This window comes from Hymenobacter setariae, from assembly GCF_007713685.1.
Lineage (GTDB): Bacteria > Bacteroidota > Bacteroidia > Cytophagales > Hymenobacteraceae > Hymenobacter > Hymenobacter setariae.
In genome coordinates, this window is record NZ_VMRJ01000002.1 from 692056 (window position 1) to 749726 (window position 57671).

At 55.6% G+C, this 57671-nt stretch carries 42 protein-coding genes (2 of these 42 only partly in view); 18 read left to right on the forward strand and 24 right to left on the reverse strand.

Annotation, left to right across the window (positions count from 1 at the left end):
• The 4 genes from FNT36_RS09265 to FNT36_RS09280 form a co-directional block, all read right to left on the reverse strand.
• Positions 1 to 420: the 5' portion of a 3-keto-disaccharide hydrolase gene (locus FNT36_RS09265; RefSeq protein WP_144846678.1), read on the reverse strand. 267 nt of this gene lie to the left of the window's left edge; only the first 420 of its 687 coding nucleotides appear in the window; its start codon is at positions 418 to 420; its stop codon lies beyond the left edge, outside the window.
• A 385-nt stretch (positions 421 to 805) separates the two neighbouring features.
• Positions 806 to 1780 (reverse strand): PorP/SprF family type IX secretion system membrane protein, encoded by a 975-nt coding sequence (locus FNT36_RS09270; RefSeq protein ID WP_144846680.1) that lies wholly within the window; start codon positions 1778 to 1780, stop codon positions 806 to 808.
• 77 nt (positions 1781 to 1857) lie between these two features.
• The gene (locus FNT36_RS09275; protein WP_233635806.1) at positions 1858 to 6747 is read right to left on the reverse strand and encodes a T9SS type B sorting domain-containing protein; all 4890 of its coding nucleotides are present in this window, start codon (positions 6745 to 6747) and stop codon (positions 1858 to 1860) included.
• Between the two features lie 344 nt (positions 6748 to 7091).
• Positions 7092 to 8018 (reverse strand): glycosyltransferase family 2 protein, encoded by a 927-nt coding sequence (locus tag FNT36_RS09280; RefSeq protein ID WP_144846684.1) that lies wholly within the window; start codon positions 8016 to 8018, stop codon positions 7092 to 7094.
• 803 nt (positions 8019 to 8821) lie between these two features.
• Between FNT36_RS09280 and FNT36_RS09285 the strand changes: the two genes are divergently transcribed.
• The gene (locus FNT36_RS09285; RefSeq protein ID WP_144846686.1) at positions 8822 to 9589 is read left to right on the forward strand and encodes a creatininase family protein; all 768 of its coding nucleotides are present in this window, start codon (positions 8822 to 8824) and stop codon (positions 9587 to 9589) included.
• Between the two features lie 102 nt (positions 9590 to 9691).
• On the opposite strand, the gene FNT36_RS09290 is transcribed toward FNT36_RS09285, so the two are convergent.
• A complete protein-coding gene (locus tag FNT36_RS09290) occupies positions 9692 to 10924 on the reverse strand; it encodes an NADP-dependent isocitrate dehydrogenase (RefSeq protein WP_144846688.1) in 1233 nt (410 codons plus the stop codon).
• 562 nt (positions 10925 to 11486) lie between these two features.
• Here FNT36_RS09290 and FNT36_RS09295 point away from each other — a divergent pair.
• From FNT36_RS09295 to FNT36_RS09320, 6 genes are all read left to right on the forward strand, one after another.
• Positions 11487 to 14147: a glycoside hydrolase family 3 C-terminal domain-containing protein gene (locus FNT36_RS09295; protein ID WP_144846690.1), complete on the forward strand. Its 2661-nt coding sequence runs from the start codon at positions 11487 to 11489 to the stop codon at positions 14145 to 14147.
• A gap of 236 nt (positions 14148 to 14383) precedes the next feature.
• Positions 14384 to 15298, forward strand: coding sequence for a YitT family protein (locus tag FNT36_RS09300; RefSeq protein WP_144846692.1), 915 nt, complete (start codon positions 14384 to 14386; stop codon positions 15296 to 15298).
• Between the two features lie 71 nt (positions 15299 to 15369).
• Positions 15370 to 16833: a cyclic nucleotide-binding domain-containing protein gene (locus FNT36_RS09305; RefSeq protein ID WP_144846694.1), complete on the forward strand. Its 1464-nt coding sequence runs from the start codon at positions 15370 to 15372 to the stop codon at positions 16831 to 16833.
• Between the two features lie 90 nt (positions 16834 to 16923).
• On the forward strand, positions 16924 to 17193 hold the full coding sequence (locus FNT36_RS09310) for a hypothetical protein (protein WP_144846696.1): 270 nt from the start codon (positions 16924 to 16926) through the stop codon (positions 17191 to 17193).
• A gap of 81 nt (positions 17194 to 17274) precedes the next feature.
• Entirely contained in the window at positions 17275 to 17739 is a 465-nt protein-coding gene (locus FNT36_RS09315; protein ID WP_144846698.1) for a hypothetical protein, read from the forward strand.
• Positions 17740 to 17828: 89 nt separating this feature from the next.
• Positions 17829 to 20045 carry an amylo-alpha-1,6-glucosidase gene (locus tag FNT36_RS09320; protein WP_144846700.1) on the forward strand — a complete coding sequence of 739 codons (2217 nt, stop codon included), beginning with the start codon at positions 17829 to 17831 and terminating at the stop codon, positions 20043 to 20045.
• Positions 20046 to 20149: 104 nt separating this feature from the next.
• On the opposite strand, the gene FNT36_RS09325 is transcribed toward FNT36_RS09320, so the two are convergent.
• Entirely contained in the window at positions 20150 to 23083 is a 2934-nt protein-coding gene (locus FNT36_RS09325) for a glycoside hydrolase family 2 TIM barrel-domain containing protein (protein ID WP_144846702.1), read from the reverse strand.
• A gap of 427 nt (positions 23084 to 23510) precedes the next feature.
• Here FNT36_RS09325 and FNT36_RS09330 point away from each other — a divergent pair, with 427 nt between their 5' ends.
• A complete protein-coding gene (locus FNT36_RS09330) occupies positions 23511 to 25907 on the forward strand; it encodes a TonB-dependent receptor (RefSeq protein WP_233635807.1) in 2397 nt (798 codons plus the stop codon).
• Positions 25908 to 25958: 51 nt separating this feature from the next.
• Positions 25959 to 26927 (forward strand): ABC transporter ATP-binding protein, encoded by a 969-nt coding sequence (locus tag FNT36_RS09335; RefSeq protein ID WP_144846706.1) that lies wholly within the window; start codon positions 25959 to 25961, stop codon positions 26925 to 26927.
• Positions 26928 to 27051: 124 nt separating this feature from the next.
• Here the strand turns inward: FNT36_RS09335 and FNT36_RS09340 are convergent, their stop codons facing one another.
• The 5 genes from FNT36_RS09340 to FNT36_RS09360 all read right to left on the reverse strand — a co-directional run bounded on the left by FNT36_RS09340 (position 27052) and on the right by FNT36_RS09360 (position 32791).
• The gene (locus FNT36_RS09340) at positions 27052 to 27372 is read right to left on the reverse strand and encodes a hypothetical protein (protein ID WP_144846708.1); all 321 of its coding nucleotides are present in this window, start codon (positions 27370 to 27372) and stop codon (positions 27052 to 27054) included.
• Positions 27373 to 27637: 265 nt separating this feature from the next.
• Positions 27638 to 29683, reverse strand: coding sequence for an excinuclease ABC subunit UvrB (gene uvrB / locus FNT36_RS09345; RefSeq protein WP_144846710.1), 2046 nt, complete (start codon positions 29681 to 29683; stop codon positions 27638 to 27640).
• Positions 29684 to 29777: 94 nt separating this feature from the next.
• The gene (locus FNT36_RS09350) at positions 29778 to 30185 is read right to left on the reverse strand and encodes a hypothetical protein (protein ID WP_144846712.1); all 408 of its coding nucleotides are present in this window, start codon (positions 30183 to 30185) and stop codon (positions 29778 to 29780) included.
• A gap of 305 nt (positions 30186 to 30490) precedes the next feature.
• Positions 30491 to 32140: a hypothetical protein gene (locus FNT36_RS09355; protein WP_144846714.1), complete on the reverse strand. Its 1650-nt coding sequence runs from the start codon at positions 32138 to 32140 to the stop codon at positions 30491 to 30493.
• A gap of 12 nt (positions 32141 to 32152) precedes the next feature.
• Positions 32153 to 32791 carry an RNA polymerase sigma factor gene (locus FNT36_RS09360; RefSeq protein WP_144846716.1) on the reverse strand — a complete coding sequence of 213 codons (639 nt, stop codon included), beginning with the start codon at positions 32789 to 32791 and terminating at the stop codon, positions 32153 to 32155.
• A 348-nt stretch (positions 32792 to 33139) separates the two neighbouring features.
• Between FNT36_RS09360 and wrbA the strand changes: the two genes are divergently transcribed.
• Complete coding sequence (wrbA, locus tag FNT36_RS09365; protein WP_144846718.1) at positions 33140 to 33754, forward strand: NAD(P)H:quinone oxidoreductase; 615 nt, start codon at positions 33140 to 33142, stop codon at positions 33752 to 33754.
• Between the two features lie 87 nt (positions 33755 to 33841).
• On the opposite strand, the gene FNT36_RS09370 is transcribed toward wrbA, so the two are convergent.
• The gene (locus tag FNT36_RS09370) at positions 33842 to 34582 is read right to left on the reverse strand and encodes a shikimate dehydrogenase family protein (RefSeq protein WP_144846720.1); all 741 of its coding nucleotides are present in this window, start codon (positions 34580 to 34582) and stop codon (positions 33842 to 33844) included.
• A gap of 42 nt (positions 34583 to 34624) precedes the next feature.
• A complete protein-coding gene (locus tag FNT36_RS09375) occupies positions 34625 to 35284 on the reverse strand; it encodes a DedA family protein (protein WP_144846722.1) in 660 nt (219 codons plus the stop codon).
• A 1515-nt stretch (positions 35285 to 36799) separates the two neighbouring features.
• On the opposite strand from FNT36_RS09375, the gene FNT36_RS09380 reads away from it, so the two are divergent.
• On the forward strand, positions 36800 to 38812 hold the full coding sequence (locus tag FNT36_RS09380; RefSeq protein ID WP_233635808.1) for a T9SS type A sorting domain-containing protein: 2013 nt from the start codon (positions 36800 to 36802) through the stop codon (positions 38810 to 38812).
• Between the two features lie 78 nt (positions 38813 to 38890).
• On the opposite strand, the gene FNT36_RS09385 is transcribed toward FNT36_RS09380, so the two are convergent.
• The 6 genes from FNT36_RS09385 to FNT36_RS09410 form a co-directional block, all read right to left on the reverse strand.
• A complete protein-coding gene (locus FNT36_RS09385) occupies positions 38891 to 39721 on the reverse strand; it encodes a phosphosulfolactate synthase (RefSeq protein ID WP_144846726.1) in 831 nt (276 codons plus the stop codon).
• A 160-nt stretch (positions 39722 to 39881) separates the two neighbouring features.
• Positions 39882 to 41279 (reverse strand): tetratricopeptide repeat protein, encoded by a 1398-nt coding sequence (locus FNT36_RS09390; RefSeq protein ID WP_144846728.1) that lies wholly within the window; start codon positions 41277 to 41279, stop codon positions 39882 to 39884.
• Positions 41280 to 41428: 149 nt separating this feature from the next.
• Positions 41429 to 42451, reverse strand: a complete 1023-nt coding sequence (locus FNT36_RS09395) for an NAD-dependent epimerase/dehydratase family protein (protein WP_144846730.1) — start codon at positions 42449 to 42451, stop codon at positions 41429 to 41431.
• Positions 42452 to 42459: 8 nt separating this feature from the next.
• Positions 42460 to 43146 (reverse strand): tyrosine-protein phosphatase, encoded by a 687-nt coding sequence (locus tag FNT36_RS09400; RefSeq protein ID WP_233635809.1) that lies wholly within the window; start codon positions 43144 to 43146, stop codon positions 42460 to 42462.
• Positions 43147 to 43259: 113 nt separating this feature from the next.
• On the reverse strand, positions 43260 to 45776 hold the full coding sequence (locus FNT36_RS09405; RefSeq protein WP_144846733.1) for a tyrosine-protein kinase family protein: 2517 nt from the start codon (positions 45774 to 45776) through the stop codon (positions 43260 to 43262).
• 49 nt (positions 45777 to 45825) lie between these two features.
• The gene (locus FNT36_RS09410) at positions 45826 to 46776 is read right to left on the reverse strand and encodes a polysaccharide biosynthesis/export family protein (protein ID WP_233635810.1); all 951 of its coding nucleotides are present in this window, start codon (positions 46774 to 46776) and stop codon (positions 45826 to 45828) included.
• A 243-nt stretch (positions 46777 to 47019) separates the two neighbouring features.
• Here FNT36_RS09410 and FNT36_RS09415 point away from each other — a divergent pair, with 243 nt between their 5' ends.
• The 4 genes from FNT36_RS09415 to hpf all read left to right on the forward strand — a co-directional run bounded on the left by FNT36_RS09415 (position 47020) and on the right by hpf (position 49855).
• Positions 47020 to 48168, forward strand: coding sequence for an acyl-CoA dehydrogenase family protein (locus FNT36_RS09415; protein ID WP_144846739.1), 1149 nt, complete (start codon positions 47020 to 47022; stop codon positions 48166 to 48168).
• A 144-nt stretch (positions 48169 to 48312) separates the two neighbouring features.
• Positions 48313 to 48507 carry a 30S ribosomal protein S21 gene (rpsU, locus tag FNT36_RS09420; protein ID WP_144846743.1) on the forward strand — a complete coding sequence of 65 codons (195 nt, stop codon included), beginning with the start codon at positions 48313 to 48315 and terminating at the stop codon, positions 48505 to 48507.
• Positions 48508 to 48635: 128 nt separating this feature from the next.
• Positions 48636 to 49520, forward strand: coding sequence for a tyrosine-type recombinase/integrase (locus FNT36_RS09425; RefSeq protein WP_144846746.1), 885 nt, complete (start codon positions 48636 to 48638; stop codon positions 49518 to 49520).
• 32 nt (positions 49521 to 49552) lie between these two features.
• On the forward strand, positions 49553 to 49855 hold the full coding sequence (hpf, locus tag FNT36_RS09430; protein ID WP_144846749.1) for a ribosome hibernation-promoting factor, HPF/YfiA family: 303 nt from the start codon (positions 49553 to 49555) through the stop codon (positions 49853 to 49855).
• A gap of 95 nt (positions 49856 to 49950) precedes the next feature.
• On the opposite strand, the gene metK is transcribed toward hpf, so the two are convergent.
• The 3 genes from metK to FNT36_RS09445 form a co-directional block, all read right to left on the reverse strand.
• On the reverse strand, positions 49951 to 51213 hold the full coding sequence (metK, locus tag FNT36_RS09435; RefSeq protein ID WP_144846752.1) for a methionine adenosyltransferase: 1263 nt from the start codon (positions 51211 to 51213) through the stop codon (positions 49951 to 49953).
• Positions 51214 to 51354: 141 nt separating this feature from the next.
• Positions 51355 to 52560, reverse strand: a complete 1206-nt coding sequence (locus FNT36_RS09440; protein ID WP_144846755.1) for a class I SAM-dependent methyltransferase — start codon at positions 52558 to 52560, stop codon at positions 51355 to 51357.
• Positions 52561 to 52608: 48 nt separating this feature from the next.
• The gene (locus tag FNT36_RS09445) at positions 52609 to 53238 is read right to left on the reverse strand and encodes a hypothetical protein (RefSeq protein WP_144846758.1); all 630 of its coding nucleotides are present in this window, start codon (positions 53236 to 53238) and stop codon (positions 52609 to 52611) included.
• 84 nt (positions 53239 to 53322) lie between these two features.
• Here FNT36_RS09445 and ahcY point away from each other — a divergent pair, with 84 nt between their 5' ends.
• The gene (ahcY, locus tag FNT36_RS09450; RefSeq protein WP_144846761.1) at positions 53323 to 54642 is read left to right on the forward strand and encodes an adenosylhomocysteinase; all 1320 of its coding nucleotides are present in this window, start codon (positions 53323 to 53325) and stop codon (positions 54640 to 54642) included.
• Between the two features lie 113 nt (positions 54643 to 54755).
• On the opposite strand, the gene FNT36_RS09455 is transcribed toward ahcY, so the two are convergent.
• Positions 54756 to 55811, reverse strand: a complete 1056-nt coding sequence (locus FNT36_RS09455) for an LLM class flavin-dependent oxidoreductase (protein WP_144846764.1) — start codon at positions 55809 to 55811, stop codon at positions 54756 to 54758.
• Positions 55812 to 56037: 226 nt separating this feature from the next.
• Between FNT36_RS09455 and FNT36_RS09460 the strand changes: the two genes are divergently transcribed.
• Positions 56038 to 56421 carry a hypothetical protein gene (locus FNT36_RS09460; protein WP_144846766.1) on the forward strand — a complete coding sequence of 128 codons (384 nt, stop codon included), beginning with the start codon at positions 56038 to 56040 and terminating at the stop codon, positions 56419 to 56421.
• Between the two features lie 77 nt (positions 56422 to 56498).
• The gene (locus FNT36_RS09465) at positions 56499 to 56993 is read left to right on the forward strand and encodes a group I truncated hemoglobin (RefSeq protein ID WP_144846769.1); all 495 of its coding nucleotides are present in this window, start codon (positions 56499 to 56501) and stop codon (positions 56991 to 56993) included.
• Between the two features lie 85 nt (positions 56994 to 57078).
• Here FNT36_RS09465 and FNT36_RS09470 read toward each other — a convergent pair whose 3' ends face one another.
• Positions 57079 to 57671, reverse strand: the 3' portion of a protein-coding gene (locus FNT36_RS09470) for an SDR family NAD(P)-dependent oxidoreductase (protein WP_144846772.1). The gene runs 277 nt beyond the window's last position; 593 of the gene's 870 nt are visible here — the last part of the coding sequence; its start codon lies off the right edge, out of view; it ends in the stop codon at positions 57079 to 57081.

Genomic DNA, 57671 nt, shown 5'->3' on the forward strand with positions numbered 1-57671 from the left:
GTCGTAGAGCGACCCGGCCAGGTGGTTGGCTTTCTTATTGTCATCTGCCTCTTTATTGTCGAGCACCTGCATCTCGATGCCGGTTTCGTAGGTGGCGTGCAGAGAGGGGTCTTCGTGCACCCCGAAGATGACGCCGCTGTTGCCACCGGGCGAAATTTTCCACTCCAGGTTCAGCTCGTAGTTTTCATACTCCCCGTCGGTTACTAGGTCGCCCCGGCCGGTTGCTTTAGGGTCGAGCTGCAGCGCCCCGTCTACTACCTGCCAGGCCGGCTCGGCCGTAGGCTTGAGGTAGGTATGCCAGCCTTTGGTGGTCTTGCCATCAAACAAGGCTTGTGGCTTGGCTTTGGCTGGCTGTTTGGCAGAAAAAACCGGCTGAGCCAGGCTTGCAACGACCACGAGGCTGCTTAGGAGAATGTTCATGCTTTACGGGTGGGATTTAATGACTGAATAAGCTATTCGCGTCTAAAGATATACCTTCCACCGTTGGCCCGGTAGTGCTAAAAAAACTACTTTTTTTTAGCTATTGCGCTTTTCAGTGAATGCTTTGCTATAGAGTGCTTTAACTGTCCTGCTTAATCGTTTAAATTTTCTTTTAAACGGTGCACAACTAAAGAAAGAGCATACTGCTGAGCTTTTATAGTAGACAGGCGCCAAGTGCTTGGTCTAAGCCCCTAGGGCGCAGCATTTAGGCCATGCAGGGCCACTAGACTAGATGGTGGCCAACTGCCACTTGCAATAAAAGAAAAAGGCGCTTTGCATCGGTTCGTGTCGATGCAAAGCGCCTATCTAAGGCCAATGGCTGGCTCTACCAGAAGCGGTTGTCGGGGCAAACTACCTGGGCTCTTTTCTTGAGGCGCAGCCCTAGGAGTATTTCGTGGCTGCCGCCGTTGTAGTTGGCCAGCTGCGAGGTGCCGGCATCGTAGGAATAACCCAGCGTGAACTGCTCGTAGCTGAGGCCCACCAGTGCTACTACCGAGTCGAAGGCCCGCCACGATACGCCGGCCCACAGTAGGTCTTGGTATTTAATCTTGGCATTGATATCGACTGAAAGCGGAGCCGGGTTCACGGCCTTAACCAGCACCGACGGCACCAGCGACCACTCGGGGCTGAGTGGCACCCGCACCCCAGCCGTGGCAAAGTAGTGGCGCCGCAGCGAGTTACCGGGTGCGCCCGCCCCAACCTGGCCAGGCCCGTAAGAAAAATTGAGTCTGTTGCCCAGCAGCTGCGCCCCCGACACCCCTACGTAGAAATTGGGGCTATACACCCACAGGCCGGCCGAGGTATCAAACACGCGCGAAGCCGCGCTGGCCCCGCGCGTAGTGGGGTCGTAGAACTGCAGCTGCTGCCCATCTACGGCAAACTGCTGCATGCCTACCGACACCCCTAAGGCAGCCCGAATGTCGTGCGTCAGCACCACATTGTAGGCATAAGAGCCATATGCGCCAAGCCGGCTAGTGGGCCCAGTTACGTCATTATACACAATGCCCCCGACGGCGTGAAACGGGCGCAGCCGGTCGCGCATGGTGCGCTTGTCGGTGGTGCGCCACTTGCCTAGCGAAGAGGTAATGCTAGCGTAGTAGGTTTTGGGTGCTCCTTCGAGGCCCGTCCACTGGGTGCGGTAGCTGAACTTGACATCGATATAGTCCTCCACGCCGGTGGCGCCGGGGTTCAGGATGTAGTTGTTGTTCATGTACTGGCTGTACTGCGCTTGTTGCTGGGCCAGCACGGGCACAGTCGTCAGCAGCAACACGAACAGAAGCAGCGATAGCGCTCTTTTCATAGTAGTAATGGCCTCAGTAGCTACCTAGGAAGAAAATGGCGGGGCTGCGCCTCGACGCAGCCCAACGCACTGTGTGACTAATAAAGAATGGTAATCGACCCCGCGTAAGATCTGCCCAGCGGGCCCTTCGTGACAACGACGTAGTAGTAGGTGCCCACTGGGGCGGGCTGGCCGTTGATGTCGCCGCGCCACTCGTTGGCACGGCTGTAGTTTTCGGCTGAGAAAATCTTGTTACCCCAGCGGTTAAATACGTTCACGGTATTGTCGGGGTACTGCTCGATAAACTCAATCTGCCAAGTGTCGTCGCGTCCGTCGCCGTTGGGCGTGAAGGCATTGGGAATGCGAATGGCTGGGCGCACGGTCACGGTTACTTGGTCGGAGCTGGCGCAGCCCCCGGTGCCAGCCGAGAGAGTGTAGGTAGTGGTGACTAGCGGCGCAGCAATGGGGCGTAGCGGGTTGCTAGGCGGAATGGTCAGCCCTAGGGCGGGTGTCCACGTCACGGGGTAGGTGCCATCGGCAGTACCCTCCAGCGTTACGGAAGTGCCCGCTAGAATCTCCTTGTCGGGGCCGGCATTCACAACCACTGGCGGCTGAATCTGAACCACTACGCCGTTAGAAACGGCCGTTACGGGCTGCCCGCACTCGTTGGTAGTGCGTAGGCGTAGCGTCACGGTCTGGCCGTTGCGCAGCGTGGTGCTGGTGAAAACGGGGTTAGTAGCTCCCGCTACATCGGTGCCATTCACCTGCCACTGGTAGCTAGGGGCAGTGCCGGCTCCCGTCACGCTCGTGATGCTGAAAGCTATTGGCTCACCGGGACAAACCGGCCCGCCTGGCTGTGCGCCAATGGCGAGCGTAGGCGTCGTGGTGGGCGTGCGCGTTACGGTAACGGTAGCCGTGGCGGGGCCTGTGCTGCATAGTCCCGCAGTAGGCGTTACTTCCACGCGCACTTGGTCGCCGGTGGCTAAGGTGCTGCTCGTGAAGGTGGGGCCGCTGGCCGCCGCCACGTTGTTGACAAACCAATTAACTGTGGGCGCGGAACCCGCATCGGCCACCACCGCCGTGAAGGTGAGAGCTGTGCCCGGGCATTGTACCGGTGGCGTTGCCAGGCTAATCCTAGGCGTAACCACGGGCTGCACCTGAATGGCTACCACATTGGAGAAGGCCGTCGAGCAAGTGCCGGTGCCCGAGGTAGTGCGGCGCCGGAAGTAGGTGGTAGCCGTAAGTGGGCCCGGTGCGAATGTCGGAGACGTGGCACCCGCGATAGCGGTCCAGTTAGCATTATCAGCCGACGACTCCCACTGGTAGGCAAATGTGCCTGTGCCACCGCTAGCCCCTAGGGTGCTGGTGAGCGGTGCCGGCGTGGCACCCGCACAAATGGTTTGGTCGGCGGCAATGGTACCCGCGTTTAGCGTGGGCAATACCGTCAGTGTAACTGAGGCAGAGAACACAGGGCCGCATGCCCCCGAAGTAATCCGAAGCCGGAAGTAAGTAGTAGCCGTGAGTGGGCCGGGAGTATAGCTAGCGCTAGTAGCACCAGTTATTGCAATCCAGTTATCATTGTTGTCCGACGATTCCCACTGGTAGCTATAGCTGCCCGTGCCGCCCGTGGGGGCAGTAACACTAGCAATAGCTGCCGGGGTAGCGCCAGCGCACAGCGTTTGGTCGGGGCCAATGGTGCCAGCCGCCAGCACCGGGGCTACAGTGATAGTAACAACATTAGACGCCACTGGCTCGCAAGTGCCCGCCGCTGCCCGGCGCCGGAAATAGGTCGTAGCTGTGAGGGCACCGGGGGCAAGCGTCGGAGACGTAGCACCCGCGATGGCAGTCCAAGTAGCGTTGTCAGCCGACGACTCCCACTGATAGGTAACAGTGCCTGTGCCGCCGCTAGCCCCTAGGGTGCTGGTAAGCGGCGCCGGCGTGGCACCCGCGCAGATGGTTTGGTCGGCGGCGATGGTGCCAGCCACGAGGGCCGGCAGCACCGTTATCGCAACGGCTGGTGAGTAGGCCGCGCCACAGTTACCCGAGCTTGCCCGGCGGCGGAAATATGTAGTGGCCGTAAGTGGGCCGGGCGCATAGTCTGGGTTATTAGCCCCACTGATAGCAGTCCAGTTAGCATTGTCACTTGACGATTCCCACTGGTAGGCAAACGTGCCTGTGCCGCCCCCAGGGCCAGCCGTGCTGGTGAGGGGGGCAGGGGTAGCGCCAGCGCACACCGTTTGGTCGGTGCCGATGGTGCCAGCCGTCAAGGCAGGTAGCACCGTCAGGGTAACAACGGGCGAGTAAACTGGCCCGCAAGGGCCCGAGGTAACCTGGCGGCGGAAGTACGTAGTAGCCGCGAGCGGGCCGGGTGCATAGCCAGGGCCGGTAGCGCCCGCAATGGCAGTCCAAGTGCTGTTATCAAGCGACGACTCCCACTGGAAGCTGTAGCTGCCCGTGCCGCCACTGGGAGGCGTGCCTTGGTTTAGGGCATCTGGCGTAGCGCCGGGGCACAGCGTTTGGTCGGTGCCGGCAGTGCCAGCCGTCAGCGCCGGGCCTAGGGTAATGGTAACGACATTGGACACCACCGGGCCGCAGGTGCCATCAGCGGTTGCCCGGCGGCGGAAGTAAGTGGTAGTCGTGAGCGCGCCGGGTGCAAAGGTTTCGGCCGTGGCCCCCGCGATGGCGGCCCAGGTAGCGTTATCCACCGACGACTCCCATTGGTAGGTGATGGGGCTTGTGCTGCCGCTGGCCCCTAGGGTGCTGGTGAGCGGTGCTGGCGTACCACCCGCGCACAGCGTTTGGTCGGCAGCGATGGTGCCAGCCACGAGGGCCGGCCGCACGGTTATCGCAACAGTATTAGACAGCGCCGTGCAGGTGCTGGAGCTCACCACGCGGCGGAAGTAAGTGGTGGCCGAGACCATGCCGGGCGCAAAGGTTTCGGCCGTGGCCCCCGCGATAGTGGTCCACGTCGTGTTGTCCGCCGATGCTTGCCACTGGTACGCAAAGGTGCCAGTGCCACCCGTAGCTGGGGCTCTGCTTGTGAGGGGCGCCGCATCGGCGCCGGCGCACACTGCTTGGTCGGCGGCAATGCTGCCACCTGCCAAGGCCGGCAGCACCGTGATGGCTACCGAAGCGGTAAAGCTAGGGGTGCAATAAGGGCCCGATTGGTTTGGTAGCAGTAGTTGAGCCCGCCGCTTGAAATAGGTCGTGCCAACTGGTAGGGTGCTAGGTGGCGTGTAGCCAGCACTCGTAGCGCCGCTAATATCCGTGAAAGTGACGTTGTCTGGTGACGATTGCCACTGGTAAATGAGCGGTAGCCCAGAGTCGCCTGAAGCATCGGTAGTACTGGTAAGAGCAGCAGGGGCCGTGCCAGCGCACAATGTCTGGGGGCCGGCAATACTGCCTGGTTCCGGGAGATTTGGCACCCGAATTCTACCCGAGCTTTCGCGGCAGAAGCAGTCGGTTGTGATGCGTAGCGTTATGTTGTAGTCGCCGGGGGTAGCATACACGTGCACGGGGTTCTCCTCCGTCGATTTGGTACCGTCGCCAAAATCCCACGCGTAGGTTTTATTGTCAAAATCAATGGATGGTGCAGTGAAAGAAATTTGCCGGCAGCCCGTTATTTCTGCACTAGGGCCCACTCGCAGCAGCGAGCTTTGGTTGAAGTTGACCAGACCTAGGCCACTGCGGCGGCCGCTTAATTGCAAGGTTAGGCTATCGTCGGCGTAGCGCACCTTGGCGCCCACCGAGTCGGGGTAGGTGATGAACCCTAGCGCCGGCTGGTTTTCGCGGGCTACGTAGATTTTGCCATCTGGCGCCGCCTGCAGCGAACCTAGGTTTACGGGGGTAGTCTGCTTGAGCGGAATGCTCTGCTTGTTGACCGGCCCATTACCGCTGATATCAAATTGCAGCAGCTTAGGCGGGTTCATTACCGTGGCGTAGAGCTTGCTGCCCGCCGAAAAATCAACCCCGTAGTATTTGCCCTCGCCACTGTCAACAATGTACGGGCGCTGGGGATTGGCAGTGACCTGGCCCGTGCTCGTATCAAAGTTAAATAGCTCGACGGTGCTGCTGCTGTCGCCGAGCACCTCGCTGTAGCGGGCCACGGCCAGGCGCTGGCCGTCGGGCGTCACTTTCATCTGCCCACGGTAGCCCATCGGCGACTCGCTCGCCGAGTGCAACGAGCCCACCACAGAAACAATAGGAGTAGGGTCTACACCAGTAGTGCGCACGCGGTAGGCCAAAAAGGCGTCGCCACGATTGGCAAAGCCGGTTTTGGCGTCGCCCCAGCCGTGCACGATAATCCAGATGTCGCAGCCGTTTTTGTGAAACACGCCCGTCATCTTCTCAGTGGTGCCTTGCGTAAGCGGCGTGTTCTTGGTGGCGGCCACTACCGTGCCTTGGCCTCCACCGTCCGGAATCACAATTTCTGAGTAGCTCAAGCCCTTGGGGCCGCCCGCCGCGTCTTGGGTAAAGATGTAGTAGCGCGTTTCTCCATTCGGTATGCCACTTGGCGGGCTGCCGGGCCTCCGGATGGGCAAGGGGCCGTCGGTACTCAGCCGGTTGCCGCCCATGCCCGTGCCATTGGTCATGATGGTGTGGTTACCATTCCAGATAGTGTCGCCGTTGCTGTAAAAGAGAATCTTGCCGTTACCATCCGACATGATGCCTGCCCCAGCGGGAGCCGTCATCTGACCATCAGTCAGCACCTTTGGCGGAATCGAATCAGAGGCTTGGTTAAAGTCCAGCCCTGCTTTGTAGCCGAAATACCAAGTGTTGGCAAATTTCTCGTCTTGGCTACAGGCGGGTGGGGTAGAACTCTGCCCTAAGGCCGTGGTAGCGGCGCCACTCAGCAGCAAAAGCAGCAGCAAAAGCAGCCATCGGGCTGGGCTGCGGCGCCCGCCGTCGGCGGGCGGGCCAGAGCTAGTAGTGAGGGGGGCAGAAAAGTGGGAAGCAGGTAGGGCAGGAAACGGTAGCGCTGCGGGCATAGGAGAGCGAATAAGCGGGCAGAGGAAGCGGCAGCTAGTCAGAAAGTAGGGTGCCATTTGCCGCCCTTAAAGAACGGAGCCTGATGACCGATTATTTTAGAAAAAGCGCAGCCAGCCAGTCTCAGTAAAGCTACGCACCGTTAGCCACGTTTGTGCAAGCCAATGCCCGAATAGTGCCGAAGGTAGTGGCTTGGCTTCCCACCAAGGGCGGCTTAGCTCGCTTAAGGGCCAGCAGGAGGCCCTAGGTACGTGCTCAGCAAGCAAAAACGGCCATGTTCCGCACCGCGAAACATGGCCGTTTTCAGCCAGCGAAAGCTGTTATTTACTTATTAATTGTTCGCGCCTTAGACCTCCATTGGGAGCAACTGCGGCGCATAATCATCTTGGGTACGCCGGTCTTTGAAATACTGCCGGATATCAGCTTCCTTCATATCCTTCCACGAGCGCGTGGAGTGAATAATTTTCTTGTTAGCCAGCGCCAAGGTTTCGGGCGAGGCGGGCAGCCCTATCCAAGCCACCCCAAAAGGCTGGTCGCCAATGGCTAGGTCACCTAGCTCAAGGCCGGCCGCCTTCACGAGCATACTGAAGAAATAGTCTTCTTCCAGCTGGGCCTTTTGCACGCCCGCCAGCGGTAAAAAGCCTTGGTCGCGTAGTGCCTCCAGGCCGGTGCGGCTGAAAACATAGGTGCCGCCAAAAACAAAGTCGCCAAACTCGTACCCTTTGTAGATAGCCTGGAACATCACCGGACGGATTCGCCAGTGAATCATGGGCTGCCGCAAAAAGTGCCGCGTAAACACCTTGCCAATGCTGGTGAACATTTCGCGCACCACTTTATTGTCCCACACATTGCCTAGGTCGTCGGGCGAGCTAATGCCGCGAATAAACCGCCCGGCCAACCCAATGGTAGGGTCGCGGCGAAACAGCTCTAGTGCGGGTAGCTCAGGGTCGTGGCCGATAATCAGCGCATCGGTATCTAGCCGCAGCAGGGCTTCAAAGTCATAGTTGTCGAGCGCGTACCGGTACGCGTTGCATAGCGATACATAAAGGCCGAGCCATTTGCCGTGGTTTTCACTGGTAGTTAGCACCACTACATCGGGGCGCTGGGCGGTCACGGCCTCGCAGATGGTAGGGTTCTGCGAGTCGTCGGAAAGAATAATCTGGTGCGAGCTATGAATATAATGCTCCACACTGGCTAGGGTATCCAGAATAAATTCTGGCTGGCATTTGGGGCCCACGGGTATCACTACAATAAGGGCAACTGACTGCTTCATACGCTAGGGGTTAATTGGAATAAGCCTGCAATATCATTAAAAAATACCACATCTTATTGTTAACTCTTTATTAAATAAGGGAATGCTTCAGGAATGCTTGAGCCAGATACTATTGGTACTCATTGCTTAAGGAACCTATATAGCTACTAACGGCTACAGACTGGCGCGAAAGCAAATAGACTAGTCACTCCGGCTGCTTACCCGTTGTTTAGCGGTGGGCGGCGCAAAATGTTACGTCTTGGCTTTGGCCGTTTGGGCTGGCTCATCATTGCCATGACATCCTGCTAGGCAGCGCAAGCAATTGCTAGGTTGCTAGTAGCCAAGGCTCTGTAGTAAGCGGGGCTTTATTAATTATAATTATCTGTCTAACAATGATAAAAATTATTTTTACTAAAAAAGTGCAATTATTTTTGCATTTTTACAATCAGTGCAATTAGTTTTGCAACGCATTCAGCACTGAAATTTTTAGGATTATTTATAAGTTATAGTCATGTGAAGCAGATGTGGGGACATCTAATAAGGACAAAGTCGAGATTTTCTTGATTCTGTTTGAAGGTTAAATAAGTTATTATTATCTAAAAAAGTTACAATTTATTTAAGGTGAGGTTGCCGGGACGTGCAACAATACAGGTGAGCAGGTGCTGAATAAACCGGCCGCTAGCATTGCTAGCGGCCTTTTTATTGAATAAGCGGTAGCGGTGAGCTTCCCTAGGTGGGGCATGGTGATGCTTATCGGCAGGCGCGGTTACAAGGTGAGCAGAGTAGCTATTTTTACCACTAGCTGCTCATATGCAGCTCCCGCTATGTCGCCTCGCCCCTACATCTTGGCCGAAACCACGTGGCAGCACGTGAAAGATGCTGCTTACGAAGTAGTCGTGCTGCCCTGGGGGGCCACGGAAGCCCACAACTACCACCTGCCCTACGCCACCGACAATATGCAGTGCGACTACGTAGCTGCCGAAGCGGCTCGGCTAGCCTGGGAAGCGGGCGCCAAGGTGGTCGTGCTGCCTACCATCCCGTTTGGGGTGAACACTGGGCAGCTTGATATTACGCTGGACATCAACCTGAACCCAAGCACGCAGCTGGCTATTCTGCGCGATATTGTGCAGGTGCTGGCGCGCCAAGGCATTCCGAAGCTGGTGCTGCTGAATGGGCACGGGGGCAACGACTTTCGCCAGCACTTGCGCCAGCTGCAAGCCGAGTTCCCGACGGTGTTTCTCTGCACGCTCAACTGGTTTAAGGCCGTTGACCGGAGCAAGTTTTTCACGGCGCCTGGCGACCATGCCGATGCCCTCGAAACTAGCGCCATGCTGCACATTGCCCCCGCGCTAGTACGCCCGCTGTCCGAAGCGGGCTCGGGCCATGCCAAGCAATTCCGTGTTGAGGCCTTGCGGCAGGGCTGGGCCTGGGCGCAGCGCGAATGGACCCAGGTAACCGCCGACACCGGCGTGGGCGACCCCGCCGAGGCCACCGCCGAAAAAGGCGCTGCCGTACTGGCCGCCGCCACCCAAGCCATCGGCACCTTCCTCACCGAGCTAGCCGCCGCCGACCCGCGCGACATGTACGAGTAATAGTAGCCCCGATTCTTTATGGCTCGAGCTACTAATCGCCATTAGTAAAAAAGGCCCCTCCGCTATGCAGAGGGGCCTTTTTGTTAAAAGCTAACCTAGGGCTTATTTGCCCAGTTTGGCTTTCAAGTTTTCGTCGAGTGCTTCCAAAAACTCCTCGGTGTAGAGGTAGTCGCGGCCGTGCTCCACTTTGTTGCCGTGGATGCAGACAGCGAGGTCTTTGGTCATTTTGCCGCTTTCTACGGTTTCTACGCACACAGCTTCTAGGGCCTTGCAGAAGTCAATCAGCTCCTGGTTGCCGTCGAGCACGCCGCGGAACTCCAGGCCGCGCGTCCAGGCGAAGATGCTGGCGATGGGGTTGGTGCTGGTGGGCTTGCCCTTCTGGTGGTCGCGGTAGTGGCGCGTCACGGTGCCGTGGGCGGCTTCAGCCTCCATGGTTTTGCCGTCGGGCGTCACGAGCGTCGAGGTCATCAGACCCAGCGAGCCGAAGCCCTGGGCTACGGTGTCACTCTGCACGTCGCCGTCGTAGTTTTTGCAGGCCCACACAAAGTTGCCGTTCCACTTCAGCGCCGAGGCCACCATGTCATCAATCAGGCGGTGCTCGTAGGTGATGCCAGCGGCCTTAAACTTCTCCGTGTAGTCGGCTTCGTAAATCTCCTGGAAGATGTCCTTGAAGCGGCCATCGTACTTCTTCAGGATGGTGTTCTTGGTGCTCAGGTACAGCGGCCAGCCCTTCATTAGGGCCTGGTTGAAGCAAGCGTGCGCAAAGCCACGAATCGACTCGTCGGTGTTGTACATGGCCAGGGCCACGCCGTCATTTTTGAAGTTGAATACCTCAAACGACTGCACCTCGCCGCCATCTTCGGGGGTGAAGGTGATGGTGAGCTTGCCTTTGCCTTTGGTTACGAAGTCGGTAGCGCGGTACTGGTCGCCGAAGGCGTGGCGGCCAATGCAGATGGGGGCCGTCCAGTTGGGCACCAAGCGGGGCACGTTGCTCGTCACGATGGGCTCGCGGAATACGGTGCCGTCCAATATGTTACGGATGGTGCCGTTGGGCGATTTCCACATTTGCTTCAGGCCAAACTCGGCCACACGCTCCTCGTCGGGGGTGATGGTGGCGCACTTGATGCCCACGCCGTACTGCTTGATAGCGTTGGCCGCGTCGATGGTCACCTGGTCGTTGGTTTCATCGCGATACTCAATCCCTAAGTCGTAGTATTTGATATCTACGTCGATGTAAGGGGTAATGAGCTTGTCTTTGATAAATTTCCAGATGATGCGGGTCATCTCATCGCCATCGAGCTCCACTACGGGGTTGGCTACTTTGATTTTGGTCATTTCCTCTCGGGTAATATAGGTGGGTAAGGGATGCAGAAACTGGCGCCCCTAGGCGGGGCCGCCGGCTCATTAGCCGCGTCAATATTAAGTAACTTTTGGTGCTTAGCAGCGAGAAGCGCCCCTGAGGCACCCTAGGTAGCAGTTGGCAGGCCCTACGCTGAGCGGCTCAGCGCCCCGCCGCCCGGCCCGCCAAAGCAGGGCGGCCGGCCAGTGGCGCTTTGGCTAGCCAGGCACGCATAGGGGAGGGCTGGGCTGACAAAGCGGAGCGTAGTAAAGAATCTATGCCAATGATGCTTCAGGCCCCGCGGGCAAAATAGTTTTAAGCCACTGCCTATCAGAAACGTTTGCGAAGACGATACCGATAGTTTTTATTAGGAATTTTGCGTATGGCTCAGCTTTTTAGCTACGCCAGGGCCTGTGGGCTGCCTGTACATTTGAGTCGTTTGCAACGCCTGCTAAGCCGGCCTTAGCGCAGCACAGCGCGGTTGGCAGCAGCTCTCAGTGCCCCTAGGGCTTGGCGGCGGCTCTCAGTAAGGCTATCTGTATCTATTCCCACCCCCACATGAAATTACCCAAACTCCTCCTGGGCTTGCTGGTATTCGCAGCTACCAGCGCCCAGCGCCCGGCTGCCAGTCCCGCGGCCACCTACCCTTTTCAAAACCCAGACTTGTCCATTGACCAGCGCGTAGACGACCTAGTGGGCCGCCTTACGCTGCCCGAAAAGGTGTCGCAAATGCTGAACGCCTCGCCGGCCATCGACCGCCTAGGCATCCCGGCCTACAACTGGTGGAACGAGGCGCTGCACGGCGTGGCGCGCACCAGCATGAAAACCACGGTATTTCCGCAGGCCATCGGGCTGGCGGCGACTTTCGATAAGGACGCCATGCTTCAGATGGCGACTATCACCTCAGACGAGGCCCGGGCGGTGCACCAGGAGTACGTGCGGCGCGGCGAGCGCGGTATTTACCAAGGGCTTACGTTCTGGACGCCTAACATCAACATCTTCCGTGACCCTAGGTGGGGCCGGGGGCAGGAAACCTACGGCGAAGACCCTTACCTGACTGGGCAATTGGGCTCAGCTTTAGTAAAAGGCTTTCAAGGCGACGACCCAAAGTATTTGAAAATAACCGCTTGCGCCAAGCACTTCGCCGTGCACAGCGGCCCCGAGCAGCTGCGCCACGAGTTCAACGCCAAAATCAGCGACTACGACTTGTGGGATACGTACCTGCCCGCTTTTCGCGACCTCATTGTAGATGCCAAGGTGGCCGGCGTGATGTGCGCCTACAACGCCTACGCCAGCCAGCCCTGCTGCGGTAGCGACATCTTGATGACTAACATCTTGTATAACAAGTGGAAATTCAAGGGCTACGTTACCTCGGACTGCGACGGGCTCAACGATTTCTGGCAACACCACAAAACGGACCCCGACGCCGCCACAGCGGCGGCCAATGCCGTGCTGCACGGCACCGACATCGAGTGCGCCACGGGCAAGCTCTTTACTTATAACTCGCTGCTGGAGTCGGTGCAGAAAAAGCTCATCACGGAGCAGCAACTCGATGTGTCGGTGAAGCGGCTCTACAAAATCCGGTTTCAGCTGGGCATGTTCGACCCGGTAGAGCGCGTAAAGTACGCCCAGATTCCGCTGAGCGTAGTGGAGAGCGCCCCGCACCAAGCCCACGCCCTGAAGATGGCCCGCGAGTCGGTGGTACTGCTCAAGAACGAGAAGAACACGCTGCCGCTGCGCAAGGACCTGAAGAAAATCGTGGTCCTAGGCCCCAACGCCAACAACGAAGCCGTGCAGCTCGGCAACTACAATGGCTTTCCTACCGACATCGTGACGCCGCTCGAAGGCATCCGGGCCAAGGTGGGCAAGGACACCGAAGTGACCTACGTGCAAGGCGTAGACTACGCTAGCAACACCGTGTATGAGCCGCTGGATGTCAACAAGCGCTTGGCTTTCAACGGCCAGCCGGGCTTTCAGGCGGAGTACTTCAAAGGCACCAACCTAGAGGGCGCCCCCGTAGCCACGCGCCAGGAGGCCGGGCTAGACCGCTACCTGGCCAATGTGAAAATGGAAGTGGCCCCCGGCCTGCCCGCCGAAAACTTCTCGGCGCGCTACCGCGCCACCTTTACCCCCGAGAAAACCGAGGAACTGGCCCTGCAAATCACCGGCGATGATGGCTACCGCCTATTCGTGGATGACAAGCTGGTGCTCGACAACTGGGCTGGCCGCGGCGTTTCGACTAAGCAATACGTGCTACCCGTAACGGCCGGCAAGCCCCTAGGTCTGCGCCTGGAGTATTTGCAAACCGACCGCCGCACCATTCTAAAATTTACGGGCGCGAAGGTGGTGCCCATGACCGCCGCTAACATTCTAGCCCAGGTAAAAGACGCTGACGCACTGGTGTTCGTGGGCGGCATCTCGCCCCGGCTCGAAGGCGAAGAAATGAAGGTGGATGTGCCTGGCTTCAGCGGCGGCGACCGCACCAGCATCGGCCTGCCCCAGGTGCAAACCGACCTGCTGAAAATATTGCACAGCACTGGCAAGCCCGTAGTGCTGGCCCTAATGACGGGCAGCGCCATCGCCACACCTTGGGAGGCCGCCAACCTGCCGGCCATCCTCAATACTTGGTATGGGGGGCAGGCCGCCGGCACCGCCCTAGCCGACGTGCTATTTGGCGACTACAACCCCGCTGGCCGCCTCCCAGTGACGTTTTATAAGTCAGAAACGCAGCTGCCGGCTTTCGACAACTATAGCATGGAAGGCCGCACCTACCGCTATTTCACTGGCGAGCCGCTCTTCCCCTTCGGCCACGGCCTAAGCTATACTACTTTTAAATACAGTAATTTGAAGGTGTTGTCGAAGCCCACTACCGGCCAGCCCATCCGCGTGAGCGTGGAGGTGCAGAACACCGGCCAGCGTGCCGGCGATGAGGTGGTGCAACTCTACGTGCGGCACCCCGGCGCTACCGGCCGCGTGGCGCGGCACGCGCTCGAAGGCTTCCGCCGCATCAACCTAGGGCCAGGCGCCAAGCAAACGGTGCAGTTTACGCTCACGCCGCGCCAGCTTGCGCGCCTCACGGCCCAGGCCCAGCGCGTAGAGCTGGCCGAAAAGGTGCAGGTCTTCGTGGGTGGCGGGCAGCCGCTGGCCGCCTCGGTATCGGCCGGCCGGGTGTTGAAGACCGATGTGAGCCTAACCGGCGCGAAGGTGGTCATTGACTGATAGGCAACGAAAAACGTACTTATTAGCTGGCTTCATTGCGCTTTTTGCGATAGACCTCTCTAGAAATCTTTAGTCCCTCCCAGCCTCATGCTACGCGTGGCATAAGGCTGGGAGGGACTTTTTTATGGTAGTTGAAGCAGCTTTAGTGCCTTGCTGAAAGCAGCTTACTAGGTGAGTGTATTTTAAATTAATGTTTTTGAATATTATAAAAATTATTTGTTTAAATTTAAATAAAAATGCCTGCTACTTACCTCCCTATCAAGGCCCCGGGCCTGCTAGCTGCCCAGGCGCAGCCGTGGGTGCGGCAGGCGCTGGGGCAGGCCTTGCTACTGCTGCTAGGGGTGTTTGTGGCGGCACTGGGGCTAAAGGGCTTTCTGCTGCCCAACGGATTCATTGATGGCGGAGTAACGGGCATTGCGCTGATAATAAGCCAGCTCACGGGGATATCACTATCGGCATTAATCCTGCTGATAAACATTCCCTTTATCGGGCTGGGCTACACGCAGTTCGGGTACAAGTTTGCGGGCAGAACGCTGCTGACCATTCTAGCCTTGGCAGGGGCGCTGCTGGTAGTGTCGCTGCCGCCGCTCACGCACGACAAGCTGTTAATAGCCGTGTTTGGGGGCTTTTGCCTAGGGGCAGGGGTAGGGCTAGCCATGCGCGGCGGGGGCGTGCTCGATGGCACCGAAATCTTGGCGGTGTACTTGAGCCGGCTGCTACCCGCCTCTGTCGGTGATATCGTGCTGCTTATAAACGTGGTAATTTTTGGCGTGGCCGCGTGGCTACTGTCAGTGGAAACGGCGCTGTACTCGGTGCTGACGTACTTGGCGGCGGCCAAAACGGTGGACTTTATCCTTGTCGGCATCGAAGAGTACACCGGTGTCACGATACTCTCGTTTCACAGTGCCGAAATCCGCGATGCGATTGTGAACAAGCTACACCGCGGCACCACGGTCTACGAATGCACGCAGGGCTTCGGCTCGCACGGCCCCCAGCACCTTAAGATGGAAGCCGTTTTCACGATTATCACCCGCCTCGAAGTAGTGGGCCTCACCGACGAGATTCGGCGAATCGACCCGCAGGCGTTTGTTTTCACCCAAAGTATCAGCGATATAAAAGGCGGACTCATTAAAAAGCGCGCGCTGCACTAGCTGCTTGCGGTGGGTAGGCGCGCTAGCTTAACTGGTTGCCGATTGGCAGGTGTTTATCTACCTAGCTCCGTATGAAAAAGTGGCGCTACGTGTTCGGTGCATTTCACTACCTGCGCACGCTGTGGCGGCGGGCGTGGGGGCGGCCTGCGCACGTGCCTCCACCCAGCGCAGTACCTACTGCACCGCCTAGCGCATGGCTAACACAATTGCTGGCTGGGCCGGGGCGCTCGGCTCGCGCTGGGTGGCCGGCCGCAGCCGATGCCCTAGTGCAGCATGATAATGCCTGCCTGCCACTAGTGCAGGCTGCCCTGGCTGAGGCAACCGACGAGCCAGCATTACAGCGGCTGGCGCAAGTGTGCGCCCGCTTGGCTAGCCCCGCTGCTCGGCAGCTACTGGTAGCGCTAGCGCAGGGCCCCGACCTGCCGCGCCGCGCGGTGGCGCTGCGTGCCCTAGGTAGCCTGCCCGCCCTGCCTGACCAAGCACACCTGTTTCACCAACTAGCGGAGGAAGAGCTGCGCTTGGCCCAACACTTACTGCACGGCATGCAAGCCGCCAAGGCCGACCTGCGGGCCGCCCTAGGCTACGAAGTGCGCCTAGGGCGGCAGCGCTTGCTGGCCACACTGCTGCAAGTGTATGCGCAGCCACCGCTACTGCTGGCTCAGCGGCGGCTGACGCACCTAGCCAGCGAGCGGCAGGCCGAAGCCCTCGACGCGCTGGCCGCCTTGCTGCCCCAGCCGCTATACCGGGGCGTGCAAGCGCTGCTGGACGAAGGGCAACTGGCCAGCAAAACCCAGGTGCTCGACGACTTGCTGGGGCCGCTGGCCACGGCCGAGCCCGTAGAGGCGCTGGTAGTGCGCCGGGGCGCGGCCGCTTTTTCGGCTTGGACTATTAGCGTGGCGCTGCGGCGGTGGCATCCGCAGCCGGCCACGGTGGCGCAGCTAGTGCCGCACTTGCACGCCACCAGCGCCTTGGTGCGCGAGAGTGCGCGCGCTGTATTGCAGCAGTTGCCTGTGCAGCGGCCCGCCGCCTACGACACCCTCCGCGCCCAGTATCCCACCACCGATTTTGCTGCCATGGCTGTTCCAGATTCCTCTTCGCTAACTGGTATTTCGGCGCGGGCCCGCGTGCAGATGCTGAAAGGCACTACCCTCTTTGCCAGTACGCCCGAGAATGTGCTTGCGGCCATTGTGCCCATCATGCAAGAAGTAGCCTATGCGGCCGGGCAGCAGATTTTTGCGAAAGGCACCCTAGGTACTTCTTTATTTATTGTAAGCCAGGGTGAGGTAGGCATCTATGACGGCAATCGGCACTTGGCAACATTCGGAGCCGGCGACTTCTTTGGCGAATTGGCGCTGCTTGATGCAGAGCCGCGCTCGGCCACGGCCGTGGCTCACGGCAGCGTGGTGGCTTTTCGGCTCGACCAAGATGATTTTTACGACGTGATGGAAGAGCGCTACGAGGTGCTGCGTAGCATTCTGCGCGTGCTCTGCCAGCGCCTGCGGCGGCAAAACGAGCAAACTCAGGTGGCAGCCTAGCACTTAGGTAGGCCGTAGCCCTGCTGCGCACTCATTAACCTAGGGCTGGTGGCTGCGTAGGGCTGATACTTCCTTTCTAAAGCGAATACTATGAAAACGCTCGTTCTTTTGGCTGCTTGCTTGGGCACCGCAGCACTAAGCCATGCCCAAACTACCCCCACCGCACCAGCCGCGGGCACTACACCTGCTGTTTCGGGCACCAAAAACGTGGGCAGCGACCGCGCCGATGCGCCGAAGGCGCCTGGCATGAGCACCCCTGGCCCTACGCCTTCGGCTCCGGCCCGCCCCCGCCGGGCAGCTAGCCGCCGGGGCCCCGCCACGCCGCCCAAGGCCCCCGCCGCGCCGGCTACAGCCCAGTAGCGCACTGTTGGTGCGCTGGCATAGCTTGCTAGGCAAGGTGTTTGCTACCTTAGCCATTGTACCCCTTAGCTTGGGCGCCGAATGAATGCTAGCTCTACTACCTTATTAGAAAATGCTGCGCCTGTGGCAGCGCCTGCTGCCACAGCCTTGCAGACCGATGCAGCACCGCTCGCGCAGCCGAGTGCCGTGGCCTTGCGCCGCCAGCGCTTAGGTGGGGCCGTGGCCGCCACCGCCACCAAGCTGCTGCCACTAGTGGCGCTGCTCGATGCCATTCAGCCGCAAGTGACTAACGAGTCGATATTTCGAACCAAGCGCAAGAAGATTCGGGCGCATTTCGATGTAGTGTATGCTGAGCTACAGGCCGAGCGGCCCCGGCACAAAGCACTGGCCCACACATTCCAGGCTCTAACCGACCTAGTGCGTGAGGAAACCCGCGACATTAGCAAGGATGAGCTGAAGCAAGCAGCCAAGGAAGTAGCCTTGGCTACGCTCAAAAACGCGCCTGCCCTCCTCAACGCGGCGCACCAGGCCCGGCTGCTGGCGTAGCGGCTTGCTAGCCCATTGCTGCGCTTGCGCATGGTCGAAGCGTAAACCCTAGGTGGGCTGCATCCGCTAGCGGATGCCGTATAGAACCCATGCTCGACCAACGCGACATTTTAGACGCAATGCAAGTAGCGGTGCCCCGCATGGCTAACCGCATTGCCTCCTTCACTAATAAGGCAGCCGCTTATTACTGCGCTGCCACTCACGCGGCTACCCATCCTGAGTATGCATGGTTTGAGGGGCTAAATGTGGCCAAAAACCGCGTGTTTGGCGGCTATGACCTGTACTTGGGCAACCAGCTGTTGGATAACCAGCTGGCCGCCGCTACGGTATATCCGCATAAGCTGGTGCGCCAGCACGGCCCCGCGCTGTGCGAAGAGCTGTGGCTGTTTGATGACCGCAACCTGCTTGAAATAGACCTAGACGGTGCCACCCAGCCCATCGGCTTGCAGCTGAAGGGTGTGCGCCTGCTGCGGCAGCAAGAGGATATTGCTTTTTTCGCGGCGCGCGAAGGAGAGTTTATGCTAGCAGTGGCCCCTAGGCAGCCGGTGGCCCTGCGCCGGCAGGGCGAACGGATTATTGCGACGAGTACCGGCTTTTTCATTGCCTGTGGCAAGGACGAGGCCGAAGCTACCGCGCTGCTGCATGAAGGCCAGCAGCACAGTGCTGCTCTAAAGTTGACCCGCCAGCAGCGCCTGCGCGAGTATTTGCAAACCAATGCCTACCTAGCCGCGAGCGACGAGCCGCTGACCCTAGCCCTGCGCTGGCTAGCCATCACCACCGACCAACTCGTGACCCGGCAGCAGGGCGATGGCATCTATGCGGGCCTGCCGTGGTTTAACGAGTACTGGGGGCGCGACGAGTTTATTGCCTTTTCCGGCGCAGTGCTCGTAACCGGGCAGTTTGCCACGGCGCGGCGCATGCTGGAGTCGTTCTCTAAGTTTCAGCAAACCGACCCCACCTCGAAGTACTACGGGCGGATGCCCAACATTGTCAACCCCAGCGGCATCGACTACCACACCACCGATGGCACGCCGCGCTTCGTGCTAGCCCTGCGCGACTACGTGCAGTACTCGGGCGATGGAGAGCTGGTGCAGCAGCTGTACCCGGTGGTGCAGGCCAGCATTGAGGGGGCGCTCCAAAATTGGGGTGACGACAAAGGCTACCTGCTGCACGAGGACAACGAAACCTGGATGGATGCCCGCGATGCCAACCACGTGGCCTATACCCCCAGGGGCAGCCGCGCCAACGACATTCAGGCGCTGTGGTACCAGCAACTGCAAGCCGGCGCCTACTTCGCTGCCTACGTGCACGATGCCGCCAGCCAAGCCAAGTGGACGCAGCTGGCCGAGCAGGTTCGGCACCACTTTGGGCAAGACTACCGCCAGCCCACCCACGACTACCTAGCCGACCGCCTTACCCAGCAAGGAAATCCTGATTTCACGCTGCGCCCCAACCAGCTGTTTGCACTCGACTTAGTAGCCGACCCCGCCTTTACGCGGCAAGTGCTGCGCCGCACCTGGCAAGAGTTGGTGTACCCCTGGGGCGTGGCTACGCTTGCCCAGCACGACCCGCAGTTTCATCCTTACCACCGTGCGCCCGAGCTGTATCACAAGGACGCGTCCTACCACCGCGGCACTATTTGGCCGTGGCTCAATGGCATAGCGATGCAGCGCATGCTAGAGGCCGGCCAGGTCGAAACGGCCTACCAGCTCTTTGCCAATGCCAACCACCAAGCGCTGACCCTAGGTGTAGTGGGCGGCCTCAGTGAAAACCTTGACGCCTACCCACACCCCGGCCAGACCTGGCCCCAGCTTACGGGCGCCTACCTTCAGGCCTGGTCTAATGCCGAGCAGCTGCGCGTGTGGTACCAATACTTTCTGGGTATCCGGCCCGATATGCCCAATCAGCAGCTGACTCTGGCGCCGCGTCTGCCGGCCGCTATTCGACAGCTCGACTATCGCTTTGCTCTAGGTGCCAGCTCGGTGCTGGCGCAGTACCTAAGGGGCACGCCGCACGTGCACAGCTATACTTTTCAAGGCATCGCAACCCAGGTGCTAGTCGATATTTTTCCATTCGACCCCATTACGGTAGCCGTACAGCCCGGCAACCTGCTGAAGCTAACGGCGACGGCGCAGCAGTTGACAGTAGAAGTATTCGCGGAGTCGCGGCTGCTAAGTATAGCTAGCGCCACCCCCTCGCCTGCTAGGCTAGCCCGCCAGGCACAAGACGACGAGGCGCTGGCGGGCGTGGCTTTTGCCCAGCCGCTGCCACTTAGCAGCCATACAATTATGAATGCTGCTAACTAGTTAAGCTTATTGCTTGAATACGAAGTGTAAAAGGCCACTGCGATGTATGCTTGTCGAAGCATAGCATCGCAGTGGCCTTTTACAAGCCTAGAGTTACCCTAGAGCTAAAACAAGTCGTTCTTAGCCGGCACCACGTAGGGCTGAGGCTTGCCGGTAGTTTTGGGCAAGCCGAAGAAAAAGTATAGGGTGCGCTTGGTAGAGCCGCCCAAGTGGTTGGCTTCGCTGAGGGGACCTAGGTTCTTGGTATTGTTGTCGAGGTTGAGGGCGAGCTTGGTGCCGATGGGCGGAATGACATCTAGAAACGAGAAGTTGCCGGGTGGCAGTGCGGGCGCAGGTACTGGGCCCGACAAGCCGTAGAAGTCAAACAGACGCACAAACAAGCCTTTGTCGGGGCTGGCGACCAAGAACTTGCCTTCTACGGTGTTCATCTCTAGCCACACCACGTCGGCGAAATAGCCTTTAAACTCGGGGTAAAGCCAGGGTGCTGCGCCGGTCTGGGTGTTGTTGTAGGGGTTTTCCCACACGTTGGTGGTGGGGCCAGCCATGCGGTTTTTCCACACGCGGTAGGGGCCTTTACCTAGCCACTTGGCGCCGAGCACATAGTTTTCGGGGTAAGTAAACGTGAGGCCCGCGGCGGGGTAGTCGCCGGTGGGCAGGTCGTAGGCGTAGTCGAGGCGTAGCCAGCCATCGGGGCGCAGGGTCCAGCGCACGGTGCTGAGGGCCCCTAGGTAGCGTACTTCTACCACTTCGGCGGCCGCCTCAGTGTGGTGAGTTAGGCTCTGGAAGGTGGCCGCGGCGCCCACCAGCACTGGTCCGTGGGCAAAGCTGAGCTTGTCGCCATTATTGCCCTTCACCTGCCCAATGTAGCCAGTGCGCTTACTAAAGCTAACGCTGATGCCACTGGCTTGCAGCGTCAGCAAGCTGTCGGTTTCGGTGAGGGCGACAGCAGCGGGCAGGGGTTGGGTGGCGCTAGCAGTGGGCTGTGGAGCGACGGCCACGGGAGCGGTGGCGGGTAGTATGTCGTGCAGTAGGTTGGCATTAGGGCCAGTCTTCCAGGTCCACTGGTACACTAAGTTTTTCTGCGGGTCGAAGGCTGAGAGTAGGATGGCATCATAGCTCTGCCAGTCCTTAGGTAGCTTCAGGTCGAGCTGGCCTGTGGCAAGCGGTGCTACGCTGGGGCTGGTAATACGGCTTTTTTTCAGCGAACTGTAACCGGCAAATACCTCGCCCGGCTGGCGGTACTTCACCAGCTCCCACTGAAAAAAGCACTGATTGAGGTTGGTGAAGTGGTAGCGGTTTTCAACTGCCACCCGGCCATTGAACTTGGCCGGCAGCTCTTTCAGCTCGATGCGCACGGGCGAGAAAATCTCTCGAATAGCGAAGAAGCTGCCTTCCTTTTCGCGGTGCGGGCCCAGCACGCCGTCGGGCGCGTTCACGCCGTTCACGTCGATAATGCCGCGCTGGTCGGTGCGAACTATGCCCTCATCAACTAAGGCCCACAGGAAGCCGCCGCCCGAGCGCGGAGCGTGCCAATGCAAATCCCAGAAGTCGGCCAGGGCCGCGCCGCCCCCGCCATCATCCTGCGAGTGCAAAAACTCGGTGGGCATGTAAATGAGCGAGTCGGCGAGTATCTGCTTGGTGCTGTAGTAGTTCTCGTAGTGGTTGCAGTCGATGCCGCTGTGGGCATTGCCCGGCCGGTGGTGCGGGTGGATGACGGGTCGGTTCGAGAGGTCGTACTTGCCAAACTCCGCGTCGAGCTCCTTATTGGTGCCGCCCTCGTTGCCATTGTCCCAGAAAATGATGCTAGGGTGGTTTACATCCTTGCGCACCATTTCGCGCACCAGCGGGCGGCCGGCCTTGGTGCTATACGCCTTTTGCCAGCCCGCCAGCTCGTCGAGTACATACAGCCCTAGCGAGTCGCAGAGGTGCAAAAACTCGGCATCGGGCGGGTAGTGCGACATCCGCACGGCATTCATATTCATCTCCTTGATGAGCTTCACGTCCAGCAGGTGTATCGAGTCGTTGAGCGTGCGGCCGGTTTCGGGCCACCAGCTGTGGCGGTTGGTACCCTTCATCTTTACCTGCGTGCCATTCACGAAAATGCCCTTGCCGCGCCGCACCTCAATGGTGCGAAAGCCAAAGGTTTCGGTGGTTTGGTACAGCGGCTGGCCAGCGGCTTGCAGTGTAAAGCGAGCGCGGTAGAGGCGGGGCGTCTCGGCAGTCCAGGTCAGCGGCTTGGCCACTTGCGTGCGTAGCAGTACTGCCGTATCGGTGGCCGCGGCGCTACCTAGGGCGGTGCCCACCACCCGGCCGCCGGCGTCCAGTATTTCGGCCTTTACCTGCGCAGCTTGAGTAAGGCCGTGCAGGCCCACGCTGGCTGTAAACGAGCCATCGGCGCGGGCATTGATGGCGGTGTGCGGAATGAATTGTTTAGGGGTGGCCTCTAGGTACACAGGCCGAAAAATGCCCCCGAACACCCAGTAGTCGGCTAGCCGCTCGGCGTTGTTCACCGAGGCATCGGCCGACATTTTGCTCACTGTAACCTCAAGCAAATTAGCCTGGCCAAACTTCAACAGTGGGCTGATATCGTATTTAAAGCGATAGAACGCGCCTTGGTGCACCGGCCCGGCCAATTGCCCGTTCACACGCACTTCGGCATCGGTCATGGCCCCTTCAAAAACGATGTAAACGGCTTGATTTTGCCAGGCGGCTGGCACCTGAAAGGAGTGTCGGTACTTGCCTTGCTCGTCGGCAAAGCGAAAGTTTTTGCCGTAGGTCTTGTAGTCGCGGCCGTAGTTATAAGCCCCAAAACCCTGCTGCTCCCAGCAGGAGGGCACCTGAATGGTAGTCCAGTAGCCGCTTTTGCGCCCGCCGGTGCAATAAAAGTCCCAGGTAGCAGTGCGCTTGTTATCGCGGCCCGACAAGTATTGCACCTGTTTTTGAGGCGGGCCGCTAGGCAAATGGGACTGGGCGCTACCAGGAGTAGCTAGCAATAAAAAGCCTACTAGGTAAGCAAATAGTGGCAAGAAGCGAAGCATAAGCGTGCGTGAGCGAGCAAGCGAGGGAGGCAGCAAGCTAAAGCGGGGCCACGAACAATAGTACCCTGTGCTCTCCTGCCCAGCGCCCTTGGGCTAGCCAGGAGCGTTAGCGGCGCCTCCTCTGCGAGCGGCTTGCAAAAAGTCTTGCTAAGCCTGTTGGAATATTGGGTGGGGTGCCGCACCTTTACATATTGTCTAGGTAGCTAAAATGGTCAGCTAGGCCCAACTAGTCTTCTTGTTGCATGTCCGTGCCCAGTTTGGCGGTCATTGCTATGCTCCACACGCTGAAACGATTTTCTCTTACCCCATCCCGAATGCACTCTGCGTTTTGCCTATGCCCTTTTCTACCCTCATTAATATAAATTCTACTTTTTGTCGAGTTGCGCGGTATTTGTTGATTGGTGGGGGAGTGGTGGCGCCGTTGGCTATGCGGGCACAAGAGCGAGCGGCCGTTACGGGGACGGTTGGTAGTGCGGCGGGCGCTGGCTTAGAGCTAGTTACTGTAGCCCTGCACCGGGCCACAGATTCAGTGGTGGTCAAGACCGAGTTTACTAATGCCACTGGTGCCTTTCGGCTAGAAGCTGCGGCGGGTGAGCGCTACCTGGTGTCGGCGCAGAAGGTGGGCTATAAGCGCTACTGGAGCCCTGCCCTGGTGCTACCAGCCACGGGGGCTGTACTGCCGGCTATCAGCCTACTGCCTAGCCAGGCGGTCGCGCTTAAAGAGGTGACTGTGGCTGGCCGCAAGCCGCTATATGAGCAGCTCGCCGACCGCACCGTGGTAAACGTGGCCGACAGCCCGCTGGCAGCTGGGGCAACAACGCTCGACATCCTAGGTCGCGCGCCCAATGTGACTGCCAACGGCACCGATGAATTGGCGCTGCGCGGCCGGCAAGGCCTGCTGGTGGTGCTTGACGGCAAGCGAGTGCCCCTTACCGGCAGCGACCTCGCCGAATACCTGCGGGCGCTACCCGCCGAGCAGGTGCAAAGCGTTGAGCTGATAACCAACCCACCCGCCAGCTATGATGCCCAGGGCGGCGCTGGCGTCATTATTATCAACCTCAAGAAAGACCAACGCCTAGGTGCCAATGCCAGCCTAAATGTCAGCTATGGCCGTGGCCGCTACGGCAAAGCCGTCGCCGGCGGCTCGCTCAACTATCGCCGCAAAAACCTGAACCTCTACGGCACCTACACCTTCAACGACCGCCAGTACTACACGCAATTCACGTTCGGCCGGCATTTTATGGCTACGCCTACGCTACCGGCCACCCGCAGCAACCAAGACACATATCAATATCTTAAGCAGCTGACGAACAGTGCTAAAGTTGGGCTCGACATAAACTTGTCGAAGCGCACGCTGCTAGGTGTGTCGGCGACGGGACTGACTAGCAAAACCACTAGCGAAACTACCAGCGACGCGTTTTTTTACGGCGATGGCGGCGCGCTGGCCGACCGCGTCTACTCCCAAACCGAGCAGGATGTGAGCCGGCCCAATGGGGCGGTGAACCTGAACCTGCGCCACACGTTTGCCGACTCGGCCACGGCGAGCGTTATCAGCGCCGATGCCGACTACGCGCGCTACCGCAACGCGCGCCAGCTCAAGCTAGATACCAACCACAGTTCGCCAGCCCTCGGCCCTACCGAGCTCACCGGCGACCAGCGCAGTACGCTCTCCATTGGCACGGCCAAAATAGACTACAGCCAACCGCTGCCGCACCGCGCCCGCCTCGACCTAGGTGCCAAGGTAACGCAGATAGCATCCGAAAACGGCACCGTGTTCTACAATCGCACGGGCATTACCCCCTCCGATTATAAGTACGTAGTACTGACCGATATCTCGCAGCCCTTCACCTACCACGAAAACGTGAATGCGGCCTATGTGAGCCTACGCAGCAACCTAGCCAAAACCACTTTGCAGGCAGGCCTACGTGGCGAACAAGCCAATATTCGGGCCGACCTAAGTGGGGCTAGCGTGCGCGAGCAGCACTACTTCCAGCTGTTTCCGAGCCTGCTCGTGCAGCACACCCTCAATAAGAATAATGCGCTGTCCCTGAGTGTGGCTCGCCGCATCGACCGCCCCAGCTACTTGCAGCTGAGCCCCTTGCGCGTGTACCTCGATGCTACCTCGTACAGCGCAGGCAACTACAGCCTGCTGCCCCAGACCAGCTACAACTTTGAGGTATCGCACACCTACAAAGGGAAGTTTACCACGGCCCTGGCCTATGCCCGCACCAATCAGCCGTTTGTAATTACGTCGCAGCCCTCGCCCGATGGCGACCGGGTAGTGGTAAACCAGTACGTGAACCTGAGCACGCAGAATTTTTATACCTTAAACCTGATTGCGCCGCTACAGCTAACCAAATCCTGGACTTTGTACGCCAACGTGCTGGCTTATTATAACCAGTACCAAGGCATGCTGAACACGACGGTGCTCGACCGGGGCCGCTTGGCGTGCAACCTGACCGCCAACAACAGCTTTGCGCTGCCCCACGGCTGGACGGCCGAGCTCAACGGCTTCTACGAGTCGCGTGAGGTGGGGGGCTTTCAAGTGCTGCAGCACCGGGGGCAGGTGGGCGCGGCCGTGCAAAAAGTGTTTTGGCACAAGCAGGCCACGTTTCGCCTGAATGCTACCGATATCTTTTACACGACGCCGCTACGCGTAACCTCAACTTACGATGATTTTATGGAGAGCTTCTACCGGCGCCAGGACCTGCGTGTGGTTACGGCGGCCTTCACGTATCGCTTTGGCAACAACAAAGTAACGGCCGCTCGCAAGCGCACTATCGGCGCCGACGACGAGTTGCGCCGTGCTGCCGACAGCCAGTAGAGCAGCTTTCTACTTCAAATCATTCCGGAGGTCCGCTGGTTACTACCGCCTATGGAATTGCTTAGGGTATCGGATATCAGCCTGGTAGAGCGCGAAGCTACCGTGGTGGCGCCCATCAGCTTTGGCCAGCCTGCCCACCACAAGCTAGCCCTGGCTGGCGAAAGTGGAGCTGGCAAAAGCACACTGCTACAGATAATAGCTGGCCTTGTGCAGCCTAGTACCGGCGAAATCCGCATTGCGGGCGAGCGGGTCCGGGGGCCGCACGAGGCGCTGGTGCCGGGCCACCCCGGCGTGGCCTACCTCTCACAGAAGTCTGACTTACCACACTCGCTACGCGTCGAGCAAGTGCTGCGCTACGCCAGCAAGCGTCCTGCTGCCGAGGCCCAGGCGCTGTATGAGCTTTGCCGCATCGACCACCTGCTGGCCCGCCGCACCGACCAGCTCTCGGGCGGCGAGCAGCAGCGTGTGGCCCTGGCTCGGCTGCTGCTGGGCTCGCCTAGGTTGCTGCTGCTCGACGAGCCGTACTCGAATCTTGACCGTGTGCACAAGCGTCAGCTTCAGGCTATTATTGAAGAAGTGGGCACGCGCCTGGGCATTACGTGCCTATTGGTTTCACACGATGCCACCGATGTGTTGCCTTGGGCCGATGAGGTATTGGTGCTGCGCCGCGGCCAGCTAGTGCAGCGCGGCACTCCGCAGCAGCTCTACTACCAGCCCGCCGACGAGTATGTGGCCGCCCTATTTGGCGACTACAACCTAGTGCGCGGGGCCGACCGCTTGGCCCTAGGTTCGGCTGAAGCCAGCTCTGCTGCCGAGGCCACGCTGCTCGTGCGCCCTGAGCAACTGGTGCTGGCAGGCAGCGGCCCCGGTGCGCCTGGTACCGTGCGGGCCGTGCGGTTTATGGGCAGCTATTACGAGGTCGAAATTCAGCTACCCGAAAATATTGTGCGGGCGCGAGCTGCAACGGCAGCCTGCGCGCCAGGCGATGCAGTAGTGATATCGGTAGCAGCAGCCCAATGAGTAGCAGCTAATGACCCCGCAGGCAGTCTGTGCTGAGGTGCAGGTAGGCCCAAACTAAAAAGACTCCGCATTTAGTGCGGAGCCTTTTTTCATCTAAGCCGGCTCAGCGCCGGTCTTGAAATACCTAGGGGGTGGTGGTACCAGTGGTAGTGCCCGTGGTGCTACCAGTAGTAGTGCCGGTGGTGGTACCAGTGGTAGTAGCGCCCGTAGTGGTAGTACCTGCAGTGGTGCCAGCGGTAGAGCCTGCCGTGGTGCCGGTAGTGCTAGTCCCCGTGGTGGTGGTGCTGGCCGTAGTGCCCGTAGTAGAGCCTGAGGTAGTGCCGTCAGTAGTAGTGGTGCCGGTAGTAGTGCCCGACGTGCCTTCGGTGGTAGCGCAAGCGCTCATGAAGGTTAGCGAGGCGCAAAGCGCAGCGCCCATTAGCAATGAAAACTGGTTGCGTTTCATAAGCTGACAAGGGAAAAATGTAAATGAAGTCCCCCTAACGAACACATCATCAGCGAAGTTGCACAAGGCCTGCTTTTTTTTGTCATAAACAAAGTTTTGACGCCGTTCTTCCGCTAACATGAAGCTTGCCTAAAGTGCTTGCAGCCGGTAGCATGAAAAAACCAGTGTTCAGGTTATTCCTGACAGTAAAAAAAACTTGTCAGCAAAGCCTAATTCACGGCCTAAGCCTCGCCCGTGCAGCCCTAGGTGAGAGCACCTAGGGCATTTAGTCACGCTTGTTTTTCAGCATCTGCTTGAGAGCACCTAGCTCATCGCGCAGCTTGGCTGCTTGCAAAAAGTCGAGCTCCTTAGCGGCGGCTTCCATTTGCTTTTCGGTGGTTTTGATGAGCTTTTCCAACTCGGTGCGGTTCATCATGGCCACTACGGGCTCGGCTGCCATAGCTAGGGCTGCGCCACCTTCGGCATAAGCCGTAGCGGGTGCCTGCGCCTCCACAATACGGTAGTCAGCAAGGTCGGTTTGGCCCATAATCTGGGCGTGGCTCTTGCGTACCGTTTTGGGCGTGATGCCATGCGCTTCGTTATAGGCCATTTGGGTGGCGCGGCGGCGATTGGTTTCGTCAATGGCACGCTGCATCGAGCCCGTCATGCGGTCAGCGTACAGGATTACCTTACCATTCTCGTTACGAGCCGCGCGACCCATGGTCTGGATAAGGGAGCGCTGGTCACGCAAGAAACCTTCCTTATCGGCATCCAAAATAGCCACCAGGCTTACTTCGGGTAGGTCAAGGCCTTCGCGCAGCAGGTTCACCCCGATGAGCACATCGACCTCGCCCAGGCGCAGGCGCCGCAAAATCTCAACCCGGTCCAGCGTCTTCACATCCGAGTGAATATACTCGACCTTAATACCTAGGCGCTCCATATACTTGCTCAGCTCCTCGGCCATGCGCTTGGTGAGGGTCGTCACGAGCACGCGGTCACCGGCTTTCACGCGGTTGTCGACCTCGTCGAGTAGGTCGTCAATCTGGTTAATGCTGGGGCGCAGGTCGATTTCTGGGTCGAGCAGGCCCGTGGGGCGAATAATCTGCTCTACTACCACGCCATTGGCCTGGGTCAGCTCGTAGTCGGCGGGGGTGGCGCTCACAAATACAGCCTGCCGATACATGCTCTCAAACTCGTTAAAGGTCAGCGGCCGGTTGTCAAACGCCGACGGCAGGCGGAAGCCATACTCAATAAGCGCCGTCTTGCGTGAGCGGTCACCGCCCCACATAGCCCGGATTTGCGGAATGGTGGCGTGGCTCTCGTCCACGACGAGCAGGTAGTCATCGGGGAAGTAGTCGAGCAAGCAGAACGGCCGCGAACCCGGCTCGCGCCGGTCGAAGTAGCGCGAGTAGTTCTCGATGCCCGAGCAGTAGCCTAGCTCGCGTATCATCTCCAGGTCAAACTCGGTGCGCTCCTGAATGCGCTTGGCTTCCACGTCGCGGCCTTCCTTCTCGAAGTATTTGTGCTGCTGCACCATATCATCCTGGATTTCGTGGATGGCGGTGTTCAGCGTTTCCTTGCCCGTCACGAACAGATTGGCGGGGTAAAGGGTCATGTTTTTCTCGTCGCTCAGCTTGCGGCCACTGGCGGGGTCGATTTTCTGAATGGCCTCTATCTCGTCGCCAAAAAAGAAAATGCGGTACGCGAAGTCGGCATAGGCCGGAAATACGTCTACCGTGTCGCCCTTTACCCGGAAGCTGCCGCGCGTGAACTCGACTTCAGTGCGCGAGTATAGAATCTGCACGAACTGGTAGAGCAGGTTATTGCGCGAGTAGCGGTGGCCAGGCGCCAAGAAAATGACGTTTTTGCTAAACTCCTCGGGGTTGCCGATGCCGTAGATGCACGACACCGAGGCTACCACTACCACGTCGCGCCGCCCGCTGAGCAGGGTGGAGGTGCAGTGTAGCCGCAGTTTCTCAATCTCTTCGTTGATGGCCAAGTCCTTCTCAATGAAGACGTCAGAGCTGGCGATATAGGCCTCGGGCTGATAGTAGTCGTAGTAGCTGATGTAGTACTCGACGGCATTTTGCGGAAAGAACGCCTTAAACTCGCCATAGAGCTGGGCGGCCAGCGTCTTGTTGTGGCACAGCACCAGGGCCGGCTTGCCGGTTTCGGCAATTACGTTAGCCATCGTGAAGGTTTTGCCCGTGCCCGTGGCACCTAGGAGCACCTGAGCCGGCTCACCGCCGTTCACGCCTTTCACAAGCTCGGCAATGGCGCGGGGCTGGTCGCCGGTGGGTTTGAATTCGGAAGTAAGCTGGTACGTGGACATACAGGGAGCGGAAGCGGCCGGGAAAAGGCCAGCTAACTTAACCCTAAATACTAGGCTTGGGTTTCTAGGTAGCCCTAAACTTGCTGGCTCACTTCTAGGCCGGCCGCAGCCGTAGCGTAACTGTGCGGAGCAGCCCCGCATTTTTAGTTGACGGATAAGGGGTTGCGTCTAGCAAGCGCACCCAATAGCTTTGGGCGTGTAAGGTGACGATGGCGGAGTCGAGCACGTAACTTTTTTGATACCCTAGGCGCACAGTTTGTGCTGGGCCATCGCCCACTACCGTTACCGTTGCCGCGAGGGTACCTGCCCACACACAGGTAACATCGCTAGGGCACCGTGAGTCGTTGAGGTCGATAAGGGTGGCCTCGGCGGTGCCAATGCCACCTAGGGCCAGTGTGGTGGGCTGCTTAGGCACAAGGGTAACTAGCTGGCCCATTTGCAAAGTGGTTTTGCTGCAGGCCAGTAGTCCGCAGGCCAGCAGCCCCAAAAAAGCGCGTCTCATAACGCAGAATAAAAGATGGTCGTCGGAAAAAGGAAGTGTTGCGTCCTAGGTCTCAGAATGGCTGGCTAGCGAGTGCACACCCGGGCAGCCGGCCACTGATGTGCCTAGCCATCGGTGCCGAAGCTGGGGCAGATGGCCGAGCGCTAGTAGCGCTTGCCTGCCGCTGGTGCCGGTGTAAGTGCCGGGCAGCCAGCAGCGAAAGCAGCGCCAGCAAGGCCACGAGCAAGCGCAGCTGGAAGGACATAAGTTTGTTTCTGGAGAGCGAGAAGAACGAAAAACCGCGCGGCCCAACTGGGCCGCGTGGCCTACTGCACCGGCACTACGCCGCTGTTAAACTCAAAGCCTGCCTCTAGGCCAAAGCTGTAGGGGCGATTTTGTTGCAAGAAACTTTTATCGGTATCAGAATTGAGCGACTGCACGCCTGCCTCGGCCGTGGGGCCTACGCTCACGCCCCAGCCCTTATTGGCGGGGCGGTAGCGTACGCCTGCTCCGCCGCGCAGCAGCGTAGTGAGGCGGCGGTAGGGAGTGCTCCCCGCAAACGGCGAATAGGAACGGGCAGTTTCGGGGTTGCTGGCTACTTCTGTGCGCACATTGAGCAGCGCACTCACAATGGCTCCTAGGCGCCCGTAAAACGAAACTCCCGTCTTGATAGGAGTATCGTAGCGGAGCTCGACCGGCACGCCCGCCGAGCGGTAGCGGTAGGAAGAAGCTTGCAGCGGGCGGGGCGCCGAGTTTGAGAGATTTGGGTTATATGAACTAGCGGCATCTAGGTGCACACCATCAAAGCCCATAGAGGTAGCCGAGGTGGCGTGCTGCTGCGCGGCCTCCAAGCCCGTGCTAAGCGACCAGTGCCCGCCCAGCCAGCGCGTGGCGCGCAGACTCAAGCGCTGCCCAAGGCCCCCGCGCTGGTTGGCCCGGTACTCGGCCGCGGCCGATTGGCTGCCCACCGAATAGCTAGGAAGGGTTATGGCACTGGCCAGCGGGTACCGCGAGCTGCTAGCGGCAAAATCAACGTTGGGGTTGAAAGCAGTAGCCGCATAAGCCGCCTCGAACCGCCACTGCCGAAGCTTGGTAGCTGGCAGCATCTTGGTTTCTACTGGCGTGAGGGTAGCGGGCAACCCGTCACTAGGACCTAGGGCCAGCTGGGCTAGCCTACTGTCAAGCAAAGTTTCGCCTTGGCGGCTTACGACTGGTGCCGATGCGGTGCTAGCCTCCGTGGCCACAGTTGAGGCCATAGGCATGCCCGCCGCTCTGTCTAGGGCAGCAGTAGCGTTTGGAAACCTGGTAAGTGATGATGTAGCAGTAAACTCAATAGGCTGGCTAGTAGAGGATGAGAAAGGAACTGCTGCTAGCGCATCAGCCGGCCCTGCCCCATGGCGCGAGGCCATGGTAGCACGGTAAGCGTAAGTGGCTAGGGTAGGAGCGGCCGAGTGGCCTAGGGTAGTGGGCTGGGCTGCAGTTGCTAGCAATACTTGCCCACGAGCGCTGCCCGCAGTGGTATAGTCAGCTTGGGTAGCATCTGCGCTCTCTGGTGTAGAGAGGGTGCCCACTTGCTGGGTAGCTGCTTTAGCTGCCTGCGGCGCAGTAGAAGCAACGGCTAGCGTAGTCTGGCTCGAGGTGGTATTCAAGCCCACGGTGGTCCGGGGCAAACGGGCAGCCGTGGCCATCTCTACACGCGCCATGTTGCCCGTGGCACTGACCAGATTGGGCGAAGCCGGCTGCTGGCTATGCCACCAGCCACCGCCAGCTAGCGCTGCTAGCAGCAGGCTAGCTGCCATACCCCAGCGATGCACCAGCAGGCGGCGGCGGTATTTCTCATTCTCGGCTAGCAGCAGGCTATTGTCAATTTGGTCCCACACCAGCGGGCGCGGTGGCACAGCGGCCGCCTCGCTCTCTAGCAAGTGGTGGCGAAATAACTCTTCTAGGCTGCCCTTGGGAGGCGATTGCGAATCCATACTACTAGGTAATTAAGATAGAGGTCGCGCTGGTGGAGACAGACGCGCTAATTTAGTTTGAAGAACAACGCGAGCCCGGGAATACTGCGACTTGCTGGTGCCCTCCGATATATTGAGCAGCTCCCCAATTTCCTTGTGCGTGTAGCCCTCTATGGCATAGAGGTTAAACACTAGCCGGTAGCGGGGGGCCAACTCCTGTACTACGGCCAGCAGCTCGCCGTAGGCATAGTTGCTAAACGTAAATTCTTCGCTGGCGAGCGTTTCGGGGTAGTCGCCATCGCTCACGGCCACCAGCGGGGCGTTGCGGCGGTGCTGGCGCAGGGCGGCGTTTATCATCACGCGCCGTATCCAGAACTCTAGCGGGCACTCGCGCCGAAAGCTACCTAGGGTGCGAAAGACCGTCAAAAAGCCTTCTTGCAGCACATCCTCAGCCTCAAAGGTGGTTTGTGCGTAGCGCAGGCACACGGCCATCATGCGAGCGGCGTACTTGTCGTACAGCTGCTTTTGGGCTAGCTGCCGGCCTTGTAGGCAGCCATCTATCAGCTCTTCCTCAGTGGGCACAGCGTGGGCCACTGGGCGGCTGGCCGTGAGCCCAGTGGGCCGGGCCGGCGGGTCTTGGCCAAACGTAGCGGGCCAGGCGGCACTACTCATGCCTGGGTCCGGGCAAGGCCGGCTGGTAATCCGTGCAACATAGACAACGCGAGGTATGAATACTTTTCTAAGTCGAGAGCCAGCTAGTCTCACCGCTTCACTACCTCAAGAGGCAGAGTGGCCATGTAGCGTTGCACCAGAAATACTAAAAATGGCAACTTAAAATTAAGCCGCAGTACATCAGATAGATAAAGTAAAATAAGTGATTTTCATAAAACGATGTGCGTACATAAAATGTATGTACATCAATTGGTGCTTACTTTTGAGCCTAAAGCAACGCTAGCAGCAGTTAGCCGTTGTATCGTCCCGGTTACTCACTGTTTTTTCAACCCCCTTTTCTTCTTTAGTATGAAGACGCTCGTGTTGTTTTATTCCACCTATGGCCACGTGTGGAAATTGGCTGAAGCCGTTGCTGAAGGTGCTCGCGAAATTGCTGGCAACGAGGTAGTAGTGAAGCGCGTTCCCGAAACGCTACCTAAGGAAGTGCTGGATAAGACTGGTGCTACTGGTGCGCAACAAGCCTTCGCACACGTGCCCGTCGTAACGCCCGACGAACTGAAAGACTACGATGCCATCATCTTTGGTACGCCCACTCGCTACGGCAACCTATGCGGCCAGATGCAGTCGTTCATGGATAGCACGGGCGGCCTGTGGGCTACCGGTGCCCTCGTAGGCAAAGTAGGTGGTGCTTTTGTGAGCACTGCTACCCAGCACGGTGGCCAGGAAGAAACCCTGCGCAACTTCCACACCGAGCTACTGCACCACGGCTTTATCATCGTGGGTCTACCCTACGCTTGGCAGGGCCAAATGGGCCATGATGTAGTAACTGGTGGCACGCCTTACGGCGCCAGCACCGTAGCTGGTGGCCAGGGCGAGCGCCAGCCGAGCGCTAACGAACTCGAAGGTGCGCGCTTCCAAGGCCGCCACACTGCCGAGATTGCCAAAAAGGTTTCGGGCAAGTAATACCTAAGTAGTAAGTAGCAAGTAGAGCTTAGCTAGTAGTAAGTGGTAGTTTATGCCACCCACTACTAGCTAAGCTCTACTTGTTATCTACTTATTCCAAATGTCCCAAGCGGCTTCGGCCTGGCGCTCCAGCATATCGAAGCCGTTTTTGGTTTGGGCGCCAGCCTCACGGCCTTTCTGCAAAAACAGAGTTTCGCGGGGATTATATACTAAGTCGTAGAGGTAGTGCTGCGGCGTGAGGGCTGCGTAGGGTAGGGGCGGGCAGGCTGCCACGTCGGGGTAAGTACCTAGTGGCGTTGTGTTGATAATAAGAGGATGGGCAGCCAATACAGCTGGCGTAAGCTCGGCATAGGTAAGGTGTGGCCCTAGAGCATCGCGTGATACCAGCCAGTAAGGAATGTCAAGCTCACGCAGCGCCACGCCTACCGCTTTGGCGGCGCCGCCTGTACCTAGCACGAGCGCCCGGGACTCGGGGCCCCGCGCAGTGTAGAAAGGTCGTAGCGATTCCCTAAACCCTACATAGTCGGTGTTGTGCCCAATCAGGGTGCCATCGGCTCGCAGCTCAATGACATTAACAGCCCCCACTAATGCGGCCGATGAGGCCACATCGGTGAGGTAAGGCCAAATCTGCTCCTTATACGGGATAGTGACGTTGAGCCCCGCTAAATCGGAATGCTGAGCCAGCAAGCTAGGTAATTCGTGGGGTGAGGCCAGCTCAAACAGCTCGTAGCGACAATCGTCCAAGCCCAGCCGATAAAACTTTTGGGTAAAGTAGGTCTGCGAAAAAGAGTGCGAAAGTGACCGGCCAATAAGTCCAAACGTGCGCATAGCTTCGACGAGTAAAGGTGCAAAATGCCGCGGCTGGCTAGCCTAGGCCTTAGCTAGTTTGCTGCGCAAAAACTGCCACAGCGGCGGCAGCACAGAAAAGAGCACAATGCCATAAATAACGAACGTAAAGTTGTTCTTGACCCACGGAATAGACCCTAGGAAGTAACCGGCTAGCGTAAGCGATACCACCCACAGTACGGCGCCCGCAATGCTATACGAAGCGAAGTGCCGGTACGTCATGGTGCCTACACCTGCCACAAAAGGCGCAAACGTGCGCACAATGGGCACGAAGCGCGCCATAATAATCGTCTGCCCGCCGTGCTTGGCATAGAAAGCTTGCGTCTGCTCTAAGTATTTGCGCTTCAGCAGCTTAAAATCTTCGCGGAACACGCGTGGCCCTAGGTAATCACCAATAAAGTAGTTGAGGTTATCGCCTAGGAAAGCAGCAGCCAGCAGCAGCGGAATCAGGTAGAAGATGTTGAGAAGTGGATGCCCAGTTTCAGGGTTGGGCTGGGCCGCTAGTGCTCCTGCCACGAATAGGAGAGAGTCGCCGGGTAGAAAAGGAAAAATGACTACCCCCGTCTCCGTGAAAATGATGAGAAATAGAATCAGATAAGTGAGGTTGCCATAGTCGTGCACTACGTTGACGAGCGTCTTATCGAGGTGCAGAATAAGGTCTAGGAAGTGCTTGATGAGCTCCATGCGAAGGGGATGTTGACCCTGCAAAGTAACGCTGCTGACGAAGCCGCACCAGCACCATCCCAGCTAGCTACTTCTAAGCCAATACCAGTAATGCTGTAGCAGCAGTAGCAATGTACCCTAGTGTACATACGCTGCTAAACAAGCAGCTCCATTGCCTTTTGCTAAGCGCCTAGGATGCCTAGCAGGGAATAGCTACTTGACTAAAGGCCGTCATAGCTATCGTTAGGAACTAATTTTTAAGGGTTTCTGAAAATTTATTTCTCTCTTTATCTATAGCATTATGCCAAGTAGGCTATAGTCACAAAGGCGGACGTGATATTACTTAAATACCAACGCTATTTTGAAGCATCCGGCTGGGTGCTAGTACTTACGCATTTCTCAGTAGGGAACTAAACTGCAATCGGTACATTCAACGCCTTCTTAAGGCTTTGGCATTTTAGCTAAGCCTCTGATTTGTTGAGCAACGCACCAGCCACTGAGCTTGTAACCAGGAGCGGAATAGAGAGAGTAAAAATGGCTTGTTTGGCTCTTTTTTTGTAAAAAATTTCACTTGTCGTTGCCTTCAGACTAAACTTTTTCAAGATGTTAAGCTGAACGGTAATATCCCCTAAAAAAAAGTTAAAAAAAGCGCCACCTTTCTTTTCTGACCCGTATAAGGCCACGATTCACCCATTTGGGAAACTTTCCTTGTATCAGGTAAACGAACTTACCCTTACTAATATGACAACTACTACTCTGCAAAAAAAGCGACAACCTAACCGAGGCTCTGGTCTGGTGCGACTGTTAGCATCGATATGGGCACTATTCCTTGTCCTAGGTACTGTCCACTCAGTTCAGGCCCAGCAAGTATCTTTCTCCAGCGATGCTATAAGCTTGGCAGTACAGAATACTAACGGCACTCTACGGACGCTGAACTACGCTGGTAAGGCTAATACCAATGCTAGCCCTTATAATTCGTATCCGAAAATGGGTGTAGGTAGCGCAAGCACAACTAATCTAGGTGCGTTTGACCTACTTAATACCAGCCAACTTACCCTAACGGGTGGCAGGCTCGTGCTACGCCCGTTGACAGATGATAATGATGACCCTTATACTGTAACGGGCGCAGGTATGCGCTATCGGGTATATCTCAAATCCACAGCATCTTCGTTGCCTGCTTACACCACGGTTATGTTCCCTACTTCGGGAGCTTATAGCCCTCCAACAGGCGGTACTCAATATAGCGGTAGCGCTAATGCAAATCTGCTGAGTGGCCTGACCGTAGGTGGTGACTACGTGCTCGAACTGCAATTCATTGCCAGCACGGCAAATGCTGACATTAACCCTAGCGATGCTGACCCTAACTCTAGTACATACCAGCTAAACTTTTCAGTAACTGCTCCACCACTTCCTACGCTTAAAGGCTCAGCCGTTTATGTGACGCCCTACTCAACAAGCGGCAATGCACAACCACGCATCACGTACACCGTGAATTCTGCGGCTACTCCTACGTTTCAAGGTGCTAACCTTGGGGATATGACGTACGACCTCAATACTGGTGTTCTGCTACTCAATGGTGGCGCAGCCGTAACGACGGAGGCTGGGGCTCGCACGGTTACCAGCGTAAGCATGTACTACCGAGTGCGCCAGCAAGGCCAGGGTGGGGGCTCCTATACTGCCATCAATTTGACGCAGAACGGCAATGTGGGTAATGATGGTACGCGTAATTTCTCGCTCACTAACCGGACAATCAACTTAATTAGCAGCGCTAGCATTTCAGGTAGCTACAGCGTAGATATCTACTTCGAAGCCGGGGTTACTGATAACACGAACCCTAATGCTCCAACAGCTACTACACTTTCCGACCGCAGTGGGTCGAATCCTTATACGGCGAGCTTTAACGTAACTGGTAACCCCATCCCTTCTACCGTATGGACTGGCGGCTTGAACGATAACTGGTTCGACGACGCTAACTGGACGAACGGCGTGCCAAATGCAAATACCAATGTGGTGATTGCTAACCTTGGTACCAACACTTCTAACCCTTACCCCCGTATTCTCTGCAATACGACTTATACTTTCACTAATCCTACTACCAACGCGTCTTCATCAGTAAATAACCTTGGAAAGAACGAAGCAGTAGCCCGTAACCTAACAATGTCTGGTAATAGCCAGGCTGACCGCTCTATCCTGAGCTTGGTTATTGGTACCTTAAATGTTAGTGGTGATTTTGATAACCGTTACGCTAGCTTCATAGCTAGTGCGGGCACTACGATTGCCTTCAACGGTACTAACCAAAGTATTTCTGGTGGCACGTTTGCGAACGTATTCATCAGTGGCGGCGGCGTGAAATCTTCGCAAGGCGTTATGAACGTATCTGGCGATATCAATTTCAATGATGGCCTGCTGGTAACAGACATCACGCAGCCCACTACCTCAGTTGTTAACCTGGATGACCGTGCAGCCATCAACAACAACGTAGGTGCACGCCTATTAAATGAGCGTGACGGCTCTTACCTGCAAGGTTTTGTAACCATTTCACACCGCACTGCTACTCCTGGCACCGAGGACCTGTTTGGTAACATCGGCCTAGGGTTAAATTTCTACAGCAACCCTGGCGAGATTCTAGTTACTCGCAATACGGCCCAAGCTTACAGCCCAGGTAATGGTGCTGCCAGTGGTGTACGCCGCATATTTGAAGTAACGCAATCGACAGCTAATGCCGCTGGTGCTGTTAAAGCCGACATGCGTTTCTTCTACCTCGACAGCGAAACCAAGAACCTAGGTCCAGCTGGCAATATCAATATTGATGAAAACAACCTGGTTTTATTTGCTTCGATTAACGAAGGCAACACGTTTGTTAACCTAGGCGGCACCCCTAATACGAACGATAATATTGTATCGCTCACCGGCACTACCAGCTTTGCTGTACCGACTACCCGCTTCACGCTCGGCGATAAAACGAACCCGCTACCAGTAGAGCTAGTAGCTTTTGACGCCAAGCGTTCGGGCGCCAATGCCTCGATTACGTGGCAAACTGCTACCGAGAAAAACAGCGCTGGTTTCGAAGTTGAAGTGGCTAATGATGGGGTGAAATTCCGCAAAATTGCCTTCGTAGCTAGTAAATCGGCAAACAGCACCACTGCTGCCACTTATAGCTATACTGATACCGAAGCAGGCAAGAGTGGTGTTCGCTACTACCGTTTGCGCCAGGTAGACCTCGATGGACAGTACTCGTACTCGCCCACGCGTGCCGTAAGCTTCGCTGGTGCTAATGATGCCGTTGTGACTGCACTCAGTAGCTATCCGAGCCCCTTCACCAGCAGCGACCAAGCTGCACTGGTGCTACAGTCTCCTGCCGCTGGCACTGCTCAGCTACAGCTGACCGACCTAGCTGGCCGCACTATTGTGAGCCGCACTGTCACGACCGTGGCAGGTATATCCGAAGTAGCTGTGCCTAATGCCAGCGAATTAGCAGTAGGCACGTACTTGGTGAAAGTGACTTTTGCAACGGGTGAAGTAAAGACGCTTCGCATACAGAAGCACTAATAGCTTCTCCTACTTAGAACAACAAAAAAGCCTGGCTCATATGAGCCAGGCTTTTTTGTTGTTCTAAGTAGGAGAACACTAGCCGCGAGGCATTGAAGTGCCCGGCTTACCAGTCTTAGCTTCGGGGCGGAACATAGGGTCTACTGCATCCATATCCAAGAAATGCGAGAAGGTGTCGCCTCGCAGTCCTAGACGAATGGTTTCGAGGCTCACCACCTCATTGGGCGCAATATTGCCAAGGTTTACGTTGGCACCTAGTAGCTTAATAAACCACACTTGCTGAGCCTTCTGAGGGGCTTCCCAGATGATGCGCTCCGAAGGAATCTTGGTGAGAATCTCCTCTACCAAGCCTGAGCGCACTTCACCGGTGCTCCGGAACAAGCCCACGTTGCCACCTTCCCGAGCCTCCCCAATAACCTTGAGGGCACCTGCTTCGAGTTCGGCTTGCATCTGCGAAATCCACTTATAGGGCGGAATGATTTTCTCAGCATCCTTCGAACCAACCTCGCTCAGTACCTTCACCGACTTACTCAGCTCGCTGATGAACTCACATTTGCGGTCGTGCGGCAGGTCTAGGCTGCCATCTGATACCTCAGCATACTCAAGTCCAAACGTATCGAGTAGGCGGCGGTAATCATCGAATTGATTGCGAATAATGAAGGCTTCGAACAGCGTGCCGCCTAGGTATACCGGCAGGCCCGCCGCCCGATAGGCATCGATTTTGCGCTGCAGGTTAGGTACGACGTAAGAGGTGGCCCAGCCTAGCTTTACGATATCGGTGTAGGGAGCCCCTACCTCTAGAAAATCTTCCACTTCCCGAATGCTTAGGCCTTTATCCATCATCATGGTAAAACCTTGCTCGCGGGGTTTCTGCGTGCGTTCGGGCAGTTGCGAAAGGGAATAGTTCATTAAGTAAGCGGGTGATGAGTAGGGTTATACAACGTATAAACCAAGCCACTGCATCAGTAGCTGGTTGATACTTCTTAAAAAGCAAAAAGCCGTCTGCTTGTTAAGCAGACGGCTACAAAAGTAAGTTATCTAGAAACTTTAGGACGCATTGACCAGCTTATCACTTGCGAAACTGGTCGATGAGTCGCCGCAAAGCCGGCTGCTGCTCTAGCTCTGGAAAGTAATCAAATAATAGGGTATGCTGCTCGTAGTTGAGCGAAAGTGCCGTTTCCAATTCTTGGTATGCCTCGCGCAGCCGGCCCGAAGCCAGTAGATACGCACAAAACATATAGTGAAAATGCGCCTCGTGCGGGTGCAGCTCTACGGCGTGGCTCAGTAGGTCGATAGCTTCATCGTAGTGGCCCTGTTCGTAAAGAATGGCGCTCCAGCTTACCCAGCCAGTGGCGTCGTCGGGTGCCACTTCAGTAGCCTTCTCATAAGCTTCTAAGGCGCTCACTACGTTGCCCACTTGGTTCTCAGCAGCACCTAGGGCCGACCAGTACTCGCCGCTTTCGCCATAAAGCTCTACTGCTTTGCGGAAAAAATGAATGGCTTCGAACGGCCTCTCTTGCTCTTGAAGCAATACTCCCTGCCCAAACCAAGCTTCATCCATATCTGGATTAATATCCAGCGCTTTGCGATAATACTGGCGAGCTAACTCCCATTCACGCAGCTTTTCGTAGCATTCGCCAATGTTGCACAACGCTTCATCCGTGGGTTCATTGGGCGGATAGCTAAGCTCAAACTCTGCAATAGCCCGCTGGTACTGCTGCTGGCATACGTAGGTATCAGCCAGCCAGTGATGCGCGTCATAAAAGTCGGCGTCGATAACAATAGCGTAGTCAAAGGCTGCAATGGCCTGCTCATACTTTTCGAGCCGGTAATAATACTGCCCTAGGTTATACCAAGCTATCGCCGAATAGGGGTCGTCGTCAGTGAAGCGCTGAAAGAAGTCTTCGTGCTCGGGTAGTCTATTGCTAGCTTCTAAGCAGTTAAGCAGCTCCTGAACCGTTGTTTCATTGTCTGGATGCAGCCGCAGGCTATGCTTATAGTGTCGGGCTGCACTCTTATACTTCTGCCAGCTCTGGTATGCCAGTCCTAGGTTGAAGTGAATATCTTCACGGTCGGGGTTTTGCGCCAACGCAGCTTGAAAGAAGCGAACAGCCTCTTCAAAATCACCGCGCTGTGTGGCAATAATGCCGCGGGTTACAGCTACATCTGCATTATCGGGGTCAAGACTAGCTACACTCGAAATTTGCCGTTCAGCCTCGGTATAGTCGCCTCGCATGGCCGAAATCTGAGCCCGGTCGATGAGCAACTCTGTTGAGAAAGGATATTGGCTAAGGGCTACCTCACACGCTTGCTGTGCCTTGTCAAAAGCCGCCGAGGTCACATAGTAATCAATAATAATTTCAAATTCTTCTAAGTCAAAAAAAGCGGCTTCATCATGAGCCACCATGCGCTCGTAGCGGCGCACAGTGCTCTGGGCTGCCCGGGGGTCTTCAAATGATTCGTTCATGCGCATAAAATCACGAATTAGTACAGTACGAACTGAACAGCTACTTACCTTCAGCTAACTAGCGGAAACGGGCAATAACTAGGCCGGACCGAATTAAGGACCTTTAGTCATGTTTCCCACTTATGAAAGCGTAGCGTTGTCGCGATTCGCTAAGATACAACCGTATAGGGGCTAGTCCGGTTCGTTTTGAGGCCTTGCGTAGCCCACGCTATAGTTTCGCCAAGTGGTCGGAAACTTAAGCCTGTGACTAGCTGCACTTTGCTAGCGTCGTAATAGATATGTTGACGCCCTGCTCGCGCTGTATCGCGGGTAATCAAGGGTCGGGCACCCGTCAACACCGCCCGTCCGTGCTCGAGGCGCCAGATAAGTTCGGCGGCCCAATTAGGTACTGCTACCGTGGGTGGACGGCGCCCAAAGGCAGTAGCAGCTTCTTGCAGAAAACTTCCCAATGGGTAAGTGCCCCCATTCAAGATATAGCGCTCGGTGGTGGGTAATGGCAGGTCCAGCATCAAGCGCGTCAACTGGGCCACTACATCGCGCACATCCACAAAGTTGAGCAAGCCTTTTGTGTAAAAGCGGTGCTCATCATAGGCATAGCGCAGCAGGCGCGTGCTGCTGCGTTGCCAATCGCCAGGCCCTACCACTACCGAAGGGTTGACTATAACGGCGGCTAGGCCCTCAGCCGCTCCACGCCATACTTCTAGCTCACCTAGGTACTTGCTAGTAGCATAAGCTGGGTGGCTGGCCCCTAGGTCCCACGTAGCTTTTTCTGTGACTACCTGTTGCGTGATTGCTGGTAGGTCAGTCGTTGGCTCGGCTGGTGAACCTAGGGCTGCCACTGAGGACACGTAGCCAAGGCGAATCCCTGGCCGGGCTAAGCACGCATCAACGATGGTTGCCGTACCCTCTACATTGGTTTCCAGCAGGGCATCTTCATCCTGTGGAGCATAAGAAACAAGCCCAGCACAATGGAATACGTGTGTTACTTCTGGTGAGATAACTGAGGCCAGAAGTGTGGCGTCTAAGATATTACCTTGCACCCACTCTACGCCAGCCGAAGTATCTGTCGGAGCCTCGCCTCGGTATAGTGCTCGCACAGCAAGGCCTCGCGCTCGCAGCTCGTGCAATAGAAAAGAACCAATAAGACCAGTTGCTCCGGTAACGAAAATCATCGACTGACTTACAAGGTGTCGTTAAGCAGCGGCAAGTGCAGCAGCTTTCGAAAGTGAGCCAAATTGACGGTTTTCTTAGCCAAGGCAGTAGTATGGCGGAGGTGATGCGTATCAGTGCCTACAAAGTCAACTAAGCCTTCATCTATCAATTGCTCAGCCACGTGCCGAGCAGTAGGCGAATAATAGCCCGCCAGCGAGTTTAGATTTAGCTGTAATAGTACTCCGTACTCCTGCCGCAATTTTCTTATTTCTGCAAAGCGCCCGTAATAATAAGTATAACGCTCAGGGTGAGCGAGTACAGGTTGATAGCCAGCTGCTTTTAGCTCAAAAATAGTGGCCTGTAAATTAAAAGGCTCATTCATGTACGATGTCTCGAAGAGCACATATCGCTTCTCACCACCAAAGCTCAATAGTTCAGAGCCCTCGGCCAGTCGCTGACCTAGCCATTCATCCAAGTAATATTCGGCCGCACATTCAAGCGCCATATCAGTGAGGCCCTCTGCAATAGCAGCCGCTTGGAGCTCTAATAATGCTGCCCGAATACCTTCAGGAGTATTCTTATAAAAATCCCCCATCACATGGGGAGTCATGATTAGCTTGCGAAACCCTAGGCTACGAAGCTCTCGCAGAAGATTTAAGCTATCTGCTACCGTTTCGGCGCCATCATCGAGGCCCGGTAGCAGATGAGAATGCATATCAACTCGTAAACTAGCTAAGGGACTGATTATAGTGGAAGTAGGGTCAGTAGCGGTGCCACCCCCGAATAAACGCTGCCAAAAATTGGCCATTAGATATTGCTCGTTAATACTTAGCTAAAGAAACTCTTAATTTTTTGGCTCAGCGTGGGAGGTTGAATAGACTCTTCGTAATACCCCATACCATACCCCGTCTGGTTATTGCCATAGCCATAGCCATAACCATAGCCGTAGCCATAACCGTAGCCATAAGCACCTTGTGCCTTCGCATCATTGAGAACAGTACACATTTTAGTGAACTGGTTATTGCTCATTAAACGGTTAAGGTTTTTCAAGAATGCCTTGCGTGAATAATTGGCACGCACGATGTAAATAGGCACGTCTGCTTTCCGCATAATCAAAATGCCATCCGTTACAAGTCCTACCGGTGGTGTATCTATGAGAATAACGTCGTAGCTACGGTGTAACTCAGCCAGCATCTGGTCGAAGCGGGGATTCAGAATAAGCTCGGATGGGTTGGGAGGAGTAGGGCCGGCCGAGATAAAGTCCAACGACTCGATAGCCGTATGCTGAATGCACTCCGCTAAGCTGTGACGTTCAATGAGAATAGTGCTGATACCACGCACATTATCTGCATCAAACGCTAGATTCACCTTTGGCTTACGCATATCTAGGTCCAGGATAATAACTCGCTGGCCGGATAAAGCAATAATACCGCCAAGATTGACCGCAACGAACGTTTTACCCTCACCAGAGATAGTTGAGGTAACCGAGATAATACGCTTTTTATTAGATGGACTAATAAAATCTAAGTTAGTCCGAATAGAGCGAATAGCTTCGGAAACAGACGCTTTCGGGTTTTTGTCAACTACTAAGCGTGATACTTCTAGCTTCTCTTTGTCATAAGTAGGTATTACACCAAGTACAGCCGCCCTAGTGCCACGTTCCAGTTCTCCAATACCTGTTACGGTATTGTGCATTAAATAGCGAGTTGCTATCAGACCTAGGCCGAGTACTAGACCACCTGCCAGTCCAATAGCATATACCAATAACCTTACGGGTGAAATAGGTTCGCCTGGGGGCGAGGCCGGCGACAAAATTTGGAATTCGGGAGTAGTGCCTGCTTGTTGGATATTAAAATCCATTTTCCGGTCTATCAGTCTTAGATAGGTGGATTCGTATAGGCTAAGGGGTCTTTGCAGACGCTCTTGCTCAGTCACCTTTTCAGGCATTGCCATCAACTGGCTGTTGAGCACGGCATCCTTCTGGTCAAGACGTGCGAGTTGTTTCTGAAACAATTGCAAGTCTTGTTGCAGTTGCCGCTGTAGTAACTCCCGGGTATCTCGAATGATGGCTTGGTTTCGCTGCACAGCAAACGTCTTATCAGTCTGCGATTTCAGCGTAAGCCGCAAGCTGCGTTGCTGAGCATCTAACAGGTCTAAAAGATTTGTCAATGCTGGGTCTTCTAGCTCAGCTAAACCCGGCAAGTTATCTGCTACTGTCTCATCGTCGGTGCGCGTAAGCTGTTCGCGACTCATTAGGCGACTAATGTCACTTAGAAGTCGAAGCTTTTCCTGAATTTTCTGGCGGTCTTCCTGCTGTTTCTCCAGGTTTTCCTTTATTGATGCCATATCACCTTTGACATCGTAGGTTTTATTACGGCGCACAAATTCCTTCTGCGCTTCTTCAGCTGCCCGCCACCTTTTATCGTTATCGGCGATTACTTGGTCGATGAATTCTAATGATAAAGCGCTACTCTGTTTTTTACGGTCTAGTTTTTCTTTTAGGTAAACCGTATCAATGCTATTGATAATGTGCGCCGCCTTTTCAGGATTATTATCGGTAAACGAAATTTGAATGGTATTAGCGCTGGGATTGATTACAGTTACATCAAGGTTTCTATCTAAGTAACTGCTTACCGCGCCATCATTAAGAATCACAAAATGATACTGTGGGTCATCTCCAATTGGAATATTTCTTCCAGGTGTTGCTTCTAAAAACAGTTGCATACCTGGAAAAGCGCCCCATTGACCAACATTATAGGTTCCGCTCAACGTTTGATTATGAACCTTAACGCTAACTTGGTATTTGCCAGATGATAAGAAAGTTATTAAAAACTTTTGGTTGTACAGCGACGGGTCAACTATTTTATATTTTACTCGGAACGGAGAATTACCATAAAGCTCTGATTCCAATACTGTTCCTTGCACATAATAATTAACATCTAGTGCGATTCTTTCTCGTAAGTTTTTATATGTCAGATTAGATTTAATAAGCTCGACTTCGCCAGCTAACTGATTGCTAGAGTTTTCCTCTCCTTTAGCAGCTCCAAAACCTAGCTTATCAGCCTCTGAACGCTCGTCTAGTTTTATTATAGAGGCTGCTTTATAGATTGGTTTTGTATAACGCAAAAACAGCCAAGAAGCCGTAAAGCCCAAGGCAAGCAACAATAATACCCATATTAAGCTTTTGCGAGCTACTAGCACCAGCGTGTTTAGGTCCAAGCCGCCCCCGGGGTCATCTTGGTCCGCACTCGACACCGCATTTGGTGTAGGCGGAAGCTGGCCTGCTGTTTCGCCAGTAGCTTTGCGAATTAGCTCTTCCAGCTCTGTATTTTCACTTGCTGCCATATAAATAGGTATTCAGAATTAATGCTAACGCCGTTGCGTCGGTAGTCTATTAGTTTTGACGCGCAATAGTAATAAGGCTAAATACTATGCTAACAGTGCCAAGTAACGTAGCAGCTGCGCTGAATACTGGTCCAGCATCTGTCAGTCCCTCTAAGAACGGTCGTCTGACAGGCTCAATATAGACAATATCATTAGGCTCCATTTGTAAGTTAGCACGTCGCATACCGGCAATAGTACTTAAGTCAATTTGTTCAATTTGAGGATTTTTTAAGTCGCCCCGAATTATTCGAACATTAGATGTCTTACCGCCATAGCGGTACAGACCACCAGCACCGCCGCCGCCATTACCATCAATCCCACCTGCTAACGCTAGAACTTCTAAAAGATTCATATTATCATTAGCCAAGGGCACTACAACGCCACCTGGTGAACCTAGGATAATAACTCGGTTATTAGTCACGCGAGTTTGAATAAATGTATCGCGGTAATAAGGCGTAAACAAAACCTGTAGGGTACTGTCGGCTTGATGCAAGGTGAGACCACTCAAATGAGTGAGACCAATAATTGGTACTGCCACCATTCCATTAGCCTGTACAAGTAATTCCAGGCCCGTACCACTGCCGTTAGTACCAGTGCGTGATATTTGTGGTACAGCACGGCCTTGAGGAGATGCAGTAATACGCGGCGTCAGGCTAGGTACTTGTCCACCTGATGAGCCCAATTGTAACTCACCATTAGGGTCGATGATACGCTCCCCCTTGTTGGTGTATACACGGATATCTAGAAAATCATTGGGCTGAATACGGTAATTACGGTCGGTGCGATTAACGGCAACCCGTAGCTTTGCCGTGTCTATACGGTTGCCTTTCTCATCTGTAAGGCGAAATAATACACGCTGATTATAGTAGCGATTGGATGCGCAGGAGGCAAATAATAAAAGCACCGGCAAGCTTAGTAGCAGGCGGCGCACTACAGTAGCGTAGGCAGAAGGAGAAGCCAAAGGATATAGCCTATAGAAAGTGAGGCCTAGCGACTCTACTTTGAGGATGAGCGCTGGCTAAAAGGTCTCAAAAGTAACCTATCCACTGTAGGGTTTCCAATTTTGGGCCCCTAAACCGGTGACCTAGAGCGTCGGTTCCGGTGCTAGGGTGGTAATTTTGGCGAATTGGCACTACTGGAAACCACTTTGGGTTTGGTAGCGTCCTGTTCTTATTCTCCCCTTTACCCACCCACACTTTTTTTTATGGAAGCTACTGTAGCGACCGAAAATCAGGCGATGATTGCGCAAATGGTGCGCGATTTTGGCCAGCAGCACATCAAGCCCCACTTCATGCGCTGGGATGAAACGCAAGAGTTTCCCCGTGATGTCTTTCGCCAACTCGGTGAACTAGGACTAATGGGAGTGCTCGTGCCACAGGAGTATGGTGGCACTGGCTTCGGCTATCAAGAATATGTGACGGCTATTGCAGAACTGGCTAAGATTGACGGTAGTATTGGCCTGAGTATGGCAGCGCACAATTCATTATGCACTGGGCATATTTTGCAGCATGCCTCAGAGGAGCAGAAGCACAAATACCTACCACGCCTAGCATCGGGTGAATGGATTGGGGCTTGGGGCCTTACGGAGCCTAACACAGGGTCTGATGCTGGTAATATGCGTACTACAGCCGTCCTCGACGATAGTGGCGAGTATTACATCCTGAATGGGGCTAAGAACTTCATCACCCATGGCCGGAGCGGCGACGTGGCAGTGGTAATTGCTCGTACTGGCGAAGTAGGCGATTCGCATGGAATAACAGCATTCATTATTGAGCGCGATACCCCTGGTTTTGCTAGTGGGCGCAAGGAGGACAAGCTTGGCATGCGGGCGTCTGAAACCACCGAGCTTATTTTCACTGATTGCCGTGTACCCGTCGCCAATGTTATTGGTAAAGTAGGGGAGGGGTTCGTACAGTCGTTGAAGGTGCTCGACGGTGGGCGCATCAGCATCGCGGCACTTAGCCTGGGCATTGCACAGGGGGCCTATGAAGCAGCCTTGCAATACTCAAAAGAAAGACAACAATTCAACCAGCCTATCAGCAATTTTCAAGGTATAGCCTTCAAGCTGGCTGACATGGCTACCGAAATCGAAGCGGCCAGCCTGCTCACCTATCAAGCGGCAGAGTTAAAAGACCGAGGTCAAAATGTGAACCGTGAATCAGCAATGGCTAAGCTGTATGCTTCTGAAGTGGCCGTGCGAGTGGCCAATGAAGGAGTCCAGATATTTGGTGGCTATGGCTACACTAAGGATTACCCAGCCGAGAAATACTACCGCGATGCTAAGCTCTGCACTATCGGCGAGGGCACTAGCGAAATTCAAAAGTTAGTTATTGCCCGCGCCCTACTTAAATAGCTACCTAGTGAGTATACTAGGGCAGTGCACAGGCGAGCGGGTAAACCGCTAAAATTCAAAAGAATCGCCATAAGCTGGATAATCTGAAAATCTGTGATTATCTTTGCGGCCCGTTTGCCCTGAAAAGACTCCTCATCCCTCGATATGATTATCGTTCAAATCAAAGACAACGAAACCGTTGACCGTGCGCTGAAGCGCTTCAAGAAGAAATTCGAACGCACTGGTGTGCTGAAAGAACTGCGTCGTCGCACTTTCTTCCAAAAGCCCAGCATTACCAAGCGTAAGCTGAAGCAAAAAGCTGTTTATAAGCTTGCTACCTACGGCACCGAAAACGAATAGCCAGTAGGCGCTCGTTTCGGTGGCTTTGAAAAGCCCCTGTTCTTGCCAAGTAGCAAGAGCAGGGGCTTTTCGCGTTGCGTTGTACCTTGCTGTTGGCACATAAGCAAAGCCTTGCAAATAGGAGTGTAATGGATGAATTTCTAAATTTCTTGCGCTACGAAAAGCGCTTTAGCCCACATACCGTCATATCTTATCAAACTGATTTAATGCAGTTTGCCAGCTATGTGCAGAAGGAATATGAGCTAGATGAGCCGGCCCATGCTACACACCCGCTTATTAGAGATTGGGTAGTGAACCTTATGGGGCAAGACCTAGACCCACGCACAGTGAATAGAAAAGTAGCTTGCTTGCGCTCCTACTATAAGTTTTTGCTGCGCATTCACCGGATTGAGGCCAACCCCATGCTGCGCATAAAGGCGCCTAAGATGGTGAAGAAATTGCCCGAGTTTGTGCCTGAGGAGTCATTAAATCGCTTACTTAATTCGTTTGAGTTTGAGGCTACCTATGCGGGGGCACGCGACCAGCTGGTACTGGAAATGCTATATGGAACGGGTATTCGCCTTTCTGAACTCCTAGGTATAACTGCAGCCGATGTAGACGCCGCAGCCCGCACGGTGCGCGTGACAGGCAAGGGCAACAAGCAGCGACTAGTGCCTTTAAATCCCTCCCTATGGTTGGTGCTAGATAAGTACAGTGCAGCTTCCGCAGCTGAATTCGGCCCTGTTCCTGCCAGTAGCCCACTGCTACGTACTGACAAGGGTGAGCCGCTGTATGAGAAGCTAGTGTATCGTACGGTCAAAAAATATCTGAGTCAGGTATCAACTTCAGCGGCACATCAGCATCCGCACGCGCTGAGGCACGCCTTTGCTACTCACCTACTTGGCAAGGGCGCAGACTTAAATGCTATTAAAGAACTGCTAGGGCATGCCAGCTTAGCAGCCACGCAAGTGTATACGCACTTGTCCGTCGACCGCATGAAATCCGTATTTGAACAGGCTCACCCCCGAGCATAAGGTTTCTGTTTCCCACTCAATTTCTTTTGCCCATGAAAGTGCAAGTGCAATCGGTGCATTTCGATGCCGACCAAAAACTGCTCGATTTTATTCAGCAACGTCTCAACAAGCTCGACCATTTCTACGACCGTATCACTGACGGAGAAGTTATCCTGCGCCTTAACAATAAAGACGGCGTAGCAAACAAAACTGTGGAAATTAAGCTGATGGTGCCGGGCAGCACCCTTTTCAGCCAAGAAGATGCGGCTTCTTTTGAAGCCGCCGCCGACGCAGCTGTAGAAGCGCTAAAACGGCAGATTTCAAAGTATAAGGAAAAGCACTTGAACCTGCACTAAGTAGAAATAGGCTACCTAGGTAGCACTTTTAGCTTATCAAAAAGCCCCAGCAACTACAATAGTTGCTGGGGCTTTTTGATAAGCTAAAAGGCGTCTTAAAGCGCAAATGCAGCTTTAATTTTATCTACATAATCCAACTTCTCCCACGTAAAGGTTTCAAATGTTTTCTCCTCGCCGTCCTTCATTTTTACCGTTACCGTACCTGGCTGGCGGCCCATGTGTCCGTAGGCAGCCGTTTGGCCAAAGATGGGGTTTCGCAACCCAAAGCGCTCAACGATAGCATAAGGGCGCAAATCGAAGAGCTCATTTACTTTCTCTGCAATCTCACCATCGGTAAGCGTCTGACCGGCGGCGTTCTTAGCTTTTGTCGTGTTATACGTTGTCACATAGAGACCTACTGGCTTGGCTACACCGATAGCATAGGCTACCTGCACCAGCACTTGGTCGGCTACACCAGCAGCTACTAGATTCTTCGCAATGTGGCGGGCAGCATAAGCGGCCGAGCGGTCTACTTTGCTTGAGTCTTTACCCGAGAAAGCGCCTCCACCGTGTGCACCCTTGCCTCCGTAGGTGTCCACAATAATCTTGCGGCCAGTGAGGCCCGAGTCGCCGTGCGGGCCACCGATAACGAACTTGCCAGTCGGGTTAATGTGGTGCGTAATGCTGTCGGTAAACAGCGCCTGAATGTCGGCACTCAAGCTAGCCTTCACCCGGGGGATGAGGATAGACTTGATATCTTCCGAAATCTTAACCAGCATAGCGGCCTCCGAATCGTCGAAGTCGTCGTGCTGGGTGCTTACCACGATAGTATCGATGGCTTCGGGACGATGGTCGTCTGAATAGCGAATGGTTACCTGGCTTTTGGCGTCTGGGCGCAGGTACGTCATTTCCTTGCCTTCCTTGCGGATTTCAGATAGCACTTGCAGCAGGCGGTGCGATACATCTAGGGCGAGCGGCATGTAGTTATCCGTCTCGTTAGTGGCATAGCCAAACATCATACCTTGGTCGCCGGCACCTTGCTCTTCGGGAGCTTGGCGCACTACACCTTGGTTGATATCGGGCGACTGCTCGTGCAGAGCCGATAGAATACCGCAGCTCTCGGCCTCGAACTTATACTCGGCCTTGGTATAGCCAATACGGCGGATAACGTCGCGGGCTACGGTTTGTACATCAACGTAAGCCGACGACTTTACTTCACCAGCTACTACTACTAGGCCGGTCGTTACTAGCGTTTCGCAAGCTACTTTGGCCGCTGGGTCCTGACGTAGAAAGTCGTCGAGGATGGCGTCAGAAATCTGGTCGGCAACTTTATCGGGGTGGCCTTCCGAAACCGATTCGGAAGTGAACAGATAGGGCATAGGAGAGGATTATTCAAACAAAAGACCGCCCGCCCAGCCAGACGTAGGCGCGGGCGGGCGGGCGACAAAGCTACTCAAGAATTGCAACCAAATACGGAACTACTTATAAAATGGCAAGGCGCTTGTGCCTGATTGGCTGCTTTATGAGACTGGCGGGACTACTTTTTCACACACTAGCACCACCAGCCGGCCTCGCAAATCGGTAGTAGCAAAAAGGTACAAGTCACCACCTTCTCGAATACCCGTGCGCCGCCGAAAATCAGCTACAGACTCTGGGAAATTACGCGTGGTAACGTGCGCCCGAGCTTCAGGCCCCAGGTGACTTTTTAGTGTGTTGCCGTCGGCTTTCTCAGTAGCCAACACTCGGAAAATACGGCCGGGAAAATCAGCGCGTAGCTCATAGCTAGTGTACAAGTGGCTATGCTGATGGAGCTTAATCAGCTCAAAAGCCGAGCCAATGCTCTTGAAGGCACCGGCTTTCAGAATAGCAGCATTGGGTTCGTAGAGGTACTGCTGAGCCTCAGCATAACGGGGCACAGCCCGCGCCTCGCGGGCGCGGTTGAGGCGAAACTCCTGCTGACTACCATCGCGGCGTAAGTTCACGGCCAAGCGCTCGGGGTCCACAGCGGGTTCTTCGCCTAGCTCATACAGCACTTCCTTTACTTCGTTGTCTATAGCCAGCACCCACAGGCGGCGCACGTGCCTCAACTCTTGAATAGCCAACTCAATGTCCAGCATCGGCGAAGTCTTAAGCAAGATGCGCGGCGCGTGGCGTAGTAACAGCGGCATCAGCTTAGGTACATCGGGCTCGCAATCGGCTAAACGAAAGGTTTTTCCGCCGCGCTGGTCGCGCCGGGCGGGGTCGAGGTAAAGCCAATCGAAAGTCTTACTGCCGCCCTTAAGGAAAGAAACCGCATCGGCCGCATGCACGGTGACATTCGAAATCTGAAGCTGGGCAAAGTTGTACGCTACTACTTGTGCTAGGCGAGGGTCACGCTCCACATAGTCTACTTGGTCGACTACTGCTGCGAAGTGAGCAGAGTCGGCCCCGAAGCCACCTGTGAGGTCGGCCAAGCGCGAAGCACCACCTACAATGGCGGCCTTAAAAACCGCCGTGCGCTCAGAAGAAGCTTGTTCGACTGACAAGGCAGGCGGAAATATCAGGTCTTGGTTGTCGGCCCATGCAGGCAGTTTTACGCGTGCCTTTTGGCGAGCCTGAATCTGGCGCACCAATTCGGGCACTGGCAAGTGAGGGTGACGGCGCGCCTGCAAAGCCAGGTGAGCGGGGTCGTCATGCAGGTGGGCGGCCACATAGCGCCGGGCCGCCTCAGGTAAAGGAAACTCCATTGTACTTGCCTTAACGCAAAAACTGGGAGACTGGTGCACTCCCTAGGGCTACAACTGCCACCGCAGCGCCAGCACAGGGGTGCCCTGCGCGGTGGGTGCCACACCTAGGCCAGTGGGCCGCAGACGAGGCCAGATGGCCCCACGCCGCCCGGCAGGTAGGTCACTATTGTAGTTATCTACTGCTTGCTTAAAGTACTCATTGGTGTGGCGGTTGATAAATAGCGTGGCTACTAGGCTCACCACGGCTGCGCCGGCTGCCACTTGCTGCGTAGTGGTAAAGTACTGGGCTTCATCTTCTCTAAAAACCTGCGAAGCGTATAAGATAACAGAACCTACTAACAATCCCTTATCAACGAGGTACAGCGTTTTCTGGCGGCGATAGTTATTCAGCTCTGCTACGGCTGTGGGGCTGCTGCTGATATAAGGGCGCAGCTTTTGCCCAAAAAAGCCTGCGCTTTGGTAATTGTCTTCACCAGTCTTGCCGGGCGGCAAAAAGAAAAAGCGTGATTGGGCGCCGTACCTACCTCGTTCTAGGTCTTCGGGGTCAAGCCGAATAGTGGCTGGAGCAGCCTGCTGCGCCTGTGCAACTCGAGCACCTAGGATATTGACAATAAGTGCCAGCACTACTAGTGTGAGCCAATGAGTTGCGCGCTTGCCTAAAAGAGTTCTTGCCTTCATAACGTACAAAGATAAGGCCGGCGTTCTGCCAACAAAGCGCTATCTTTGTGGTTAGAACGCTATAACTCTAAATTGCCTAGCATCATGGTGGAAACTAAGTCCACGACGTACGTCCCCTACAAAGTAAAAGACATGAGCCTAGCGGAGTGGGGCCGCAAGGAAATTCGTCTGGCCGAAGCTGAAATGCCCGGTCTGATGTCGCTGCGCACCGAGTTTGGCCCTAGCAAGCCGCTGAAAGGTGCTCGCATCGCCGGTTGCTTGCACATGACCATTCAAACGGCTGTACTCATTGAAACCCTCATTGAGCTGGGCGCCGATGTTACGTGGTCGTCGTGCAATATCTTCTCGACTCAAGACCACGCTGCTGCTGCCATTGCGGCGGCTGGCATTCCGGTATATGCCTGGAAGGGCATGAACGAGGAGGAGTTTAATTGGTGCATCGAGCAGACGCTTTTCTTCGGAGAGGAGCGCCAGCCGTTGAACATGATTCTGGACGACGGTGGTGACCTCACCAACATGGTGCTTGACCAGTTCCCTGAGCTGGCTGGCGGCATCAAAGGGGTGTCGGAAGAAACTACGACTGGTGTGCTGCGCCTCATCGAGCGCGTGAAAGTGGGCACTTTGCCCTTCCCGGCATTCAACATCAACGACTCGGTAACGAAGTCGAAGTTTGACAACAAGTATGGCTGCAAAGAGTCGGCAGTAGACGCTATTCGCCGCGCTACCGACGTGATGATGGCCGGCAAAGTAGCCGTAGTAGCTGGCTACGGTGACGTAGGAAAAGGCACTGCTGCTTCGCTGCGTGGCGCCGGTGCTCGCGTTATCGTAACCGAAATCGACCCCATCTGCGCGCTACAAGCTGCAATGGATAGCTACGAGGTGAAGAAGATGGAGAACGCCATCCCGCGCGCCGACATCGTTATCACCACTACTGGTAACTGCGACATCATCCGTGAGGAGCATTTCCGCGCCCTTAAGGACAAGGCTATCGTCTGCAATATCGGCCACTTCGACGATGAAATCGACATGGCTTGGCTCAACAAAAACTACGGTCACACTAAGGACACAGTGAAGCCGCAAGTTGACCTCTACAACATCGATGGCAAAGAGATTATCATCTTGGCTGAAGGCCGTTTGGTGAACCTAGGCTGCGCTACTGGCCACCCGTCGTTCGTAATGTCAAACTCGTTCACTAACCAAACGCTGGCGCAGCTGGAGCTGTGGGCACACGCCGACAAGTACGAAAATCAAGTGTACACGCTGCCCAAGCACCTCGATGAGAAAGTAGCTCGCTTGCACCTCGCTAAAATCGGCGTAGAGCTGGATGAGCTAACCCCCAAGCAAGCTGATTATATCAAGGTGCCAGTAGAGGGTCCGTTCAAGTCGGACTTGTACCGCTACTAAGTCTGAATGATAGATTCGTAGAAGTTTGTAGACGATTCTAAAAATGAAAAGGCCGCTCATTGAGCGGCCTTTTTTATTACTAAGTGTTCGTTCCTATCAAATTAATTAGCGTCTCAGACAGCTACGTGAGAGCTTGTGCTGGCCAGTGCGGCTCGTACAGCTGGTGCCACCTCGCGGCCAAATAACTCTACTGAGCGCATAACGCTGGCATGCGGAATACCCTCGACGACTAATTGGGCTAAAAAGCGCGTGTTGTTAAACAGCTCCTTTTGATAAAGTAGCTTGTCGATGAGTTGTGGTACGCTGCCTACAAAGAGCGGACCTTCGGGCCCGCACAAATAGTCGAACTGCTGGCGCGACATGGGACGCCAGCCGCGTTCGCGCCCAATACGGTTCATAAGCTGCGAGTAGGGCGGAAAGAACTCATCGGCGGCTTGCTTGGCCGTTTCGGCCACATGAAAGTGACAGTTGATGGCAATCTGTTGATTGGCTTCCTCATGTCCGGCCTCGCGGTAGGCCTGGCGGTAGAGGTCGGTAAAAGCTACGTACTGCGCCGGCGCGCCACCTAGGATGGCAATAGTGAGTGGCAAGCCAAGGTGCCCGGCCCGCGCTACTGAGGCTGGCGTGCCGCCTACCCCAATCCATACGGGCAGTTGGGGCTGCACTGGGCGCGGGTACACGCCCTTGGCTGCGATGGCGGCTCGGTGCTGGCCCTGCCAGCTTATAATTTCCTGTTTATTGATTTCCAACAGCAACTGTAGTTTCTCTATAAACAGAGAATCATAGTCTTTCAGGTCATAGCCAAATAGCGGAAACGATTCAACAAATGAACCACGCCCAGCTAGAATCTCAGCACGGCCACCCGAAATCAAGTCCACGGTGGCAAAATTTTGAAAGGTGCGCACCGGGTCAACAGAGCTAAGCACTGTGACTGCGCTCGACAGACGAATACGCTTGGTTTGGGCCGCCACGGCAGCCAGGATAACCTCGGGGGCTGAGATGATAAAGTCGGGCCGGTGGTGTTCCCCTAGGGCCAATACATCTAGGCCTACTTCATCGGCTAGGCGGCCCATCGCCAGTAGCTCTTGCATGCGTTGTGCCGCCACTTGGTCGCCCCCGGCTACGTGGGCGGGTGCTACCTCTCCGAAGGAGCTGATGCCAAATTCCATAGATAAAAACTAAGAGACTAAGATTAGGAAACAAGCTCGGCGCGCAGCGGAATGTTTGGTCGCGCGTGACATAGCTCACAAACTGCTTAAAAAAAGTCAGTGCCTAAATCCGCTGAAATAGCCTCAGCCGTAGATGTGACATTTAGTGAGATAAGCTGCGCTTTATGCAATGATAATTACTAGTACTATAAGACGTTTGGCGATGCGATTAGGCTTAGGTGGCCTAATGGCACTATTGCTGTGGGCCAACTGGCAAGAACCCAATTTGCACGACTACTCAGCTCCCATCAGTGTGGGCGCGTTGCGCGTGGCTGGTTCGCTGCCTGCTACTGAGGCCGCTAAGCTACATACCCAGCTAATACAAATGCCCGGCATCACGGCCTGTACCGTGCAGGCGGGCGCACACGCCGTCGCCTATACCTACCGCCCCGATGAAATAACGCCTGCGCAGGTGCAGCAGCAGTTAGCACCGGCTTTTCGGGTGCAGACATATGAGGCACCGGCCGCACCTGTAATGGGCCCACAGTGCCCAGTGCCACAGGGCTACATCATGGCGCTAGAGAAACTGCGCTTTGCACTCAACCTACGCCGACTATTTATAGCTGTCTAAATACCTAGTGTAACTGCCTAGGTAGCTCATTGCCCAATCTGCACTACCATTCTCATCACCTTTTTTCTTTCATATTTATGCTTACCTCTACTCGTAAGTTTTCGCTGGCACTACTGCTGGCTACGTCGTTGTTAGGCACCCTAGGGGCTTGTAAAAAAAATGCGGAGGCGCCAGTAGCTGCTACTTCGCTCTACGAGCGGCTTGGTGGCCTGCCTGCTGTTACGGCCGTGGTTGACCAGTTTATTGCCAACGTGGTGGCCGAAACAATGACGTCAAACTCGAAGCTCAAGCGCACATTTGACCCACTAGTGCAGTCGGGTAATTCGTACCGAGTGGCCTCGTTGCGCAATCATCTTATTGACCAGATAGGGCAGGCTACCGGTGGCCCGCTGGTTTACAAAGGTCTGTCGATGCCTGCGGCCCACAAAGGCATGAATATCAGTGAAGTAGAATTTAATGCGCTGGTGGCTGAGTTAGGTAAAGCCATGACGAGCAAAGGGGTGCCTGCCAACCAGCAGACGGAGGTTGTCAATATCCTAGCTCCGCTGAAATCAAGTATCGTAGCACAGTAAAGCAAAGAAGCTCCAGCCTACTTACAAAAAGCCCCGCTTCTGCTCACCTAAGCAGAAGCGAGGCTTTTTGTAAGTAGGCTGGAGCTTAGTCGAGAAACTGCGTCCTTGTTAATTGTTCACTTAGCTCCCAAAGTCTGCGGTTATTAGCCGGAGTGTTGAAGCTGCTTTTAACGGGTTCAGGTTTTTTCTTGCTAAAAAAACCGCCGCTGATTGTGCCCACCTTAGCATCAGTAGCTAGGAAAATGCTGGTTTGAGCGCCTTTTTCGGGGGAAATCATGAATGGGCGCGCTAGGCTAAGCGCCGCCCCAACAATGCCACCGGTTTGCTGCCCGTAGCCAGTTGCTACTGCTCCAGGATGTAGGCAGTTGGTTGTGATGTTGGTGATGCCGTGGGCACGCAAGCGCTGGGCTAGCTCCTGCGTGAACATAATATTCCAAAGCTTGGTATTACCGTATTCCCATACAGGGCTATAGTTTTGTTCCGATTGTAAATCGTCGAGCGTGGGCTTTGAGAAACGGTAAGCCATCGACGCCACATTGACGATACGAGCAGCGAGACTCTTCTGCAAAAGGTCTAAAAGTAAACTTGTGAGCAAAAAGGGCCCTAGGTGGTTAGTGGCCAGCGTCATCTCGTAGCCATCGGCCGAGAGCTCGCGTTCAGCTCCGAACATCAGGCCGG

Bases quoted from the DNA above. Each gene is read 5' to 3' on its own strand.
- FNT36_RS09290 (WP_144846688.1), bottom strand. From the start codon at position 10,924: ATGACCAAAATCAAAGTAGCCAACCCCGTAGTGGAGCTCGATGGCGAT.
- FNT36_RS09405 (WP_144846733.1), bottom strand. From the start codon at position 45,776: ATGGCAGCAAGTGAAAATACAGAGCTGGAAGAGCTAATTCGCAAAGCT.
- FNT36_RS09455 (WP_144846764.1), bottom strand. From the start codon at position 55,811: ATGGAATTTGGCATCAGCTCCTTCGGAGAGGTAGCACCCGCCCACGTA.
- uvrB (WP_144846710.1), bottom strand. From the start codon at position 29,683: ATGTCCACGTACCAGCTTACTTCCGAATTCAAACCCACCGGCGACCAG.
- FNT36_RS09370 (WP_144846720.1), bottom strand. From the start codon at position 34,582: ATGCGCACGTTTGGACTTATTGGCCGGTCACTTTCGCACTCTTTTTCG.
- FNT36_RS09460 (WP_144846766.1), top strand. From the start codon at position 56,038: ATGGCACTATTGCTGTGGGCCAACTGGCAAGAACCCAATTTGCACGAC.
- FNT36_RS09390 (WP_144846728.1), bottom strand. From the start codon at position 41,279: ATGAACGAATCATTTGAAGACCCCCGGGCAGCCCAGAGCACTGTGCGC.
- FNT36_RS09295 (WP_144846690.1), top strand. From the start codon at position 11,487: ATGAAATTACCCAAACTCCTCCTGGGCTTGCTGGTATTCGCAGCTACC.
- FNT36_RS09395 (WP_144846730.1), bottom strand. From the start codon at position 42,451: ATGATTTTCGTTACCGGAGCAACTGGTCTTATTGGTTCTTTTCTATTG.
- FNT36_RS09300 (WP_144846692.1), top strand. From the start codon at position 14,384: ATGCCTGCTACTTACCTCCCTATCAAGGCCCCGGGCCTGCTAGCTGCC.
- FNT36_RS09325 (WP_144846702.1), bottom strand. From the start codon at position 23,083: ATGCTTCGCTTCTTGCCACTATTTGCTTACCTAGTAGGCTTTTTATTG.
- FNT36_RS09315 (WP_144846698.1), top strand. From the start codon at position 17,275: ATGAATGCTAGCTCTACTACCTTATTAGAAAATGCTGCGCCTGTGGCA.
- wrbA (WP_144846718.1), top strand. From the start codon at position 33,140: ATGAAGACGCTCGTGTTGTTTTATTCCACCTATGGCCACGTGTGGAAA.
- FNT36_RS09355 (WP_144846714.1), bottom strand. From the start codon at position 32,140: ATGGATTCGCAATCGCCTCCCAAGGGCAGCCTAGAAGAGTTATTTCGC.
- FNT36_RS09310 (WP_144846696.1), top strand. From the start codon at position 16,924: ATGAAAACGCTCGTTCTTTTGGCTGCTTGCTTGGGCACCGCAGCACTA.
- FNT36_RS09440 (WP_144846755.1), bottom strand. From the start codon at position 52,560: ATGGAGTTTCCTTTACCTGAGGCGGCCCGGCGCTATGTGGCCGCCCAC.
- FNT36_RS09280 (WP_144846684.1), bottom strand. From the start codon at position 8,018: ATGAAGCAGTCAGTTGCCCTTATTGTAGTGATACCCGTGGGCCCCAAA.
- FNT36_RS09350 (WP_144846712.1), bottom strand. From the start codon at position 30,185: ATGAGACGCGCTTTTTTGGGGCTGCTGGCCTGCGGACTACTGGCCTGC.
- ahcY (WP_144846761.1), top strand. From the start codon at position 53,323: ATGGTGGAAACTAAGTCCACGACGTACGTCCCCTACAAAGTAAAAGAC.
- FNT36_RS09340 (WP_144846708.1), bottom strand. From the start codon at position 27,372: ATGAAACGCAACCAGTTTTCATTGCTAATGGGCGCTGCGCTTTGCGCC.
- FNT36_RS09465 (WP_144846769.1), top strand. From the start codon at position 56,499: ATGCTTACCTCTACTCGTAAGTTTTCGCTGGCACTACTGCTGGCTACG.
- FNT36_RS09270 (WP_144846680.1), bottom strand. From the start codon at position 1,780: ATGAAAAGAGCGCTATCGCTGCTTCTGTTCGTGTTGCTGCTGACGACT.
- FNT36_RS09285 (WP_144846686.1), top strand. From the start codon at position 8,822: ATGTCGCCTCGCCCCTACATCTTGGCCGAAACCACGTGGCAGCACGTG.
- FNT36_RS09380 (WP_233635808.1), top strand. From the start codon at position 36,800: ATGACGTACGACCTCAATACTGGTGTTCTGCTACTCAATGGTGGCGCA.
- FNT36_RS09360 (WP_144846716.1), bottom strand. From the start codon at position 32,791: ATGAGTAGTGCCGCCTGGCCCGCTACGTTTGGCCAAGACCCGCCGGCC.
- metK (WP_144846752.1), bottom strand. From the start codon at position 51,213: ATGCCCTATCTGTTCACTTCCGAATCGGTTTCGGAAGGCCACCCCGAT.
- FNT36_RS09335 (WP_144846706.1), top strand. From the start codon at position 25,959: ATGGAATTGCTTAGGGTATCGGATATCAGCCTGGTAGAGCGCGAAGCT.
- FNT36_RS09320 (WP_144846700.1), top strand. From the start codon at position 17,829: ATGCTCGACCAACGCGACATTTTAGACGCAATGCAAGTAGCGGTGCCC.
- hpf (WP_144846749.1), top strand. From the start codon at position 49,553: ATGAAAGTGCAAGTGCAATCGGTGCATTTCGATGCCGACCAAAAACTG.
- FNT36_RS09415 (WP_144846739.1), top strand. From the start codon at position 47,020: ATGGAAGCTACTGTAGCGACCGAAAATCAGGCGATGATTGCGCAAATG.
- FNT36_RS09385 (WP_144846726.1), bottom strand. From the start codon at position 39,721: ATGAACTATTCCCTTTCGCAACTGCCCGAACGCACGCAGAAACCCCGC.
- FNT36_RS09400 (WP_233635809.1), bottom strand. From the start codon at position 43,146: ATGCATTCTCATCTGCTACCGGGCCTCGATGATGGCGCCGAAACGGTA.
- FNT36_RS09275 (WP_233635806.1), bottom strand. From the start codon at position 6,747: ATGCCCGCAGCGCTACCGTTTCCTGCCCTACCTGCTTCCCACTTTTCT.
- FNT36_RS09330 (WP_233635807.1), top strand. From the start codon at position 23,511: ATGCGGGCACAAGAGCGAGCGGCCGTTACGGGGACGGTTGGTAGTGCG.
- FNT36_RS09305 (WP_144846694.1), top strand. From the start codon at position 15,370: ATGAAAAAGTGGCGCTACGTGTTCGGTGCATTTCACTACCTGCGCACG.
- rpsU (WP_144846743.1), top strand. From the start codon at position 48,313: ATGATTATCGTTCAAATCAAAGACAACGAAACCGTTGACCGTGCGCTG.
- FNT36_RS09375 (WP_144846722.1), bottom strand. From the start codon at position 35,284: ATGGAGCTCATCAAGCACTTCCTAGACCTTATTCTGCACCTCGATAAG.
- FNT36_RS09425 (WP_144846746.1), top strand. From the start codon at position 48,636: ATGGATGAATTTCTAAATTTCTTGCGCTACGAAAAGCGCTTTAGCCCA.
- FNT36_RS09445 (WP_144846758.1), bottom strand. From the start codon at position 53,238: ATGAAGGCAAGAACTCTTTTAGGCAAGCGCGCAACTCATTGGCTCACA.